General features: G+C 62.8%; 51 protein-coding genes (1 of these 51 cut by a window edge). 35 read left to right on the top strand and 16 right to left on the bottom strand.

The annotated features are described in order from the left end of the window. Positions 1-8 precede the first annotated feature (8 nt). From RE432_RS05500 to RE432_RS05480, 5 genes are all read left to right on the top strand, one after another. Positions 9-1,571 carry an ABC transporter substrate-binding protein gene (locus RE432_RS05500; RefSeq protein WP_310932248.1) on the top strand — a complete coding sequence of 521 codons (1,563 nt, stop codon included), beginning with the start codon at positions 9-11 and terminating at the stop codon, positions 1,569-1,571. A gap of 52 nt (positions 1,572-1,623) precedes the next feature. Beyond that, complete coding sequence (locus RE432_RS05495) at positions 1,624-2,370, top strand: SDR family oxidoreductase (RefSeq protein WP_310932247.1); 747 nt, start codon at positions 1,624-1,626, stop codon at positions 2,368-2,370. Between the two features lie 74 nt (positions 2,371-2,444). Next, positions 2,445-2,813, top strand: a complete 369-nt coding sequence (locus tag RE432_RS05490) for a YkvA family protein (RefSeq protein ID WP_310932246.1) — start codon at positions 2,445-2,447, stop codon at positions 2,811-2,813. A 13-nt stretch (positions 2,814-2,826) separates the two neighbouring features. After that, a complete protein-coding gene (locus RE432_RS05485) occupies positions 2,827-4,269 on the top strand; it encodes a DUF2868 domain-containing protein (RefSeq protein ID WP_310932245.1) in 1,443 nt (480 codons plus the stop codon). Continuing rightward, a complete protein-coding gene (locus RE432_RS05480) occupies positions 4,256-5,638 on the top strand; it encodes a DUF3482 domain-containing protein (protein WP_310932244.1) in 1,383 nt (460 codons plus the stop codon). Before RE432_RS05485 ends, RE432_RS05480 begins: the two co-directional genes overlap by 14 nt. 8 nt (positions 5,639-5,646) lie before the next feature. Here the strand turns inward: RE432_RS05480 and RE432_RS05475 are convergent, their stop codons facing one another. The 3 genes from RE432_RS05475 to RE432_RS05465 are packed head-to-tail and all read right to left on the bottom strand — an operon-like array spanning position 5,647 to position 7,664. Beyond that, positions 5,647-6,150 carry a TPM domain-containing protein gene (locus tag RE432_RS05475; RefSeq protein ID WP_310932243.1) on the bottom strand — a complete coding sequence of 168 codons (504 nt, stop codon included), beginning with the start codon at positions 6,148-6,150 and terminating at the stop codon, positions 5,647-5,649. Positions 6,151-6,162: 12 nt separating this feature from the next. Further along, positions 6,163-7,050, bottom strand: coding sequence for a YgcG family protein (locus tag RE432_RS05470; RefSeq protein ID WP_310932242.1), 888 nt, complete (start codon positions 7,048-7,050; stop codon positions 6,163-6,165). Beyond that, positions 7,050-7,664: a LemA family protein gene (locus RE432_RS05465; protein ID WP_310932240.1), complete on the bottom strand. Its 615-nt coding sequence runs from the start codon at positions 7,662-7,664 to the stop codon at positions 7,050-7,052. Before RE432_RS05465 ends, RE432_RS05470 begins: the two co-directional genes overlap by 1 nt. A 323-nt stretch (positions 7,665-7,987) precedes the next feature. On the opposite strand from RE432_RS05465, the gene RE432_RS05460 reads away from it, so the two are divergent. The 4 genes from RE432_RS05460 to RE432_RS05445 all read left to right on the top strand — a co-directional run bounded on the left by RE432_RS05460 (position 7,988) and on the right by RE432_RS05445 (position 12,494). Beyond that, on the top strand, positions 7,988-9,406 hold the full coding sequence (locus RE432_RS05460; protein WP_310932239.1) for a DEAD/DEAH box helicase: 1,419 nt from the start codon (positions 7,988-7,990) through the stop codon (positions 9,404-9,406). 39 nt (positions 9,407-9,445) lie between these two features. Beyond that, complete coding sequence (locus RE432_RS05455) at positions 9,446-10,075, top strand: LysE family transporter (protein WP_310932238.1); 630 nt, start codon at positions 9,446-9,448, stop codon at positions 10,073-10,075. Positions 10,076-10,078: 3 nt separating this feature from the next. Then, positions 10,079-11,686: a peptide chain release factor 3 gene (locus tag RE432_RS05450; RefSeq protein ID WP_310932237.1), complete on the top strand. Its 1,608-nt coding sequence runs from the start codon at positions 10,079-10,081 to the stop codon at positions 11,684-11,686. A gap of 151 nt (positions 11,687-11,837) precedes the next feature. Further along, on the top strand, positions 11,838-12,494 hold the full coding sequence (locus tag RE432_RS05445; RefSeq protein ID WP_310932236.1) for a hypothetical protein: 657 nt from the start codon (positions 11,838-11,840) through the stop codon (positions 12,492-12,494). 93 nt (positions 12,495-12,587) lie between these two features. Here the strand turns inward: RE432_RS05445 and bfr are convergent, their stop codons facing one another. The 3 genes from bfr to rpoN form a co-directional block, all read right to left on the bottom strand. After that, on the bottom strand, positions 12,588-13,064 hold the full coding sequence (gene bfr / locus RE432_RS05440; RefSeq protein ID WP_310932235.1) for a bacterioferritin: 477 nt from the start codon (positions 13,062-13,064) through the stop codon (positions 12,588-12,590). A gap of 379 nt (positions 13,065-13,443) precedes the next feature. Beyond that, complete coding sequence (locus RE432_RS05435) at positions 13,444-13,707, bottom strand: (2Fe-2S)-binding protein (protein ID WP_310932234.1); 264 nt, start codon at positions 13,705-13,707, stop codon at positions 13,444-13,446. Between the two features lie 74 nt (positions 13,708-13,781). Further along, positions 13,782-15,194: an RNA polymerase factor sigma-54 gene (gene rpoN / locus RE432_RS05430; RefSeq protein ID WP_310932233.1), complete on the bottom strand. Its 1,413-nt coding sequence runs from the start codon at positions 15,192-15,194 to the stop codon at positions 13,782-13,784. A 16-nt stretch (positions 15,195-15,210) separates the two neighbouring features. Here rpoN and RE432_RS05425 point away from each other — a divergent pair, with 16 nt between their 5' ends. Next, positions 15,211-15,789 carry a hypothetical protein gene (locus RE432_RS05425; protein WP_310932232.1) on the top strand — a complete coding sequence of 193 codons (579 nt, stop codon included), beginning with the start codon at positions 15,211-15,213 and terminating at the stop codon, positions 15,787-15,789. An 85-nt stretch (positions 15,790-15,874) separates the two neighbouring features. Here the strand turns inward: RE432_RS05425 and RE432_RS05420 are convergent, their stop codons facing one another. Beyond that, complete coding sequence (locus RE432_RS05420) at positions 15,875-16,627, bottom strand: GntR family transcriptional regulator (RefSeq protein ID WP_310932231.1); 753 nt, start codon at positions 16,625-16,627, stop codon at positions 15,875-15,877. A 148-nt stretch (positions 16,628-16,775) separates the two neighbouring features. On the opposite strand from RE432_RS05420, the gene RE432_RS05415 reads away from it, so the two are divergent. Genes RE432_RS05415 through RE432_RS05405 form a run of 3 tightly spaced genes read left to right on the top strand, consistent with a single transcriptional unit; the run spans position 16,776 to position 19,485 of the window. After that, on the top strand, positions 16,776-17,771 hold the full coding sequence (locus RE432_RS05415; protein ID WP_310932229.1) for a tripartite tricarboxylate transporter substrate binding protein: 996 nt from the start codon (positions 16,776-16,778) through the stop codon (positions 17,769-17,771). Positions 17,772-17,801: 30 nt separating this feature from the next. Then, positions 17,802-19,163, top strand: a complete 1,362-nt coding sequence (locus tag RE432_RS05410; protein ID WP_310932227.1) for an acyclic terpene utilization AtuA family protein — start codon at positions 17,802-17,804, stop codon at positions 19,161-19,163. A gap of 4 nt (positions 19,164-19,167) precedes the next feature. Next, positions 19,168-19,485 carry a DUF4387 domain-containing protein gene (locus RE432_RS05405; protein ID WP_310932226.1) on the top strand — a complete coding sequence of 106 codons (318 nt, stop codon included), beginning with the start codon at positions 19,168-19,170 and terminating at the stop codon, positions 19,483-19,485. 85 nt (positions 19,486-19,570) lie between these two features. Here the strand turns inward: RE432_RS05405 and RE432_RS05400 are convergent, their stop codons facing one another. The 3 genes from RE432_RS05400 to RE432_RS05390 all read right to left on the bottom strand — a co-directional run bounded on the left by RE432_RS05400 (position 19,571) and on the right by RE432_RS05390 (position 22,755). Further along, on the bottom strand, positions 19,571-20,527 hold the full coding sequence (locus RE432_RS05400) for a hydroxymethylglutaryl-CoA lyase (RefSeq protein ID WP_310932224.1): 957 nt from the start codon (positions 20,525-20,527) through the stop codon (positions 19,571-19,573). A 16-nt stretch (positions 20,528-20,543) separates the two neighbouring features. Further along, positions 20,544-21,707 (bottom strand): CoA transferase, encoded by a 1,164-nt coding sequence (locus RE432_RS05395; protein WP_310932223.1) that lies wholly within the window; start codon positions 21,705-21,707, stop codon positions 20,544-20,546. A gap of 76 nt (positions 21,708-21,783) precedes the next feature. Further along, on the bottom strand, positions 21,784-22,755 hold the full coding sequence (locus RE432_RS05390; protein WP_310932222.1) for a tripartite tricarboxylate transporter substrate binding protein: 972 nt from the start codon (positions 22,753-22,755) through the stop codon (positions 21,784-21,786). A gap of 162 nt (positions 22,756-22,917) precedes the next feature. Between RE432_RS05390 and RE432_RS05385 the strand changes: the two genes are divergently transcribed. The 9 genes from RE432_RS05385 to RE432_RS05345 all read left to right on the top strand — a co-directional run bounded on the left by RE432_RS05385 (position 22,918) and on the right by RE432_RS05345 (position 32,687). Next, a complete protein-coding gene (locus RE432_RS05385; RefSeq protein WP_310932220.1) occupies positions 22,918-23,688 on the top strand; it encodes a GntR family transcriptional regulator in 771 nt (256 codons plus the stop codon). 101 nt (positions 23,689-23,789) lie between these two features. Next, positions 23,790-24,488: a GntR family transcriptional regulator gene (locus RE432_RS05380; protein WP_310932219.1), complete on the top strand. Its 699-nt coding sequence runs from the start codon at positions 23,790-23,792 to the stop codon at positions 24,486-24,488. A gap of 351 nt (positions 24,489-24,839) precedes the next feature. Next, positions 24,840-26,537 carry a 2-isopropylmalate synthase gene (gene leuA / locus RE432_RS05375; RefSeq protein WP_310932217.1) on the top strand — a complete coding sequence of 566 codons (1,698 nt, stop codon included), beginning with the start codon at positions 24,840-24,842 and terminating at the stop codon, positions 26,535-26,537. A 238-nt stretch (positions 26,538-26,775) separates the two neighbouring features. Further along, positions 26,776-27,828 (top strand): substrate-binding domain-containing protein, encoded by a 1,053-nt coding sequence (locus RE432_RS05370; protein ID WP_310932215.1) that lies wholly within the window; start codon positions 26,776-26,778, stop codon positions 27,826-27,828. Between the two features lie 4 nt (positions 27,829-27,832). After that, positions 27,833-28,627, top strand: a complete 795-nt coding sequence (locus RE432_RS05365) for a phosphodiesterase (protein WP_310932214.1) — start codon at positions 27,833-27,835, stop codon at positions 28,625-28,627. Between the two features lie 9 nt (positions 28,628-28,636). Continuing rightward, positions 28,637-29,698: an ABC transporter ATP-binding protein gene (locus tag RE432_RS05360; RefSeq protein ID WP_310932212.1), complete on the top strand. Its 1,062-nt coding sequence runs from the start codon at positions 28,637-28,639 to the stop codon at positions 29,696-29,698. A gap of 11 nt (positions 29,699-29,709) precedes the next feature. Beyond that, the gene (locus RE432_RS05355) at positions 29,710-31,005 is read left to right on the top strand and encodes an ABC transporter substrate-binding protein (protein ID WP_310932211.1); all 1,296 of its coding nucleotides are present in this window, start codon (positions 29,710-29,712) and stop codon (positions 31,003-31,005) included. 9 nt (positions 31,006-31,014) lie between these two features. After that, complete coding sequence (locus RE432_RS05350) at positions 31,015-31,890, top strand: sugar ABC transporter permease (RefSeq protein WP_310932210.1); 876 nt, start codon at positions 31,015-31,017, stop codon at positions 31,888-31,890. After that, complete coding sequence (locus RE432_RS05345) at positions 31,887-32,687, top strand: carbohydrate ABC transporter permease (protein WP_310932208.1); 801 nt, start codon at positions 31,887-31,889, stop codon at positions 32,685-32,687. The genes RE432_RS05350 and RE432_RS05345 overlap by 4 nt, the downstream gene beginning before the upstream one ends. A 20-nt stretch (positions 32,688-32,707) precedes the next feature. On the opposite strand, the gene RE432_RS05340 is transcribed toward RE432_RS05345, so the two are convergent. Then, complete coding sequence (locus RE432_RS05340; protein ID WP_310932207.1) at positions 32,708-33,025, bottom strand: hypothetical protein; 318 nt, start codon at positions 33,023-33,025, stop codon at positions 32,708-32,710. A gap of 27 nt (positions 33,026-33,052) precedes the next feature. Further along, a complete protein-coding gene (locus tag RE432_RS05335; RefSeq protein WP_310932206.1) occupies positions 33,053-33,400 on the bottom strand; it encodes a DUF1840 domain-containing protein in 348 nt (115 codons plus the stop codon). 96 nt (positions 33,401-33,496) lie between these two features. Between RE432_RS05335 and RE432_RS05330 the strand changes: the two genes are divergently transcribed. From RE432_RS05330 to RE432_RS05315, 4 genes are all read left to right on the top strand, one after another. Continuing rightward, positions 33,497-37,318, top strand: a complete 3,822-nt coding sequence (locus RE432_RS05330) for a phospholipase effector Tle1 domain-containing protein (protein WP_310932205.1) — start codon at positions 33,497-33,499, stop codon at positions 37,316-37,318. A 172-nt stretch (positions 37,319-37,490) separates the two neighbouring features. Beyond that, positions 37,491-39,176, top strand: a complete 1,686-nt coding sequence (gene argS, locus RE432_RS05325; protein ID WP_310932204.1) for an arginine--tRNA ligase — start codon at positions 37,491-37,493, stop codon at positions 39,174-39,176. A 9-nt stretch (positions 39,177-39,185) separates the two neighbouring features. Further along, the gene (locus RE432_RS05320; RefSeq protein ID WP_310932203.1) at positions 39,186-39,881 is read left to right on the top strand and encodes an SPOR domain-containing protein; all 696 of its coding nucleotides are present in this window, start codon (positions 39,186-39,188) and stop codon (positions 39,879-39,881) included. A 66-nt stretch (positions 39,882-39,947) separates the two neighbouring features. Further along, on the top strand, positions 39,948-40,577 hold the full coding sequence (locus tag RE432_RS05315) for a thiol:disulfide interchange protein DsbA/DsbL (RefSeq protein WP_310932202.1): 630 nt from the start codon (positions 39,948-39,950) through the stop codon (positions 40,575-40,577). Between the two features lie 945 nt (positions 40,578-41,522). Here RE432_RS05315 and RE432_RS05310 read toward each other — a convergent pair. Beyond that, positions 41,523-42,722 (bottom strand): aminotransferase class I/II-fold pyridoxal phosphate-dependent enzyme, encoded by a 1,200-nt coding sequence (locus RE432_RS05310; protein ID WP_310932201.1) that lies wholly within the window; start codon positions 42,720-42,722, stop codon positions 41,523-41,525. A gap of 143 nt (positions 42,723-42,865) precedes the next feature. Here RE432_RS05310 and RE432_RS05305 point away from each other — a divergent pair, with 143 nt between their 5' ends. Beyond that, entirely contained in the window at positions 42,866-43,492 is a 627-nt protein-coding gene (locus RE432_RS05305) for a LysE family translocator (protein ID WP_310932200.1), read from the top strand. On the opposite strand, the gene RE432_RS05300 is transcribed toward RE432_RS05305, so the two are convergent. Next, entirely contained in the window at positions 43,489-44,559 is a 1,071-nt protein-coding gene (locus RE432_RS05300) for an MBL fold metallo-hydrolase (protein WP_310932199.1), read from the bottom strand. The genes RE432_RS05305 and RE432_RS05300 overlap by 4 nt on opposite strands. Before the next feature lie 129 nt (positions 44,560-44,688). Between RE432_RS05300 and RE432_RS05295 the strand changes: the two genes are divergently transcribed. From RE432_RS05295 to RE432_RS05270, 6 genes are all read left to right on the top strand, one after another. Next, positions 44,689-45,081: a MerR family DNA-binding transcriptional regulator gene (locus RE432_RS05295; protein WP_310932198.1), complete on the top strand. Its 393-nt coding sequence runs from the start codon at positions 44,689-44,691 to the stop codon at positions 45,079-45,081. Between the two features lie 132 nt (positions 45,082-45,213). After that, on the top strand, positions 45,214-46,392 hold the full coding sequence (locus tag RE432_RS05290; protein WP_310932197.1) for an isovaleryl-CoA dehydrogenase: 1,179 nt from the start codon (positions 45,214-45,216) through the stop codon (positions 46,390-46,392). 23 nt (positions 46,393-46,415) lie between these two features. Beyond that, positions 46,416-48,299 (top strand): bifunctional isocitrate dehydrogenase kinase/phosphatase, encoded by a 1,884-nt coding sequence (aceK, locus tag RE432_RS05285; protein ID WP_310932196.1) that lies wholly within the window; start codon positions 46,416-46,418, stop codon positions 48,297-48,299. Continuing rightward, a complete protein-coding gene (locus RE432_RS05280) occupies positions 48,292-49,473 on the top strand; it encodes an acetyl-CoA C-acyltransferase (protein WP_310932195.1) in 1,182 nt (393 codons plus the stop codon). The genes aceK and RE432_RS05280 overlap by 8 nt, the downstream gene beginning before the upstream one ends. Positions 49,474-49,565: 92 nt before the next feature. Further along, positions 49,566-51,173 carry a carboxyl transferase domain-containing protein gene (locus tag RE432_RS05275; protein WP_310932194.1) on the top strand — a complete coding sequence of 536 codons (1,608 nt, stop codon included), beginning with the start codon at positions 49,566-49,568 and terminating at the stop codon, positions 51,171-51,173. A gap of 15 nt (positions 51,174-51,188) precedes the next feature. After that, positions 51,189-53,207 (top strand): acetyl/propionyl/methylcrotonyl-CoA carboxylase subunit alpha, encoded by a 2,019-nt coding sequence (locus tag RE432_RS05270; protein ID WP_310932192.1) that lies wholly within the window; start codon positions 51,189-51,191, stop codon positions 53,205-53,207. A gap of 644 nt (positions 53,208-53,851) precedes the next feature. On the opposite strand, the gene RE432_RS05265 is transcribed toward RE432_RS05270, so the two are convergent. Beyond that, positions 53,852-55,018, bottom strand: a complete 1,167-nt coding sequence (locus RE432_RS05265; RefSeq protein WP_310932191.1) for a DSD1 family PLP-dependent enzyme — start codon at positions 55,016-55,018, stop codon at positions 53,852-53,854. Positions 55,019-55,204: 186 nt separating this feature from the next. Between RE432_RS05265 and RE432_RS05260 the strand changes: the two genes are divergently transcribed. Further along, on the top strand, positions 55,205-55,666 hold the full coding sequence (locus tag RE432_RS05260; protein WP_310932190.1) for a DUF494 domain-containing protein: 462 nt from the start codon (positions 55,205-55,207) through the stop codon (positions 55,664-55,666). Positions 55,667-55,673: 7 nt separating this feature from the next. Next, positions 55,674-56,546, top strand: coding sequence for a tRNA glutamyl-Q(34) synthetase GluQRS (gene gluQRS / locus RE432_RS05255; protein ID WP_310932188.1), 873 nt, complete (start codon positions 55,674-55,676; stop codon positions 56,544-56,546). A gap of 31 nt (positions 56,547-56,577) precedes the next feature. On the opposite strand, the gene RE432_RS05250 is transcribed toward gluQRS, so the two are convergent. Next, positions 56,578-57,671: the 3' portion of a GDYXXLXY domain-containing protein gene (locus RE432_RS05250; RefSeq protein ID WP_310932186.1), read on the bottom strand. 1,456 nt of this gene lie beyond the right edge of the window; only the last 1,094 of its 2,550 coding nucleotides appear in the window; its start codon lies off the right edge, out of view; its stop codon occupies positions 56,578-56,580.

Here is a 57,671-nt window from a genome sequence, read left to right as displayed (position 1 = left end):
CAAACCACATGAATTCCCTTTTTAGATCCCGCTCTCCCGCAGCACTGATGCGGCTGGCGCAAAGCACTGTGCTGACCCTTGCCTGCGCCGCATCCGGCATGGCGTGGGCTCAATCAAAACCCGCGGTGGACAAGCAAACGCTTGTGATCGCCCTGGACAAAGAAGTTCAGAGCCTAGACGCACAAGTCACCGCCAGCGGCGACTCGCAACGATATGCGCTGCAGATCTACGACACGCTGTACGGCTTTGATGCCAAAGGCAACATCATCCCGCGCATGGCCGAAAGCTATGACATTTCACAGGATGGCCTGACGTACACATTCAAGCTGCGCAAAGGCATCAAGTTCCACAACGGCGATGAACTCACATCAGAAGACATCAAGTTCTCGGTCGAGCGCATTATCGATCCGGCCTCGCGAAGCACCCGGCGCCCCTACTTTGCCCCGGTGATCGACCGCATCGAGACGCCCGATCCGCTGACCGTGGTCATGACACTGAAGTACCCCGACGGCGCCTTTTTGAATAAGGTCGCCGGTTTTCTGTTCATTACCGGGAAGCAGTACACGGCATCTCTGGCCAAGCCCGAGGACTTCGCCGCATCACCCATAGGCAGCGGGCCCTACAAAATCAAAGAAAACAGAATTGGGCAGTTCCTGACCCTGGAAAGGTTTGAAGACTTCTACGGCACCAAGCCCGACATCCAAACCATCACCTACAAGTACATCCCCGAGGCCACCAGCCGGGTCAATGCGATCTTGACCGGCGAGGTCGACATCGCCGCCAAGCTTCCCCTGGCGGATGTCGCCCGCCTGCGCAGCGAACCATCGCTCACGGTCATCAGCAACCCGGTGTCTTCGCCCATGCACGTCCGGCTTTATTCCGATGATCCCGAATCGCCGCTGCATAAGCGCGATGTACGCCTGGCGCTTAACTACGCGATCGATGCGGATGCCATCATCAAAAGCGTCTTCCATGGCATCGGCGCGCCCATGGGCACCTTCATTTCCAAGTTCTACCCCTATGGCAGCAGCCCCGACATACAGCCTTACGGCTACGACCCCGCCAAGGCGCGCGAACTGCTCAAGAAGGCGGGCTACCCCAACGGCTTCGACATTGTCCTGAACGATGCCGTCGGCACGCCAAAGGAAATGGCGGAAGCCGTGGCGGCCTACCTGGGGCAAGTGGGTGTACGGGTCAAGATCAACCGGATCGACTACGCCGCATGGAGCCGGCTGAACAATGCCCACAAAACCGGTCCCATGACCACGACACAGTTCACCAACGCCATCTACGATCCCATCCATCCCATAGGCGGATCATTCAAGAAAGACGGCCCTTGGTCGAACTACTACAACCCCGAGGTCGAGGCGCTGATCACGGAACTGGACAGCACCACCGGCGCCGACGCCCGCGGCGCCCTGTTCCGCAAGATCGGCAAACTGCTGCATGACGATGCCGCGGCATTGCTGGTGACCGAACTGTTCGACGTATTCGCCATGAAGAAGGACGTGGACTGGGAGGTCCAGGAAGGCTCCGGGTTCATCAATTTCCGTCAGGTCGGCTGGAAATAATGATGGCGGGCGCCCGTTGCCGGGCGCTCTTTCTTTTACCCAGGAGGAGAACATGTCCCATCCATCAAAAGGCATTATGGTGGTGACCGGCGGCAGCCGCGGCATAGGCGCTGCCATATCGCTGCTCGCCGCCGGGCGCGGTTACGACGTATGCATCAACTACAGCACCCATGGCGACAGGGCGCAAGGCATTGCCGCGCAGATAGAGGAAATCGGACAAAAAGCCATGATCTTCCAGGCGGATGTGTCGCAAGAAGCAGAAGTTGCCGATATGTTTCGAGCCGTCGACAACAAACTGGGACCCGTCAGCGCACTGGTCAATAATGCCGGCATCAGCGGCGGCTCGGCGCGCGTCGACGAGTTGGACGGCCACGCCCTGGACCTGATGTTCCACATCAATATCAAGGGTACTTTCCTGTGCTGCAAGGAAGCCCTGCTACGCATGTCCACGCGGCATGGCGGCAAAGGCGGCGGCATCGTGAACTTCTCGTCCGCGGCCGCCAGGCTGGGCGCCGCCGGCAGGAATGTGCACTACGCCGCCAGCAAAGCGGCCATCAATACACTCACTTTCGGCCTGGCGCAGGAAGTCGCCGCAGAAGGCATCCGCGTCAATGCCATCAGCCCGGGGATGATAACCACTGAAATGCAAGACCCCGAAAGACTGGCCCGCATGACCCCCATGCTGCCCATGCAGCGCGCCGGTTCTCCGGAAGAGGTAGCCCAGGCAGCCCTTTGGCTGCTGTCCGACGAGGCTTCCTATGTATCCGGCACGGTTCTGGGTGTTTCCGGCGCCCGCTGATCCAGGGTGATGCCGCAGAAGGACGACGGTCTATACAATATCGGTAAAGGGTCATACCGTTGCCCGGAGGCATCATGAACAGTTCCCGATACCAAAGCATGTATACACCCGCCCGGTTCTGGCAAAAGCTTGGGCCGCGCGCCCGGTCCGCCAGCCGTACGGTTGTTGAAAAAGCACTCTATCTGTACTACGCGGTCCAAAGCGCCAACACGCCCAAATGGGCCAAGCGCGTTATTTACGGTGCGCTGGGCTATTTCATTTTTCCGCTGGATGCCATCCCCGACCTGGCGCCGCTGGTCGGCTACACCGACGATCTGAGCGTCATGGCGGCGGCACTGGCCACGGTTGCCTTCTACATCACCCCCGATGTGAAGGCGCAAGCCCATCGCAAGCTGGACGAATGGTTCGACACGCCAGCCGGCCGCGCGCATACGGATGCCTGACCCCCAAGCAGGCATGAGGCAACACACCTCGTTCCAGGCCAGTTGGCTGGCCGAAACCCTGCGCTTGCGCGAAGCGCTGTGGGGCCCGCTGGAAGATGCCAGCGAAGTGCGGCGCGCCCGCGCGCACGGGCAGGGTTTTACCGACAGGGTCCTGTTGCGCGCCCAGTACCTGGGCAAGCGCGAAAAACTCGATCAACTGATCAGGAAATGGACCCAAGGCGCACGCATTGCGCTGGTAGCCATGTGCTGCCTGGCACTGGCCGGCGGCGCCGGCCTGGCGCTGGGCGCATTGGGAGACGGCACCCGTCCCGTGAACCTGCTGCTGGCATTGCTGGCCCTGCTGGGCCTGAACACACTGACATTGGCATTCTGGCTGCTCAGCTTTGCGCTCAAGAGCGGCGGCGGTGCATGGCTGGGCGAAGCGTGGCTATGGCTCACCCACAAACTGGCGCGCGGGCCGGACGCGGCGCTGGCGCCGCGCGCCCTGATGGAAATGCTGAGCCGGCAGCGGGCGCTGCGCTGGCTGCTGGGCGGCATCAGCCATGGACTATGGTCGCTCGCTCTGGCCAGCATGCTGCTGACCCTGCTGGCCCTGCTGTCGGCGCGACGGTACAGTTTCAACTGGGAAACCACCCTTTTGTCGCCCGATGCCTTCGTGACGGTCACCACCTGGCTGGGCTGGCTGCCTGCCCGCCTGGGCTTCACCATGCCGCCTGAAACGCTCATACGCATCAGCGATGGCCTGCACACCTTGCCCAGTGCCGCGCAGGGCATGTGGTCCAGCTGGCTGATAGGCTGTGTCGTGACCTATGGCCTGTTGCCGCGGCTGCTGGCCCTGGCCTGCAGCGCCCTACGGATCAGAAAGACCATGGCCGCCGTGGGTCCGGATGTCAGCCTGCCGGGCTACGCCGAGCTGCGCGACCGCCTTGCCCCCACCAGCGAACAAGCCGGCATCGACGCGCCCGATGGGCCCGGCTTCCAGGCCCGTGTACAACAACGTCCGGGGCTGCACCATCTGCCCGGCCAGGCGGTGCTGGCCGGCATTGAACTGTCGCCGGACACTACCTGGCCTCCATCCCCCCTGCCCGCCAGCGTGGCGGATGCCGGGCTGATAGATAGCCGCGCGCAGCGCAAAGCCTTGCTCGACACCCTGCAGCAACAGCCTCCCGGCCGCCTGCTGCTGGTGTGCGACCCATGTCAAACACCGGACCGCGGCACGCTGGCCTTGCTGGCGGACCTGGCCAGCCTGGCGGACCAGGCCCGCATTGCGCTGCACGCGGACACGCCCGCCGCCGGCGGCAGCGCGGCCACCCGGCGGGCGGCCTGGCTCGACATGCTGCAGGCGGCCGGGTTCGCCACGGAGCAGATCGCGACCGATACCGCCGCCGGCCTGGCCTGGCTGGCGGCCGGCGCCGCAGGCGATGAACACAGAGGCGACGCCCATGCCGCATCCTGACCCCGTCTTGCGCCTGGCCGTGGTGGGCCACACCAATACCGGCAAGACATCCCTGCTGCGCACCCTGACGCGCGACGCCGGATTCGGGCAGGTCGACGACAACCCCGGCACCACCCGCCATGTGGAAGGCGCCCGGCTGCTGGTGGACGGCGCCGTCGCTGTCGAGCTGTACGACACGCCGGGCATGGAAGACAGTATCGCCCTGCTGGACTATCTGGATCTGCTGGCTCCGCCCAGCGAGCGGCTGGACGGCCCTGAACGTGTGCGCCGCTTTCTGCAAAGCCCGGAAAGCCGGCGCCGCTTCGAGCAAGAAGCACGGGTGCTGCAGAAGCTGCTTGATTGCGACGCGGGGCTGTATGTCATCGATGTGCGCGACCCTGTGCTGGGCAAGCACAAGGACGAGCTGGCGATTCTGGCCAGTTGCGGCCACCCGCTGCTGCCCATCCTGAACTTTACCCATAGCCGGGGCGAACGCCTGGCCGCATGGCGCGAGGCGCTTGCCCGGCTGGGGCTGCACGCCATGGTGGAGTTCGACACGATCGCCCCCGCCCTGGATGGCGAAGCCCAGCTATACGACAAGCTGGCCGTGCTGATGGACCATCATTCGGCACTATTACAGACGCTCAAGCAGGACGTATTGCGGCAGCGCGACCTGCGCCACGCCGACGCCCTGCGCCTGATTGCCGAACTGCTAATCGACGTGGCCGCCTGGCGGCTTGCCAGCCTGCCCGAACAAGACGCGCTGGAAGCCACGACGAAAACCTTGCGCCGGCAGGTGCGCGAACGGGAAAACGCCTGCGTGCGCGCCCTGCTCAAACGCTACAATTTCAGTGTCCGGGATTTTCCAGCCCACCCGCTGCCGCTGGAAGGCGAGCGCTGGGGCATGGACCTGTTCCATCCACAGGCGCTCAAGGACGTCGGCATCCACGTAGGCAAAGGCATGGCCGCCGGCGCCATGGCCGGCGCTACGCTGGACGCCTTTACCGCTGGGCTGAGCCTGGGCACCGCCACGTTGCTGGGCGCGGCCGCGGGCGGGCTCTGGCAGGGCGCCGACAAACTGGGCAAGCGCGTGCTGGGCCGCCTGCAAGGCTATCAAGAGGTCAGCGTGGACGACGCCGTCTTGCGCCTGCTGGCCGTGCGTCAGCTTGCCCTGGTTCATGCACTGGAACGGCGCGGCCATGCGGCGCAGACCCCGATCGCGCTGGCATCCGACGATAGCCTGCAGGCCTGGCGCCGCGAGCGCCTGCCCGATGCACTGCGCGAAGCGCGCAGCCAGCCGCATTGGTCGTCACTGGCCGACAGCTACCAAACCAGCGCCCGGCGCCATGATGCCGTCCAGATGCTTGCGCGCAAGCTGGCGCAGGACTAAGCCAGGGATTACAGCAGCACCGGTTCGTTGGGCAGGTCGTTGGCATTGCCTTCCGGCGGCGCAGGCGGGCATCGCGTGACCAGTATTTTTTCGATGTCTTCCACCGCCGCCACGATGCCGGCGGCGTAGTCTTTCTGCTGCAAGCGGCCTTGCAGCCGGCCGCACACCTGTTCCCATAGCGCGTCGGGCGCGGCAATGCCGCGGTCGGCGATGATCTGTATATGGTGCCGGTCGAGCGCCAGGTAGAGCAGGACGCCGGTGTTCAAGGGGGTATCCCATACCCGCAAGCGTCCGAATACTTCCAGCGCGCGCAGACGGCTGTCCGGCTCGTGCGCCGGACTCACCGCCTCGACCACCAGCATCAGCTCGCCGGTATGGCCCAGCTCGCTTTGCCGGATACGCTCGGCAATTTGCGCCAGGACGCCGGCCGTGAAGTGCTTGCGGCGCAGCCATTGCCCCTCGAGGCTGGCCCAGCCGGTGAACTGCTTCCATGACGCGCTGTGTACTTGCACAATGACTCCTTCTTACCAACTGCCCGACGCGCCGCCACCGCCGCTGCCGCCGCCTCCGCCACCGCCAAATCCCCCGCCGCCGCCAAAGCCGCCGCCCCCTCCGAAGCCGCCCCCAAAACCGCCGCCCAGGCCGCCGATCACACCGCCACGGCGCGAAGCACGGGCCGAGCTGCCCCGCCCGCCCGCGCCGAACGCGCGGCCGGCGTGGCTAAGCACGAAGGCAGCCATGCCGGCCAGTATGCCGATCACCAGACTGTTGAACATCAGGAAGACGAAGATCCCCACGGCAAAAGCCGCAAACCCGGCGGGCATGAACAAGCTCATGGCCGCCAGCGGCAGCAGCATGACCAGCGGCGAGTCTTCATCGGCGCCGCCGCCACTGGCCGCGCCCGGGGCGGGCGCAGGCAGCGGCTCGCCATCGACCAGCTTCACCAGGCTATCGACCCCGGCCGTTATGCCGCCCGCATAGTCGTCCTGCTTGAAACGGGGGGTGATCTGTTCGCGTATGATGCGCCCGGCCAGCAAATCGGGCACAGCGCCCTCCAGGCCGTAGCCGACCTCGATGCGCAGGCGGCGATCATCCTTGGCCACCACCAGCAGTATGCCGTCGTCGATCCTGGCGCGGCCTATACGCCATTGATCGAACACCCGTCTTGCGTAGCTTTCTATGGTGTCCTCGCCAGTGGTCGGAACCACCAGCACGGCAATCTGCGCGCCCTTGCGCTGCTCCAGATCGGTCAGCGTGCGGCTCAGTTGCGCCTGGGCCGATGCATCGAGCGTACCGGTCTGGTCGGTCACCCAGCTTTTGAGCTCAGGCACCGGCGCCTGGGCCGCCTGCGCGGCCGGCAGCCAGGTAGTCAGGCAGAACAGCGCGCTCAGGACCAGGCGAACGAGCATCATCAGTACGGTTTCTCGGTTTCTGGCAGGGAGAACTGGACGGCGGGATCGCGGGTGATTTCTTCCTGCCGGGACACACCGTAGTTCTCGATGGTGCTGTAGCCGAATATCTTGGCAGTGATCAGCGTGGGGAATTGCCGGACGATCAGGTTATATTCCTGCACGGCCTGCACATAACGCCCGCGCTCGGTGGCAATACGGTTTTCCGTGCCTTCCAGTTGCGTCATCAGGTCGCGGAACAAGCCATCGCTTTTAAGCTGCGGGTAGTTCTCGGATACGGCAATCAGGCGCGACAGGGCCGACGACAGCTCGCCCTGGGCCTGGCTGAAGCGCGCCATGAGTTCGGGGTTCTGCAGGTCGGCGGCCGAAATCTGGATACTGCCGACTTTGGAGCGCGCCTCGGTCACCTGCGTCAGCACGGCGCGCTCGTTGACCATATAGGCATTGACCGAGTTGACCAGCTTGGGAACCAGCTCGGCGCGGCGTTCATACTGGTTCAGGGTTTGGGACCAGGCGGTCTTGACCTGCTCGTCCAGGCGCTGGATGTCGTTGTAGCCGCAACCGGCCAGCAAAAGGGAAAGCCACGGCAGCACGACGAGAAGAAGAAGGCGTTTCATTGAGGTCCACCAAAAAAGGAACAGGCAAATTACAGCAGGTTGCGCCCCGCTTGCCAATACGCCGGGCGCAGGGCGGACTGCGCGCCAGCCAATTTGACTATTCTTGACGCTGTGCCCGGCGTGTTGCGCACACTGCGCAAAACAAATGCTGCCCATCCAGCCCAAGTACGCTACAATGGTCAATTGTGCGCCGCACCAGTCAGCGCACTGCCTGCAGGCCGTTCTGGCCTTGCCTTTAGCTTTTTTGCTATCTAACTACTTTTATCGTCTGCCTAGATTGGTATCTCTCGACTCGAGCGATAGGCTGTCGCTGGAGTGATTTCTTGAGTAATCCAACCCCCTTTGCCGCCCTTGGGCTGGCAGACCCCCTTTTGCGTGCTGTGGCCGACACCGGTTACGAGCACCCCACCCCCATCCAGGCCCAGGCCATCCCCCAAGTCATCAAGGGAGGCGATTTGCTGGCCGCGGCGCAAACCGGCACCGGCAAGACCGCCGGCTTTACCCTGCCCATCCTGCACCGCTTGCTGCAAAACCCTGCCCAGGGCCGCAAGCCGGGCCAGCCGCGCGTGCTGATCCTGACCCCGACACGCGAACTGACCGCCCAGGTGGAAGAATCCGTACGTACTTACGGGCGTCACACCTCGGTGCGTTCCATGGTGATGTTCGGCGGCGTCAACATCAATCCGCAGATCAGCGCCTTGCGCAAACCGCTGGACATCCTGGTCGCCACCCCCGGCCGCCTGCTGGATCATGCCCAGCAAAAAACGGTCGACCTGTCGGGCGTCGAAATCCTGGTGCTGGACGAAGCCGACCGCATGCTGGACATGGGCTTTATCCGCGACATCCGCCGCATTCTGGCCCTGCTGCCCAAGAAGCGCCAGAATTTGCTGTTCTCGGCCACGTTCTCGGACGAAATCCGCGAGTTGTCCAAAGGCGTGCTGAACGATCCGATCGAAATCTCGGTGGCGCGCCGCAACACGGCTTCGGAACTGGTTGCCCAAAGCATGGTGCTGACCGAACAGGCCCACAAGCGCGATCTGCTCAGCTACATCATTCGCGAAAGCGGCTGGCATCAGGTGCTGGTGTTCACCCGCACCAAGCACGGCGCCAATCGCCTGGCCGAAAAATTGGTCAAAGACGGCCTGTCGGCAGCGGCCATACACGGCAACAAGAGCCAGGCGGCGCGTACGCGCGCCCTGGCCGGCTTCAAAGATGGCAAGGTCGCCGTGCTGGTGGCCACCGACATCGCGGCACGCGGCATCGATATCGACCAGTTGCCCCATGTCGTCAACTTCGAACTGCCCAATGTGCCTGAAGATTACGTGCACCGCATCGGCCGCACCGGCCGGGCGGGCAGCGCGGGTTCCGCCATGTCGCTGGTGGACCGTTCCGAAATCAAGCTGCTCAATGCGATCGAAAAGCTGATCAAGCGGCCCATCGACCGGACCACCATCGAAGGCTGGTCGCCCGACATGGTCAAGGCCGAACCGGCCCACGTGCGGGCCAGTGACGAAGACCGGCCACGGCGCTCGAACACGCCGCGCCGTCCCGGTAATGGCGGCGGCAACAACGGCGCCCGGCCGGGCGCGCGTTCCGCCGGCAGGCCCCGCGGCGAAAGCGGCTCGGGCCGCCCCGCCAATGGCGCTGCGCGAACCGGGCAGCCGGCTTCCGGCCAGGCCCGCCCCCGCAGCGGCGCCAGCCGCGGCAATGGCGGGCAGCGCGCCGCATTGCTGGGAAAATAAAGCGTATTATTTCGGCTTCCCAACCCGGCTGATCGATTTATGTCTTTATCCACCTGGCTTGCCTTTTTCGCGGCGTCCTGGGCCATTTCCTTTTCGCCCGGCCCCGGCGCGATCTCCGCCATGGCGTCGGGCCTGAAGTATGGCTTCAGGCGCGGCTACTGGACCACGGTCGGCCTGTTGCTGGGCATCTTGATCCAGTTCCTGGTCGTCGCGGTCGGGCTGGGCGCGCTGCTGGCCGCTTCGGAAGCCGCTTTCGCCATCGTCAAATGGCTGGGCGTGGTCTACCTGATCTACCTGGGCTGGAAGCAGTTTCGCACCGACGCCGCCCCGGTGGCCGTCGAGGCCCACGACCCCGCGCCCTTCAAGGCGCGCGAACTGGTGGTGCGAGGCTGCCTGATCAACATCACCAATCCCAAGGGCACCGTATTCCTGCTGGCGGTGGTGCCGCAGTTCCTGAACCTATCGCAACCCCTGGCGCTGCAGTATGCGGCCATTGCGGCGACCCTGTGCTTTACCGACATGGTCGCCATGGCGTGCTACACCACGCTGGCCGCCCGCATATTGCGGATGTTGCGCAGCCCGCGTCATATACGCTGGCTCAATCGCACCTTCGGCGCCATGTTCATCCTGGCCGGTACGGTGCTGGCATCGTTTAGCCATCATAAATAATCCATGAGTATTTCCCAAGAAGTCGCGCGGCGACGCACCTTTGCCATTATTTCCCACCCCGACGCGGGCAAGACCACCCTGACGGAAAAGCTGCTGCTGTTCGCGGGCGCCATCCAGATCGCCGGCAGCGTCAAGGCGCGCAAGGCCAGCCGGCATGCTTCGTCCGACTGGATGGAGATCGAAAAGCAACGCGGCATCTCGGTGGCCTCGTCCGTCATGCAGATGGAATACCGGGACTGCGTGCTGAATCTGCTCGACACGCCGGGACACCAGGACTTTTCCGAAGACACCTATCGCGTGCTGACCGCGGTGGATGCCGCCTTGATGGTGATCGACGCGGCCAACGGCGTCGAACCGCAAACCATACGCCTGCTGCAGGTCTGCCGCGCGCGCAACACCCCCATCATCACCTTCATCAACAAACTCGACCGTGAAGTGCAGGAGCCTTTGAACCTGCTGTCCGAGATCGAGTCGCACCTGGCCATGGACGCCGTGCCATTTTCATGGCCGGTCGGCATGGGCCGCTCGTTCGGCGGCGTATTCGACATACCGCGCGACCGCATGCGTGTCTTCCGCGCGGGGCAGGAACGCCGCAACAGCGAAGACGACTTGATCGACGGCCTGGACAATCCGGCCATTGCCGAACGCTTCGGCGACGCCTTCGCCAAGGCCAGCGAAGAGATCGAGTTGATCCAGGCCGCCGCGCCGCAGTTCGATCACGAAGCCTTCCTGGCCGGCAAGCAGACACCGGTTTTCTTCGGTTCCGCCATCAACAACTTCGGCGTGCGGGAAGTCCTGGACGCCCTGGTCGACCTGGCGCCCAAGCCCGGCGCGCGCACGGCCCTGCAGCGCGATGTGCAGCCCGACGAGCCCAAGTTCAGCGGCGTGATCTTCAAAGTGCAGGCCAATATGGACCCGGCCCACCGCGACCGCGTCGCCTTCGTCCGCGTCAGTTCGGGGCGTTTCGAGCGCGGCATGCGCTTGAAAGTATCGCGCACCAACAAGGAAATCCGCCCCAACAACGTCGTATCCTTTCTGTCGCAGCGGCGCGAGCTGCTGGACGAGGCCTACGCGGGCGATGTCATCGGCATCCCCAACCACGGTGTATTGCAGCTGGGCGACGTGCTGACTGAGGGCGAAAACCTGCAGTTCACCGGCCTTCCCTTTTTTGCGCCGGAACTGTTCCAGGCCGTCGAAGTCAAAGATCCTTTACGGACCAAGCAGTTACGCATCGGCCTGACGCAGTTGGGCGAAGAAGGCGCCATCCAGGTCTTTCGGCCGGAGGCGGCAGGCGGCGCCCTGTTGCTGGGTGCCGTGGGCCAATTGCAGTTTGAAGTGGTCGCCCATCGCCTGAAGACCGAGTACGGCGTCGATGCGCGCCTGATGCCTTCGCGTTACAACATGGCACGTTGGTTTACAGCCGACGACCCGCAGGTTCTGAGAAAATTCATGAACGCCAATGCCGCAAACATCGCCTATGATGTCGTCGATGCCGCCGCGTTCCTGGCGAGTTCCCCTGCGCAGTTGCGTGTTGCGCAAGAGCTCTATCCAGGCATTACATTCCATGCCATGCGCGAGCACGGGGGTCAGGTGTTTGCGCAGCACGCATAAAAAGGCGGATATATACTGGTTGCTCCATTTCCATCGGGCGTGCACTTTCCGGCTTGGCTTGCCCTGGGCGCCACGGCAGGCGCTTGCACGTTGCCTGCGCATTCCCGTTTGATGCGGAAATGGAATTAGCCTTTCCAGACAGAGGAAAAAAATGTCCTGGCGTATTATTTTTGCAGTACTGATCGTAGCAGCAGGCGCCTCGGCGTGGGGTGGCTTGCGCCTGGGCGACTGGCTGGTGGCCCATGGCCCGGTCGCGCCCCCCATGCCCGAGCATCCCGAGCTGTCCGAGGTACCCGTGCTGGACGCCGATGGCCTGCCCTATATGGCGCAGCCGCCCCAGCCGCTGATCAATGGGCAATTGGGCGTGCCCGAGGCCCCCGGGCAGATCGCCTGGGAAATACCCGAAACCTCGCTGGAAGAAACCAAGTCCACCGCGGCCATCGACCTGGCCACCACCACGATCAGCATGGACGAGGCCATCCAGATTGCCGAAATGAACAATGGCGGCAACCCAGGCCTGCAAGGCATTGCCGATATCAGCGGCCTGGGGCTGGGCAGCGGGACATTCAATGGCGCATCAAATGCCCCTCTGCAGCCCATCGAGATGGCGCCGCCCCCACCGCCGCCGCCCCCTGTTGCCACCCAGAACAATCAGGCTTGGCAGGCCAGCTTGCGCCAGGATCTGCAAGCGTGCAGCGCGCAAAACTTCTTCAACCGGCCCAGTTGCGCCTGGACGGCCCGCAACAAGTATTGCGAGCCCAACAATGCCTGGGGCCGCGTCAGCGACTGTCCGGCCAAGTCATTCTGACCTATCGAACAGTAAGTAGGCCACAGGCCATAGCGACAGGGGCCGCCCGGACATTGCATCCAGGCGGCCCCTGTCGTTTATGGGGTCATCCGCTTATTCGTGTTCGCCCATTTGCGACTGCAGGTAGTTTTGCAAGCCGACCCTGTCGACCAGTTCGATTTGCGTTTCCAGCCAGTCGATATGCTCTTCGGTGTCGTTCAAGATGTCCTGGAACAAATCGCGCGACACATAATCGCGCACCGATTCGCAATAGGCCATGGCTTCCTTGACCGTGGCCTGCGCGCCGGTTTCCAGCTTCAGGTCACAGGACAGAAGCTCGGGCACGTCTTCGCCTATCATCAGCTTGTGCAGATCTTGCAGATTGGGCAAGCCGTCGAGCATGAAAATCCGCTCGATCAGGCGATCGGCGTGCTTCATTTCACCAATGGATTCATCGTATTCGTGCTTGCCCAGCTTGGTCAGGCCCCAATGATTCAGCATGCGGGCATGCAGAAAGTACTGGTTGATGGCGGTGAGTTCGTTTTTAAGTTGTGCATTCAAATGCTTGATGACGGTCGTGTCGCCTTTCATGGCCATACTCCTGAAGCGTGTTAGTCGATCGAGCGCCGTTTCGGCGCCGCCCGGCGGGCGCAAAGCCACTTGACCGGAGTTGATAGACAGTTGATAGACATCAAGGCTAACACGCAGCCCCAGAGAGTTACAGCCCTTGCACCAGGCGCAAAACACCCATGCGCCCACAGGCCTGCGAGCAGGGGCGCTAATAAGAATGAGTCGGTTTATAAATGCGGTTTCAGGCAGAGTGCACGTTTAATGCGGTCTGGCGACACGCATTGCACCGGAAACGCTTGATTTCATGGAATAAAATCAGCAAATTTGAGTCCGGGGAAGGCCTGGAAACGGCGTCCGGATTCAGTCGAACAAAATTGATACAAAATGTATAAAACGTGGTTCAAGCGCGGCGAACGGCTACTTCCAGCATGGGCGCGACCGAATCGTTGGCGGCATTGGCTACCAATACGCCTTGTTCGTGGTGCAGGGTGGCCTGGCTTGCGTAACGGCCGCCCGGCAGGTATTCGCTGGCGGTCTCGGCGCAGCAGCCGCAGCACGACGCCACACCCAACTGCCCTTGCAGGTCAGATAGGCTTGCAGCCCCTTCGGCAACAGCCGCCTGGACCTGGCGCTCGGTGATGGCATTACAGATACAAATAAACATGAGAACAATTATCATCTGATTTGCAAAAAAAATCAATCACATGACACGCGCATAACATCGATACAACGTATGGGCTAGCGGGGGTCCAGCGCCGCGCGCGCTTTGCGCAGAATGGCCGGCTCAATGCCGGCCGCCTCGCGATACTTGGCGACGGTGCGGCGGGCAATGCTCACGCCCTGTTCGGCAAGACGCGCCGAAATCTGGCTGTCCGACAGGGGTTTCTTGCCGGATTCTTCCGCCACCAGTTTCTGGATCAGCGTACGCACGGCAGAGGCCGTCGTGGACTCGCCATCGTCGGTTTGCAGCGCGGCAGAGAAGAAACGCTTGAGCTCGATCACGCCCCAAGGCGTTTGCGCGTACTTTTGCTTGGTAGCGCGCGATATCGTGGATTCGTGCAGCTCAAGCTCCTGGGCAATGTCGCGCAGTTGCATGGGACGCAGAGCGCCCTGGCCCTGCTCAAAAAATGCCTGCTGCCGGTCGACTATGGCTTGCGCCACCCGCAGCACGGTCACGAAGCGGTTGTTCATGCTTTTGATCAATCCGTGCGCCTGTTGCAATTGCGCCTGCATGGCGGGCGCAGCCGGCGCTTTGTCCAGCAGGCTTTCATAGACCGGATTGATCCGCAGGCGCGGCATGACAGCCGGGTTGACGCTGGCCATCCACCGGCCCCGCAACTTGCGCAGCAGCACATCCGGGATGATGTAGTCAGCGGTCGATGTGGCCCATTCACGCGCGGGCTTGGGTTCCAGCTGCAGCAGCAGCGCGTGCGCGCCGCGCAGGGTGTCGGCATCGCAGCCAAGGGCCTCGCGCAGGCGATTCAGGTTGCCTGTGGCCAGCAGTGCCAAGTGATCGGCCGCCACCTGCCGGGCCACGGCCAGGACGTCCGGCGGCAGCGTCGCCCCGCCAGGCAGCCCATGCAGGTGATCGAGCTGCAGGCGCAAGCATTCGCTCAGCGAACGCGCGCCCACGCCGGGCGGATCGAAAGACTGCAGCAGCCGCAGCGCAGTATGCAGCTCGCCGGGCTCCACCGCCAGTTCCTCGGGCAGATACGCCAGAATGTCGTCCAGCCCCGTGGGCAAATAGCCGTTTTCATCCAGCTCGTCGATCAGCACGGAGACCAGGGCGCAATCGCGCGGCTGCGCGTGCGTCAGGCGCAGTTGTTCCAGCAAGTGATCCTGCAGGGTTTCCGTCAAGGCCGCCTCGGGCCGCTGCGGTTCATCGTCGGCGTTATTGTTGGCGGACCGGTTGGTTAAACCCAACACCGTCCAGCGCTCTTCCAATGCCTGCGCGTCATCGGCTACCGTATCGGCCGCATCGGTGTCATACTCTTCCTCACGTTCGAGCAGTGGATTCTCTTGCAGCGCCTGCGCCACTTCCAGTTCCAGCTCGTGCGTCGACAGCTGCAGGAATCGTATCGATTGCTGCAGCTGCGGGGTCAACGCCAATTGCTGATGCTGACGAAGTTCTAAAGACTGACGCGATTGCATAGTTAAAATACTTTGTATGAAACCAAATCCCTTGACGCAACAGCCTACCAGCCAGGATCGCACCCTGCTTCGCAACACACTGCTGAAACTGACGGCCACACAGAAAATCGTGTGCGCCGTGGTCATCATTGCCGTGGTGCTGATATGGTACGACCTGCTGAACCGGCTGATCGCCTTCGGCAACAATATCGATTACGACGGCCTGCATGCCCTGGGCGTCCAGGCCGTCAACTTGCTGAAGCAGTACAACCCCTTCTTCTGGTGGGCGGTCGTAGCGCTGTGCACGCTTATTATTGCCTATTTTCTATATGGCTTCGTACGCGGCACGCAGCGCACGGTACGCGCTCGGCTGGTCAAGGAAGAAACCGTAACCCTGCTTGCCAGCCAGTTGTCCGAACCCGCCCGCGAAGTATTGCGGTGGGCCTGGCAGGATCGCCGCGACCCTATTTCCGTAGGCGATTTGCAACGCGCCTACGCCGAAATGCGCAACGGACGCGCGGCCAAGATCACGCTGGCCCGCCGCCATGCGGCGGTCTTGGGGGTGGCCGACCCCTTGCCGGCGGAGCCGGAAGCCCGGCCCACGCCTATTCCTTGACGCCTTTGACGCCTTTGACACCCTTGACACACTGCCAGGGGCTGTCCTGCCGCTGACCGATTTCCCCCGCCGGCCATCCGGCGGCTCAAGACTGGCCCGCCTGGCCGCGGTGCACCCGAAACTGGGTCACATAGCTTGAGCGGCCCTGTGGATACACCCCGATTGCCGCCTGGATGACCTCGTCATGCTCATCCAGGTGGTGGCGAATGATCATCAACGCATTGTCTTTTGGCGCGGCATGCAGCAGCTTGGCCTGCTCGGCGTCCAGCGTGGTGGCCAGGATCTCTTGGCGTATTTCCATAACCCGCGAACCGCCGTGCTGCTCGACCAAGTAGAAAAGGGGCTGATGCGCGGTTTCCATCGCCGGAATGACGCCCGCATGCTCCGGGGGTATATAAGACGTCACCATGCCAATGGGCTCGCGCTCGCCCACTACGCGGCGCAGCGCCAGCACTTCCAGCCAGCGCCGCCCGACATTGCAGCGCAATGTCTTGGCAAATTCTGAATCGGCGGTGATCTCGCGCGTACGCAGCACTTGCTGCTCGGTTGACTCCACCACTTGCAACAGTTGCTCAAGACTGCTGACCCCGTGAATGAAGCGCTGCTCGCTTGGCCGGGCGCGCACATGCGTCCCCACCCCCGAGCGTGAAGCGATCAAGCCGCGATCCTTCAGCTCGCGCAGGGCTTCACGCACCGTGTGCCGGCTGACCCCATACTGCATGCGCAACTCGGTCTCGGTGGGAAGCGCAGTACCCACCGGGTAGCGCCCTTCCTCGATGTCGGCCGCCAGGCTGGCGGCGATGGTGGAATAGCGAGGGGCTTGATGATAGATGTTCATGATGGCATAGCAATGCAAAAAGCTTGACCCAGGGGGAAGTCTAGCTTAAATTAAAAGTCCGTACCTTCGTATGTTCAGTTTTAATGTGTAATTTGATCGAAGAATTGACCACATCAAGATTTCCCCCCCTCTGCAGGAGACAAACTCTATGACCCCCTTCTTTTTGCGTAACCGCCAGCGCGGCGCCCTGCTTGGCGCTGCCGCGCTGGCCCTGGCCGGCATCATACCCATTGCCTCGGCAAGCGGCGATTTTCCCAACCAGCCGGTCAAGCTCGTCGTCGCCTTCGCGCCGGGCACCGGCAGCGATGCCTTGTCGCGCATGCTGGCTGAAGCGATGACGGAACCGCTGGGGCAAAGCGTAATTGTCGAAAACAGGCCGGGGGGCGGCGGCATCGTCGGCACCGACCACGTCGCCCGCTCGGCACCCGATGGCTACACCATGGCCATGGGAACCACCAGCACCCTGGTGACCAATCCCTATCTGAACCCATCAGCCAAATACAGTGTCCAGAAGGACTTCAAGGCCGTGACCGGGCTGGCGCGCACCAATTTCGTCATCGTCACGGCCGACACCCCCGATGCGCCCAAGAACCTGGCAGAACTGATCACCCGGCTCAAAGCCGGCAATGTGAACTACGCCAGCTCCGGCATGGGCACCATCGTGCATCTGACCGGCGAGCGTTTCGTGCGCCAGGTCGGCGCCAAGGCGACGCATATACCGTATAAAGGCGCGGCCCAGTCGGTATCCGAAGTAGCTGCCGGCGTGACGCTGTTCACCGCCGAAACCATGGCGGCCGCGCTGCCTTTGATCCGGGGCGGCAAGCTGCGGCCCCTGGCCGTCACTTCGGCGCAGCGCACGGACGCCCTGCCTGATGTGCCCACTGTCGCCGAAAGCGGCTACCCCGACTTCGTCGTGTACTCCTGGTTCGGCCTGGTGGTGCCCGCCAAGACCCCGGACGACGTCGTACACAAGCTGGACAGCGCGGCGCAGACCGCTATGAAATCGCCCGCCATGGCCAAGCGCCTGGAAACGCTGGGCTTCGATACGCTGGGCCTGAGCTCCGCGCCCTTCAGCGAACTCATCAAGCAAGAGATCCCCGTCTGGACCGACTTTCTGCAAACCGCCGGCATCAAGCTGGAGTAGCGCGGCAATTTATTGAACAGGAGATAAGAAGTGGAAGAACTGCACATCATTGCATTGAATGGAAACCTGGGCTATGGCTACGATATCGCCAGCCTGGAGGCGGGGCTGGCGCTCAAGCCCCAGTTGCTGGGCGGGGACGCGGGTTCCACCGATGCGGGTCCTTATTACCTGGGGTCGGGCACGGCTTTGGTCAAGCGCGAACAGGTCCGGCGCGATCTGGGCCAGGCGCTGGTCAGGGCGCGCGCGGCCAAGGTGCCCTTTGTGATCGGTTCCGCCGGCATGGCCGGCGGCGAGCCCAATTTGCAGTGGGTCAAGGAAATCCTGCTCGACATCGCCCGTGAAGAGGGCCTGCATTTCAAGCTGGCAACCATCCACGCCGAGATCGACAAGACCGTGATCCGCAATGCGCTGAACACGGGCCACATCACCCCCATGGACGATGTGCCGGCCCTCACCGAAAGCGCCATCATGGAAAGTGAACGCATTGTCGGCCAGATGGGCACGACACCTTTTGCAACGGCACTGGCGGCGGGCGCCGACGTCATCCTGGCCGGCAGGGCCTGCGACACGGCCATCTATGCCGCCCTGCCCATCGCGCGCGGCTACGACCCGGGCCTGGCCCTGCACATGGCCAAGATCATGGAGTGCGGCGCCCAATGCGCCATTCCGCTGGCGCCCAACGACAGCCTTCTGGGCGTCATCCGCAAAGACCACTTCCTGATCCGCCCCTTGGCCGAGCACCGCATCTGCACCCCGGATTCGGTCGCGGCGCACACGATGTACGAACAAGGCGACCCGCTCGTCATCTACGAGCCCGAAGGACGCGTCGACCTGGACCAGGCACAGTTCGAACAGATCGACCGCCAGACCGTGCGCGTTTCAGGTTCGCGCTACACGCCGGCGCCGCAATTGCGGATCAAGCTCGAAGGGGCGCGGCGCATCGGCTACCGTGCGTTCACGATAGCCGGTGTACGGGACGCCGCCGTCATCCAGAATCTCGACCGCATCGAGGAAACGGTGCGGCAGGCCGTACGGCGCAATCTGCAGGCCTCCGTGCGCGACAGCGACTTTCGGCTCGAGTTCCTGTACTACGGGCGCGATGCGGTGCTGGGCGAGCTGGAACCGCAGCGCCACATCGCCCCGCGCGAGGTCGGCGTTCTGATCGAGGCCATCGCCGCCGATCAACTGACCGCGAACTATGTGCTTTCCCTGGCGCGCTCATCCTTTCTGCATTGTCCGTTCGAAGGCCGCAAGACAACCGCCGGCAACCTGGCATTTCCCTTTTCTCCGTCCGACATGCCTGCGGGCGCCGTCTATGAATTCAGCGCCTACCACTTGATGGACGTCGACGAGAGCATGCAGCTATTTCCAATCGAGTACGAGGAGGTATAAGACGATGGCCACGCTTGAGTCCCTGGCGGACGTTCTTCGCAGCAAGAACGCCGGCCCTTTCCAGATCACCATAGACATCATGTTCAATGCCGAGGCGTCGTATCGCCGCGTCAGCGATGCCGGCGTGCTGACGCCGCAGCATGTCGCCAAGCTATACCAGGTAGCGCCCGAACAGGTACGCGTCATCCCTTTCGATCGCGTTCGGGCCATCAAGATCACCCTGCCGCGCCGCTGGGGCACACTGGGCAGCGGTTCGGGCTTTGATCGCGATGTGTACGGCGCCCAGCAGCACGGGCCGCTGTGCGACATCGAGATTGCCTGACCGTTGATTTATTTATACCTCAATGCAGCCGGCCCCCATCAAGGGGGCCGGCTGTAAAGCAGATGCAAGATAGCTGGGCCAACGATCAGACCGGATGCTCACGCGCATTTGCCGCGGCGGTCATGCTGATCTGACGCCTCGTTCCACACTGGCTGAGGTAGCTCAACGGGGTGATATCCAGGAGCCGGGCAATATCTTTTGCCGCGTCCAGCACGGTTTCGGTATCCAGCCCTGTATCGATGCTCATTTCATTCAGCAAGTGAACGATATCCTCTGTCGGCAGATTGCCCACGGACCCCATTGTCGTGGGTGTGGCAATCCCCCCTCCGATTCCGCACACACTTCCCTCTACGAATGACACCCCTGCATCAAGCGCGGCAACGATGTTCGCCGTGCCTGTCCCTGCCAAGTTATGCGCATGGAACCCAACCTCGGCCTTCGGGAATTTGTCCAGGGTTTTACGGATCAGGCGATTCACGTGACGCGGGTCTTCCATCCCAAGCGACCCGGCATAGTAGTACCGGCGGATACCCGCGTTATAAAGGCGGTCGACGATGCCCAGTACGCGCTCATCGGCTATCACCCCTTCGTACGGACAGAAATAGGCCATCCCTATCGCCATGACAAAGGGCGTATGCGCCCGATCGGCAATATTGAACGTCTTGATTGCCGCTTCTATCCCTTGCTCATGGTTCATATTCTGATTCTTAAGGTTGTAAGCCTCGCTCGCGGTGATCAAGCCAAGAATCTCGTCGGCTTTCGATTCGACGGCGCGCTCCGCGCCTCGGGGATTGGGCGCCTGCGCACGATAGGTCACGCCGGGCTTGCGCCGTATCCGCGCCATGACTTCTTCCGCATCCTTAAGATAGGGAATCACGGCCGGTCTTGCGAAGTTAGTGACCTCGATGACAGAGAATCCGGCCTCGGACAGTCGATCCACCATTTGAATCTTCGTATCGGTGTCGACCCAGCGATGGAAACTCTGCAGACCATCACGGGCAGAAACATCAACAACCTTTACGGTGCTAGGTATGTGCAGCAATTTGATCTCCTGATCTTTACTTGGACGTGCGTACTGCCTGGGACGAAAGAACGGCATCCGTATCCGCCCCCATGGGCGAACATACTTTCTGGGAAAGCCGCTTGCCATTCACTTTAAGAGGGTTCGCCAGAACCCGCATCTGGCCGCGCTCCGGATGATCCAGCGTGCTGATCATCTCTTTGTTCTGAACGAACGGGCTGTCCAATGCATCCGCCAGCCCGTATACGGGCGCGATAGGCAGTACCCCGCCCAACACCCCCAGCCACTGCTCTGTGCTTTTCCCCCTGAACTCCCCGTCAAGCACTTGCGTCAGCGCCTCCCGGTGCTCCACCCGCTGCGCCGCGGTGGAGAATCGCGCATCTTTCCTGATGGCGTCATTGCCCAAGGTATCGACAAGCGCATGCCAGAATTTGTCCGTCATGCACATGATGAAAACCCATCCGTCAGCGGTGGGAAACGTCTGGACGGGCGCTACCGAGAAATGCGCGCTGCGCGGCAGCCTGGCAGGCACGTAGCCTTCGTTCATGTACCAGATCGCTGCGTATCCAAGCTGATGCAAGGCAACGTCGAACAGGCAGGTATCGACATCGCATCCCGTACCCGTTGAGCGCGCCTGGATAATGCCGGACAGCAATCCCGTCATGGCCGTGAGGCCGGTCATGTGATCGATAATGGACGGCGGCCCCAGCCGGGTTGGCGGTCTATCGGGATCGCCGGTCAGCCCCATCAGGCCGGCTTCGGCCTGCGCCAGATAATCGTATCCTGGCCACGCTGCCCTTTCATTATCCCGCCCATAGGCGGAGATATGCAGGCAGACGATCGCCGGATTCAAGCGCGACAGATGCTTGTAATCGAGCTTCAGTTTTGCGGACTTGTCCCCGCGAAGATTATTCATCACCGCATCGGCAGAGGCGATCAACCGCTCTAGCTGCTCAAACCCTTCGGCGGACTTCAAATCGAGCGCGACGCTGCGCTTGTTCGAATTCCATGTCTGAAAGTACTGGCTGTCGTTGTCCCCCAGAAAATAAGGCCCCGTACGCCGCGCGGGGTCGCCATTGCTTTCCCGGTTTTCGATCTTTATTACGTCCGCCCCAAGATCAGCGAGAAACATTGATCCATACGGGGCGGCGCCGAACTGTTCAACTGAAACAATACGGACCCCCGCAAGTGGTTTTGTCATGACGACTTCCTTTGTGATAGAAACTGCGCCCATCCGGCCGACAATGCGCCGCCGACGCCTGCGCTTTTGTAATCAGCTACTGCTGGGGAATGCCCGCCCGCTTGACGACATCGCGCCATTTGTCATGCTCGAACTGCGCGACTTTGGTGAATTCATCCTGATCCACAATGAATGGAACAAGACCGTTGTCTGAGAATGCGGCCTGCATTTTTTGAGTCTTGAGGATCTCCTGCACATCCTGATTGACTTTTTTAATAACCTCTTCCGGAGCACCCTTGGGAAAGATGATGCCGCCGAAGCCTTGCCCTTCGAAATCTTTGTAGCCAAGTTCGGCCACTGTCGGTATGTCAGGTAGCTGCGGGGCGCGGGCCAGCCCCGTGGTTGCCAGCGCCTTGAGCTTGCCCGACTGAATGTTGGGCAGGGCAGCGGCAATGCTGTCGACGCTATAAGAAATATGGTTTCCCATCAGATCACTGAGGTTTGCCGAGCTGCCCTTGTAGTACACATTTTCTATATCCACTTTGGTCAGATACTCCAGCAACTCTCCCGTCAGATGCTGTGTTGTCCCAACACCCGGAAAGCCCCAGCTCAGTTGCCCAGGCGCTTTCTTTGCCTCGGCCACCAATTCGTCAAATGAGCCGGCCGGCGCATCCGGGTTGGCCAGGACGACAAGGGGATTGCGGAACAGCCCTGTGACCAGCGTGAAATCGTTGAATGTGTCGTAAGGCAGCTTGGCGAAGAGCGAAGGGTTGATGACCATGCCCGAGATCACGCCGACTATGAGCGTATAGCCATCGGCAGGGGATTCTTTTCCCGCAATCATGCCGGGGATTCCCGCTCCGCCTGGCTTGTTTTCTACATAAACGGGTTGCTTCCATTTTCTTGAAAGCTCATCGGCCACCAGCCTCGCGGCGATGTCGGTGGATTGCCCCGCCGCCACGGGAAGCAGCATTTTCACCGGCCTATCGGGATACTCCGCGTGCGCGGTACCGATGCCGTATGACATCGCAGCCACAGCCAGCACCTGGGCTATTTTTAGAAATTTCATGTTTTTGTCTCCTTATGTATACCGATGCACCTTGAATACAGCACGGGATGCCGTTTGGTATGGTTATATTGATCGTAATAACTCTTTAATTATCCATTTGTTCGAACAATACCAAACTGGCTTGGCATTGGTCAAGACTCTTCTTTCATGTGATCATTCAATATGGACAGAAAACCAACAAAGCCCGCCCCCAGCCATCCTCCGCGGAAGGTTCCTTTTCGCTACCTGAAGCTGGCTGAATTACTCATTAACGATATACAGTCCGGCCGCTACGCGGTCGGGCAGAAGATTCCGCCCGAAGCAGAGCTGCAAGAGCGCTTCGATACCAGCCGGCACACCATCCGGGAAGCCTTGAGGACGCTCAAAGAAGACGGATACATCGTTTCACGGGCAGGCATCGGCACGGTCGTCCGGTCGGCCGTACCGGTGCATCGATACATGCGGGGCGTCACGACCCTGCGCGAACTGACGCAAACAACCGGCCCGACCGAAATGCGCGTTATAAACCTGCAAACCGTCATAGCCGACGCCGACCTGGCAAGGCATCTGGGCGGCAAGCTCAACCGTCAATGGGTCGAGGCCTCTATCCTGCGATTCGAAGTCGGCGCCCATCTACCCTTGGGCTGGGTCCGGATGTATTTCGCGCCGGAATATGCCAGCACAGTAGATCTGATAGAAGCATCGCAAGAGCCGGTGCACATGATGCTCGAACGCGCGCACGATGTCCGGATAGCCGAGGTCAGGCAAAAGATCATTGCTGTAAAACTGGGAGAACAGGCGGCGGACCTGCTGAAGGCCCACCCTGACGACGTGGCGCTCGAAGCCACCCGGCAGTTTCTCGATGGCAGGGACCACATACTGTTCGTGAGCATAGGCTACTACCCCAGCGACCGCTTCAGTCACGACACCGCATTCCGCGTGCTGCGCGACTGACCCGTGGCCGCCGGCAGGATACCAAGCCATGACACAAGCCTTATGTATTTAATAACGTATACTTTAAAGCCTGGCAGGACATACATGTAAAGACCGGAATCATGACGCAAGCCCTGGGAAACCACAAAAAAAGCAATCAGCGCGAAACATCCACGCAGCGCGTCTATCAAGGCATACGGCAGAAAATCCTGGACAATCACTTCGCGCCCGGCATGCAGATCCTGGAACAAGAGCTGGTTGCCATGTTCTCGGTCAGCCGCACCCCGATACGCGAGGCCTTGGTCAAGCTCGAGCACGAGGATCTGGTCGAAATCATCCCCAGGCATGGCATGAGAGTGACGCAAATGTCGGTGTCGGACATGCGCGAAATCTACGAGGTGCTCGCCAGCCTGGAGGCTACCGCCGCCGAGCTGGCGGCGCGCAGCCTGCCATCCAGGGACGACCTGCTTCCGTTCGAGCAGGCCTGCGAACGAATGGAACGGGCACTGAAAGAGGACGACCTTGAAGCATGGGCGGCGGCCGATGAAGCCTTTCACTTGCACTTGCTGCAACTATGCGGAAATCGGCGGCTGGCCCAGATTGTGATGAAATTCTGGAACCAGGCCCATCGGGTGCGATATGTCACCCTGCGCCTGGCGCCACCGCCGCGTCTGTCTTCAAAAGAGCATCTCGCGATGATCGATGCGATCCGGAAAGGCGACGCGCAGGCGGCACGCAACCATTTTTACAATCGCCGCACGCGCGGCGGCAATGAGCAGATAGAGATGCTCAAGCGCTTTCGCATGCTTCCGATCGACTGATTCAGCCCCCAGCGCGCGCCGCGCCGCGATAAAACTTGCCAAGCCTGTAAAAATATGTTTGACTATCGGTATGCAAGCCGAACACGTTTCCTCTGCTAACGCCTCCCTCCGCAGCCACGCTGCGGGTGTTGCGTTGCGTGTTCAGCGCGGTTCCCTGCGCATTGCTCCTCTCTCGCTAGCACTATCGCTGCTACTACCGATCGGTTGCCGGGCCTAGCGTCGCGTGGCAGTTCGGCAGCCTTTTTTCGCCACACCCCCTTTTTGTTCCCCATCACCCCGTCAGTTTTCACGAGCCCGCATGACGCTCCAGTGATGGCGAACCGCATAGTCCAGCCATAGAACAGGTGTCCCATGATTTCCAATCCCTCCGACAAATATCGTCCATTTGTTGCCTTTGACCGCGACTTTTCCGAACGGACCTGGCCCAGCAAGCGCATCACCCACCCGCCGATCTGGATGAGCACCGATCTGCGCGATGGCAACCAATCCTTGATCGAGCCCATGAGCGTCGAGCGCAAGCTGCGCTTTTTCGAGCAGCTCATCAAGATCGGCTTCAAGGAAATCGAAGTGGGTTTCCCCTCGGCATCGCAAACCGACTTCGATTTCGTGCGCAAGCTGGTCGACGAAAAACGCATCCCCGATGATGTCACCATTATTGCGCTGACCCAATCGCGTGAAGACCTGATCCAGCGCACCGTGGAATCGGCCGCCGGCGCCAAGCGGGCCATTATCCACCTGTACAACGCCTGCGCACCCGCCTTCCGCAAGATCGTCTTCAACATGAGCAAGCAAGAGGTCAAGGAAATCGCCCTGATGGGTACGCGGCTGGTCAAGGAATACACCGGCCGGCATCCCGAGACCGAATGGCGCTATGAATACTCGCCGGAAGTCTTCAGCACGACCGAGCCCGAGTTTGCCCTGGAAGTCTGCAACGCCGTGACCGAAGTCTGGCAGCCTACCCCGCAGTCCAAGATCATTTACAACCTGCCGGCCACCATTGAAGCGACGACGCCCAATATGTACGCCGACCAGATCGAATGGATGCATAACCATCTGAACCAGCGCGATGCCATCGTGCTGAGCGTACACCCGCACAACGACCGGGGCACCGCCGTGGCGGCTGCGGAGCTGGCCGTGATGGCCGGCGCCGACCGCATTGAAGGCTGCCTGTTCGGCAATGGCGAGCGCACCGGCAACGTCGATCTGGTTACCTTGGCCTTGAACCTGTATACGCAGGGTATTCATCCCGGCCTGGATTTTTCCGATATCGACGAAGTGCGCCGCTGTGTGGAATATTGCAACCAGTTGCCGGTACACCCGCGCCATCCTTATGCGGGCGACCTGGTCTTTACCGCTTTTTCCGGCTCGCACCAGGATGCCATCAAGAAGGGGTTTGCCTGCCAGGAAGCCGACGCCTTGTGGGAAGTGCCTTACTTGCCTATCGATCCGGCCGACCTGGGCCGCAGCTACGATGCGGTCATCCGCGTCAACAGCCAGTCGGGCAAGGGCGGCGTCTCGTACCTGCTTGAAACCGAGCACGGCCTGGTCCTGCCGCGCCGCCTGCAGATCGAGTTCAGCCGTGCCATCCAGCGCGAGACTGATGAAACGGGCGCCGAAGTGTCCGCCAGCAAGGTCTACGATATTTTCTCTGCCGAGTACCTGGAGCAGGACCAGCCCTGGAAGCTGGTGCGCCACCGCATTACGGGCGACCCCAAGGCCGCCAACGGCCAGCAGTTCATGATCGAGGCCGAAGTGGAAGAGAACGGCGTAGTGCGCAATCTGGTGGGCCGCGGCGATGGCGCCATTTCCGCCTTTGTGGATGCGCTCGATGCGGACGTGAAAATCATGGACTATCACGAGCACGCCATCGGAACCGGCACCGATACCCGCGCAGCCAGCTATGTCGAGCTGCGCGTGGGCGAGTCGCCTACCGGTTTTGGCGTCGGCATACACGGCGATATCGTGACGGCCTCCTTCCTGGCTATCCTGAGCGCGGTGAACCGGCATGCGGCGATGCAGTCTTCCGAAAAGGAAATGGTTGCCGCCTAGCCTGGTCCGCCCCTTGGCTTACGCCCGTCCTGGCGCCTGACGGGCCCGCCCAGAACGCGAATGGCCTGTGACTCACTCGATATACCAGCCTGCGGGCTGGTATTTTTTTGCCTGCGCACCTATGCAGGCCACCCTCCATGACAACAAAGCTTGGGGTAAACACGTGTAATAAGCATGCAATAGTTCATGTTTAATATGAAAACGTTTTCATCGCATCCCACCGGCTGGAGAAACGTTTTTGGACCACACACGGCGCAGCACGCCCATCTCGCTCGTAGAGATCGCCGAACAGGCGGGGGTATCCCCGGCCACGGTGTCGCGCGCCTTCAACCGGCCCGAACTCGTGCAGGCCGGCACGCTGGAACGGATCATGACGGTGGCCGGCCAGCACGGATTCCGGCCCAACCGCCTGGGCAGCAGCCTGCGTTCGGGCACGACCCGGACCCTGGGCCTGGTGCTGCCCACGCTGTCCAACCCTGTGTTTGCCGACTGTTTCGAAGGGGCGGAGACGCGGGCGCGCGAGTCAGGCTACAGCGTCATGATGACGGTCACGCACTACGACCCTGCGCTGGAAGCCGCGGCCGTGCACCGGCTGATCGACCACCAACTGGACGGCGTCATTCTGACGGTGGCCGATCCACGCCGCAGCACGGTGCTCAAGACCCTGAAAACCCGGGGCATGAGTTATGTGCTGGCTTATAACGAATCCAGCGCGCACCCCTGTTCAGCCGTCGACAACTACACCGCCGCCGCCGACATGATCACCCATCTGGCACAGCTCGGGCACCGCCATATCGCCTTTGTCAGCGGTCCGCTGGGCCTGTCGGACCGGGCCAAATCGCGGCTGGCGGGGTCCCGGGACCGCGCCCGCGCGCTCGGGCTTGAACCCGTCAAGCACTATGTTATGCCCAGCCACACCCGCTCGGATACCGCCGCCGTACGCCGTCTGCTCGGCGGCGCCAGCCGGCCCAGCGCCCTGTTCTGTTCCAATGATCTGCTGGCGACCGCGGTCATGGCCAGCCTGCGCGAGCTGGGCCACGCCGTGCCCGAAGATGTGTCGGTGGCGGGCTTCGACGGCATCCGTTACGGCGCGGTCATGTCGCCCGGCCTGACCACCATCGAGGCGCCGGGATATGAGATCGGCAAGACCGCCTGCCATCTGCTGCTGGAACAGATCGCGCAGCAGGCGCCGCGCAGCCAGCAGGTGCCCCACAGGCTGATCACCGGCGCCAGCGCAGCGCCCCATGCCCCAGGCAAGACGCCTGGCCACAACGCGGTACACAGGAGCTAAGACCATGCTTATTGCTCAAATCAGCGACCTGCACATCCAGCAAGGCGGCAAGGATTCCGAGCTGATCCAGGCCGCGCCGCATCTGGCCGCCTGCATACGCGCGCTGAACCGCCTGGCGCCGCGTCCAGACCTGGTGGTCGTCACCGGCGACCTGACCGAACACGGCCAGAAAGAAGAATACCTGCTGCTCAAGCCCATACTGGAACAACTGGACATCCCTTTTGTGCTGATCCCCGGCAACCACGACAGCCCCGCCACCTTGCGCGAGGTTTTTCACGACCATGATTACCTGCAGTCGCCCTCGCCCTTCATCCAATACGCCATCGACACGTGGCCGCTGCGCATCGTGGGGCTGGATACGACCGTGCCCATGCGCAGCGAAGGCGCGCTGTGCGCCCAGCGCCTGAGCTGGCTGGCCGATACGCTGGCGCAGGCGCCGGACACCCCCACCGTGGTGCTGATGCACCATCCCCCTTTCGAAACCGGCATCAAGCTGATGGACGAACTGGGCCTGCTGACCGGACGCGACGCCTTTGCCGACATCATCGCCCCCTACCGCAACATAGAGCGCATTCTGTGCGGCCATCTGCACCGCACGATGCTGTGCCGCGTCGGCCCAACGGTGGCGTCCACCTGCCCAGGCACTGCGCACCAGATCGCCCTGGACCTGGACCCTGCCGCGCAGGCCCTGCATTTCAATTTCGAACCGCCCGGCTATCAGCTGCATTGGCAGGGCGCCCAGGGCCTGGTGACGCATCACGTCGCCATCGGCGATTTCTCCGGCCCCTATCCCTTCTGACCCTTGCCTATGTCTACCATCTTTCTGGACAACATCTCCAAGCAGTACGGCAATGCCCCGCCGGCCGTGAACCAGATCAGCTTCGAGGCGCAGGCCGGCACCTTTACCGTGTTGCTGGGCCCGTCGGGCTGCGGAAAATCCACCACGCTGCGCATGATCGCCGGCCTGGATACCCCCACGTCAGGACGCATCCGCATCGGCGGCCGGGATGTGACCGACCTGCCCCCTTCGCAACGCAAGATCGCCATGGTGTTCCAATCGTATGCCCTGTTTCCGCACCTGAGCGTGCGGGACAACATCCTGTTCGGCCTGAAAGTACGCAAGGAGCCGGTGGCGCAGCACAAGCCCCGCCTGGACAAAGTAGCTGCCCTGCTGGGCCTGGAAAAACTGCTGGACCGCAAGCCGTCGCAACTGTCGGGCGGACAGCAGCAGCGCGTGGCGCTGGGCCGGGCCGTGATCTCGGAAGCGCCGGTATGCCTGATGGATGAGCCGCTGTCCAATCTGGATGCCCAGCTCAGGCATGAAATGCGCCGAGAAATCCGCGCGCTGCAGCAGAACCTGGGCATCACCATGGTCTACGTCACGCACGACCAGACCGAAGCCATGAGCATGGCCGACCAGGTGGTGCTGATGAACGGCGGGCGCATCGAGCAGAACGACAGCCCCGATCAGCTGTATGGCACGCCGTCCTCGGAATTTTCCGCGCGCTTCATCGGCACGCCGCCCATGAACGTGCTGCAGCTGGACGACCGCACCCGGTCTTTGCTGGCACGCTCGGGGCCGCCCGCCGGCCAAGCGCCCGAAGCGGCCGTCACGCTGGGCATACGCCCCGAGCACATCCGCCTGGATCCGGCCGGCCTCATTCCCGCCACCGTCGAGAACGTCGAGTATTTCGGCGCGGATTCGATCGTGATCGCCACGCTGGGCGCCAACCCGAACGTGGCGGTGCGCGCGGCCGGGCATTTGCGGGCCGAGCGCGGCGAAAGAATCATGCTCCATTGGAGCCCCACCCAGCAGCACTTTTTTGACGCTACGGGCAAGGCATTGCGCCAAGCGCCCACCTCTTCTTGACAGGAAACATCATGCGACGTACTTTTTTGAAAGCCCTTGCATTCAGTCTGGCAGGCGCCTTTTCCGCCGCACCCGCCTGGTCCCAGGCCCAGCCGGTGGAACTTGAGTTCTATTACCCGGTGGCCGTGGGCGGCCCCATCACCAAGATCGTGGACGGCATGGTGGCCGAGTTCGAAAAAGGCCATCCCGACATCAAGATCAAGTCCGTGTATGCGGGCTCTTATCAGGACTCGGTGGCCAAGGCGCTGACGGCGCACAAAGGCGGCAGTGCGCCGCAACTGGCGGTATTGCTGTCGACCGATATGTTCACGCTGATCGATGAAGGCGCGATTGTGCCGTTTGATCCCTTGATCCAGTCGGACGACGACAAGCAATGGCTGAATGGCTTCTACAAAGGTTTCATGGCCAACAGCCAGACCGGCGGCCAGACCTGGGGTATCCCCTTCCAGCGCTCCACCATCGTCATGTACTACAACAAAGACCTGTTCAAGGAAGCCGGCCTGAACCCCGATGCACCGCCCGCGACCTGGGAAGAACTGGTCAGCCAGGGCAAGCAACTGACCAAGCAGGACAGCAGCGGCCAGGTCACCCAGTGGGGCCTGGAAATTCCGTCGGGCGGCGCATTTGCCTACTGGCTGTTCCAGGCGCTGACTACGCCTAACGACGCCATCCTGATGAATGAAGCCGGCAATGAAGTCTACCTGGACAAGCCGGCCGTCATCGAGGCTGCGCAGTTCTGGCACGATCTGGCCTACAAACACAAGATCATGCCCACCGGCACCATCGACTGGGGCACGACGCCCAAGGATTTCCTGGTGGGGAAAACCGCCATCATGTGGACGACGACGGGCAATCTGACCAACGTGCGCAAGAATGCCAAATTCGACTTCGGCGTGGCGCCCATGCCCAAGGCCAAGCAAGGCGGCAGCCCCACCGGCGGCGGCAATTTCTATCTGTTTGAATCGGCCACGCCCGAACAGCGCAAAGCCGCTTACCAGTTCGTCAAATGGATGACCAGCCCCGAAAACGCCGCCGCCTGGAGCATAGACACCGGCTACGTGGCCGTCACCGAGGCCGCCTGGGAAACCGACAAGATGAAAGCCTATGTGCAGGAAGTGCCCACCGCGCTGGTTGCGCGTGACCAGTTGCAGGTCAGCGTGGCCGAGTTCTCGACCCACGACAACCAGCGCGTGACCAAGCTGCTCAACGATAACCTGCAAGCCGTCCTGACCAATGCCAAGACGCCCGAGCAAGCCATGAAGGACGCGCAGAGCGAAGCCAATCGCCTGCTGCGCTCCTACAAGTAAATCATGCGCATGAAATCATCGCTGAACGCGGTGTATGGCTGGCTGCTTCTGCTGCCAGCCCTCGTCCTGCTGGCCGCCTTCACACACTATCCGGCGCTGGCCACCTTGTGGAACAGCTTTTTTTCCACGCCCAAGGCCAAGCGTCCGGCGGTATTCGTGGGGGCCGACAACTACCTGGCCATGCGGGACGACCCGGTGTTCTGGCAAGCACTGTGGAACAACCTGCTGTATGCGCTGGTGACGATTCCCGTGTCAGTGGTGATTGCGCTGATCATGGCCTTGTGGGTGAACCGCCAGATCGCCGGGCGCAGCTTCTTGCGTCTGGCCTATTTCACCCCCACCGTCCTGCCCATGGTGGCCGTGGCCAATATCTGGCTGTTTTTCTATACTCCGCAATATGGTCTGGTCGATCAGATCGCGGGGCTGTTCAACCTGCCCGGCATGAACTGGCTGGGCAACCGCTCGACCGCCCTGCCCGCGCTGATGCTGGTCACCATCTGGAAAGAATCCGGCTTCTTCATGATTTTTTATCTGGCGGCGCTGCAGCAGGTGCCGCCTTCGCTGCGCGAAGCCGCGCTGCTGGAAGGCGCGTCGCGCTGGCAGTATTTTTGGCGCGTGCTGCTGCCGCTGCTGATGCCGACCACCTTGTTCGTGCTGATCAACGCACTGATCAATGCCTTCCGCCTAGTCGACCATGTATTGGTGATGACCAAGGGCGGGCCGGACAATGCCAGCACCCTGCTGCTGTTCTACATTTACGAAGTGGGCTTCAGCTACTGGGACACATCGTATGCCGCCACGCTGTCGGTGGTGCTGCTGCTGATCCTGTCGATCACGGCATTCATCAAATTCCGCTGGCTTGATCGCAGGACGCACTACCAATGACGCAAAAACTCGACACCCTGGGGGCCTGGCTGCTGGGCATCGTGTGGTTCCTGCCGCTGGCCTATACGCTGTGGGCCGCTTTCCACCCCTCGGCCTATTCCACCCGTTTCGACCTGACCGCGCCGCTGACACTGGACAACTTCGTGGCCGCCTGGCACGCCGCGCCCTTTGCCCAGTACTTCCTGAACACCTTCATCCTGGTGACCATGGTGCTGGCGGCGCAACTGGTCCTGTCGACGCTGGCGGCCTACGCCTTTGCCCGGTTTACGTTCCGGGGCCGCGATCTGGTCTTCATGCTGGTCCTGCTGCAATTGATGATCATGCCCGATGTGCTCATCGTGGAGAACTACCGCCTGATGTCCTGGCTGGGCGTGCGCGATACGATTTTCGCGGTCGGCCTGCCATACTTTGCGTCGGCCTTCGGCATTTTCCTGCTGCGGCAAACGTTCAAGACCGTGCCACGCGAGCTGGAAGAAGCGGCGCGCGTGGAAGGCGCGAGCCGCTGGCAGATTCTGATGAAAGTGTATGTGCCGCTGGCGCGGCCCATTTATGTGGCCTACGGCCTGGTGTCGGTCAGCTACCACTGGAACAACTTCTTGTGGCCCCTGATCATCACGAACTCGGTCGAGTCGCGTCCTTTGACGGTGGGCCTGCAAGTGTTTGCCTCGACCGACCAGGGCATAGACTGGTCGATCATCACCGCCGCCACGCTACTGAGCGCGGCGCCGCTGCTGGTGGCATTCCTGCTGTTTCAGCGGCAGTTCGTGCAGTCGTTCATGCGGGCGGGCATACGCTAGGATCAACGCGCCGCCGCCCACTAGAACCCGACCACCAGGCCAGGCAGATCGACGGTAATGCGCGGTTTTTGCAGCGCCAGGGCCGCCTGCCGGGCGAATTCCTGGGCCTGCTGCGCGTCTTGCGAAAGCTGCGCATGGCCCAGCGCGTCGGCTACACCCAGTATTTTGTCCAGCAGCAGGATTTTGCCGCTGGGACGCAGCGGTTCGCAGCCGAGCCTGACCCAGGTGGCGTCGAACCAGTCGCGGGCCGCCTGCGAACCGGCACTGTCGGGCTCGACGTCCACGCCTAATTCCAGCGACTGACGGCTGTTGAAGATTACCGTAACAACACTACGCATAAAGCTCCCCTATGAACATGGCGGTTTTTACCACGACGGCGCAGGTTCCCATATGACATCGGCATCATGCTCGCGCGACAGGCGCAGCATGGCCAGCAGGGGAAAGGCGCGGCGGCGGAAGCTGACCGGCTGTGAAATAGGGTGGGTTTTGGAGTCATTGTCGTCTTCGTCGTGGGAATATTCATCCGACTCGGTGTTGACGGAAATGGCTTGTTCGATGCCCTTGATGGCGGCATCGAGCTGGTCGCGCGTGATGACGCCGCGCTCGGGGAGCGTATCGGTGTAGGGCTTGCCCGCCGCCTTGAGGATAGGCAGTGCGTGCTGCGAAAACATCAGCACTTCGGCAGCCGCTTTAGAGTGAAAAACTATGAGCATCTTCGGTTTCCCTCAATAGACACAACCATACACTACCCTAACTTCAGAATGCTGCCAAGCGGCAAGATATCAGGGTTTTCGTTGTAGGGATAACCCATGTCGCGGATACTGCGTTTCCTGCTGTTGGCCGGTGCCATGCTGTGGTCACTTTTTGCGGGCGCGCAAGGCACTTGCGGCCCTTCCCCTTTGGGCGAACCCTGCACGGCGGGCGGTGTCGCGGTGGCTGGCCACATCGAACCGGGGCTCAATCTGGGCGCCGGCAACCCCATCCACCTGGCCACCGGCAACAAGCACCAGAAGGAAACCGACCTGCCCGCCCATCCGCAGGCGCCCGGCCTCGAGATCGTCCGCCATTACAACGCCCAGGACCGGCGTGTGTCCGCGCTCGGCCGGGGCTGGGCGCTGTCCTACGACACACGGCTGTTTCATGCCGGCGGCGCCTGGCAGATTGTGCAGGCCGACGGCAGCCGCATCCACTATGACAGCGCTGCGGGCAAGCCCGTGGCCAACCGGCACGGCGCCTTGGCCGCCGACGGCCAGGAATGGGTCTGGACCTGGCCTGACGGCCGCCGGCTCCGGTTCAACGCACAGGGTTTCCTGCTGCGCATCACCGCGCGCGACGGCACCGCCCTGATTTTGCGGCGCTCGCAACAGGCCGGCCCCTTGGCCAACATGCTGGAACGCGTCGACAGCACACGGGGCGGCCGGCTTGATTTCCACTACCGCGTGCAGGGCGCACAGGCCTATCTGCGTCATATCGATACGCCGCTGGGGCGCTTTGAATACCAGTACGACGGCGGCGAACCCGGGCCAGATGGCGCCCCGCCGCCTCGCCTGACGGGCATCAAGCGGCCGGACGGCATGCGCAAGCATTATCTGTACGAGGCCACGCTGCAGGCGGGCAACTCCTATGCGCTGACGGGCATAGAGATCGTGGCGGCCGATGCGCAAACCCGCCAGCGCATCAGCACCTGGGCCTACGATGGCCAGGGCCGGGCCATTCTGGCCATCGCCGGCCAACCCGACAGCCTGGCCGGCAAAGTGCAACTGACCTATCCGCGCGCGCCCAGGCCTGGGCAGGCGGGCCTGACCATCGTCACCAGCGCCGGCAAGCAGGAAACCCATTTCCATACAGCGGTTCGCGGCGGACGCTATGTGCTCACGGGGGTCAGCGGGGCACAGTGCCCCGGCTGTGCCGCATCCGGCACCCAGGCCGAATACGACGCCCTTGGCCGCCTGCTGGCCATCAATGGCACACGCATACGGCGGGGCGACGACGGCCGCATCCTGGCCATCGCGCCGCATGCGCCAGGCTGGCCGGGGCTGGCGCTGCGCTACCAGGCCAATGGCCGGCGCCAGTCGTGGCAGGCATCCCTGACAGGCACCGAAAGCCTGACCTACAACAACCGTGGCCTGCCTTTGCGGCGCCGCTTCCAGAATGGCGATACGCTGGCCTATGCCTACGATGCGCAAGGCCGTCCCACCCGCATCACGGCAAGGCGCCAGGGCCGCCAGGAAGAAACCCGGTTGGGTTGGCACGGCGCGCTGCTCACGCGCATCGAACACCCGCGGGAAACAGAAACCCGGGCATACGGCCCCGCCAAGCGCCTTGCGCGGCGCCAGGTGCAACGGGACTCGGCCGTACCGGGTCGGTCGCTACGCTATGCCGAGTCTTTTGAGTACGACGCGCAGCATCGCTTGCAGCAACATCATTTGCCCGAAGGGGGCTCGCTGTTGTATCGCTGGCACCCCGATGGCCGCCTGGCCGCCATCCACTGGCGCGATGCCCAAGGCAACACCCACATCGTCATCGACAGTCAGGCCGGCAAGGACGGGTACCGGCATGGCAACGGCCTGCGGCTGCGCGCCATCGTGAATCCGCAAGGGCAGGCAGAACAATTGACGCTGGGCAATGATGGGCAGCCGCCAATGTGGACGCTGGATCACTATTACAACAAAGAAGGCAGGCTGCAACAGGAATCGCACCAAGTGCCCGGCCAGGACTACACGGAAACCTGGCGCTATGCCTACGACGCGCAAGCCCGGCTGATCGGCGCGGAAGGGACACGGCAGCAAGGCCAGGGCGGGGCTCCGGGGCAAGACACCCTTTGGTACGCCTGGCATGACGACGGTGCGCTGGCCGCCCTGCGCCGCAATGGCGTCACGCATGTGCCGTCGCTGCGGCGGGATGCCTCTGGCCTGCCAACCGAGATCGACGGCAGGCGCCTTGCCTACGGCCCGCAACGCCGCCTGACGCAGGTAAGCCTGGACGATGCCGACGCCCATGTCAATGCCGGCAATCCGCTGGCACCCAGGCCGCAGGCCGGTACGGCGCATGCCGACTACCAGCACAACGCCTTCGGCCACCGCATCGGCAAGCGCAGCCCAGGCACGCGCAGCGATTATTTCTATCTGGACAATCAACTGGTGGCCGAGAAGCAGCATCCTCCCGGGGCCGACGACCCGGCTTCCGGCAACAGCTCCCCGCTGAGCGCCGATGAGCGCGCCCAGCCGGCCTTCGCCGTGAGCCGGCGCTACATCCGTGCCGGCCAGGCCGTAGTCGGGCTGATTGTGTATCCGGATGCCGGGGCCGGGGCCGGGCAGGCCCAATTGTTCGCGGTACACACCGACTTGGTCGGGGCGCCGCGCCTGGTCACCGACAGCCATCAGCGCATACGCTGGCTGGCCGCCTACGAGCCCGGCGGACACGCCACCCGCGTGGCGGGCGACCTGACGCTGGACCTGCGACTGCCCGGCCAACTGTTCGACCCCGAAACCGGCTGGCACGACAATCTGCTGCGCACTTACCTGCCCGGGCTGGGCCACTATCTAGAGCCCGATCCGCTGGGGCCGGTGCCCGGCAGCCAGGCGCTGGGCTACGCCAGGCAACAGCCCAGGCGCTACATCGACCCGCTGGGCCTGCTGTTGTTCGCCTTCGACGGTACGCGCAACAGCCCCGGCACCCGCAGCAATGTCTGGAAAATGAGCCAGGCCTATCTCGACGGCCCGGTCTTCTACCATTCGGGCCCTGGCAATGACCAGTATCTGGACTGGGCAGCCCTCACCGCCAGCCAGGCAGAACAGATCATTGAAAACCAATGGCAATCCCTGCTGAACGCGCTGAGCCAGTCAGGCAGCCTGACCGAGCACCTGCCCATCGACATCATCGGCTTTTCACGCGGGGCCGCCCTGGCCCGGCATTTCGGCAATCTGATCCACCAGCATACGCAAGGCAATCTGTTTTCCTACGACGACCGGCAGCGGGGCCGCATCACCGCCTGCATAGACCTGCGCTTCATGGGCCTGTTCGATACCGTGGCCCAGTTCGGCGTGGCGGGCAGCCAGAATGCCAACTACGACTTGACGATCGCCGCGGCCTGGGAATGGGTGGCTCATGCCGTCGCCCTGCATGAAAGGCGCTGGGCCTTCCCCCTGACCAGCGCCGCCGATAGCGACGGGCTGAATATCATCGAAGCGCCTTTTATCGGCGCCCATGCCGATATCGGCGGCGGCGCGCTGCGCCTGCGCGATGCGTCCGCCGAACCGGGCGGCGATCTGGCCGACGTGGCCCTGAACTGGATGCTGTGGCAGGCACGCGCCGCCTCGTTGCGCTTTGACCTGGCCGACCCGGACGACCGCGAAATCACCCGGCCCATCCTGCATGACGAGCGGCCCGCGCTGTCGCGCTCGGTACAGGACGGCGACCGCAGCGTGAGCGGCGCCGACGGCGCCATGACCCATTATTACCAGGACAGCCACCCCGCCCTGGGCCGAGACCGGCGCGACAGCACCGAGGCGCTGATCCAACGCCGCGACCATTGGCGCAGCCGCGCCGGATCCGACGTCGGCACCGTGGACATGAACGGCTATGCCCTGTGGCTGCGCGACGAACTGGGCTGGCAGCCGCTGCCCGCCTGAGTCCCGCCGTCTTGCGTCACGGTTCCCGCTGCGGAAGGCAAGGCATGGCAGCGGAAATCACGCTATCATTTATACCTTCCCGGCGCCTGCGTCCTTGCGACGCAAAATTGTGCGTCCGACCACGCCTCACCTTGCGCCGCGTCGCTTATCTTTTCGGTTACAGATCCATCTTATGCTTCCAGGGCAACAACAACAGCTTATCTCGCTCATCCAGGCTGCCGTCGGCAAACTTCTGCCCGAGGCCTCACCCACCATCTTGCTGGAGCGCCCGAAAGTCGCCGCCCATGGCGATATTGCCTGCAACATCGCCATGCAGCTGGCCAAGCCGGCCAAACGCAATCCACGCGAACTGGCCCAGCAGATCGTCGATGCACTCCTGGAAGAACCGGCCACGCAGGCGCTGGTGTCCTCCGCCGAGATCGCCGGCCCCGGCTTCATCAACTTTCGCCTGGCCACGGCGGCGCGGCACGCCGTGCTGGACGCCATCGGCCAGGAAGGCGCGCGTTACGGCCATCGCCCCGCCACTCAGGAAAAACTGATGGTGGAGTTCGTGTCCGCCAACCCGACCGGCCCCCTGCATGTCGGCCATTCCCGCCAGGCCGCCCTGGGCGACTCCATCTGCCGGCTGTTCACCTCGCAAGGCTACGACGTCACGCGCGAGTTCTATTACAACGACGCCGGCAACCAGATCGACAACCTGGCCATCAGCGTCCAGGCTCGTGCCCGCGGCGTTGGCCCGGACGCTGCCGAGTTCCCCGCCGACGGCTACAAGGGCGATTACATTCTGGACATTGCGCGTGATTTCAAGGCGGGCGCCACCGTGCAAGGCTCGGACGGCGTATCGGTGACCGCCACGGGCAACATCGACAGCCTGGACGATATCAGGGTGTTCGCCGTGGCCTATCTGCGCCGCGAGCAAGACCTGGACTTGCAGGCTTTCGGCCTGAAGTTCGACAACTACTACCTGGAAAGCTCGCTCTACACCTCTGGGCGGGTCGAGCAAACCGTCAAGGCCCTGATTGCCGCCGGCCACACCTACGAAAGCGAGGGCGCGCTGTGGCTGCGCACCACCGAACTGGGCACGGGCGACGACAAAGACCGCGTCATGCGCAAGTCGGAAGGCGGCTACACCTACTTCGTACCCGATGTCGCCTATCACGTGGCCAAGTGGGAACGCGGCTTTCACCGCGCCATCAACATCCAGGGCACCGACCACCACGGCACCATTGCCCGCGTCCGCGCGGGGCTTCAAGGCCTGGAGCTGGGCATCCCCAAGGATTTCCCCGCCTATATCCTGCATAAAATGGTCAAGGTGGTGCGCAACGGGGCCGAGGTAAAAATATCCAAGCGCGCCGGCAGCTATGTCACCATGCGCGACCTGATCGACTGGGTGGGCCAGGACGCCGTGCGCTACTTCTTGATCCAGCGCCGCGCCGACTCCGAATTCGTCTTTGATATCGACCTGGCATTGTCGAAAAGCGAAGAGAACCCGGTGTACTATATTCAGTACGCTCACGCACGTATCTGCTCCATGCTGGCTTCGTCGTCCGAGCTGGCCGCGCAGATTCCGCAGGCCGCCGCCGACACGCTGACGGCGCCCACCGAGTTTGCCCTGCTGCAGCGCCTGGCCGAGTATCCCGGCATTCTGGCTTTGGCGGCGCAAGAACTTGCGCCGCACCACCTGGCTTTCTGGCTGCGCGATTGCGCCGCCGACTTCCATGCGTGGTACAACGCCGAACGGGTACTGGTCGACGACAGCGGGCTCAAGCTCGCCCGCCTGCGGCTTGCCCGCGCCACTGGCCAGGTTCTTGCCAATGGCCTTGAACTACTTGGGGTTTCGGCCCCCGAAAGGATGTAACGCGCTCTTATGGCCCGCACTCGCCGCAAATCATCAAACGCCAAGTCCGGCGGCAGCACGCTGTTTGGCATTCTGATCGGGCTGATCTTCGGCCTGGTTGCCGCCGTCGCCGTCGCCCTGTTCGTCACCCAGGTTCCCATGCCTTTCGTCGACAAGGCCAGCCGCGATCCCGCCCAAACGCTCTTGCCCGATGTGCGCAATGCGCCCGACCCCAACATCGGCCTGTACGGCAAGGATTCCGCAGCCGGCTCGCCCCTGACCGGCCCTACCGCCACGGCGCCGTCACCCTTGCCCGGCCTGACGCCTGACGCGACCCGCCCGGCGCCGGGCGCACAGGACAACCTGGGCGACCTGATCGCCAGCCTGGGCAAACCCGATACGCCGGCGCCCGCCCCCCGCGCTTCGGCCCCCGTTCCCGTGCCCGGCACGGAAGCCCCCGCCACGGCATCCAAGCCCGCTGCCGCGGCCAATACGCAAACCACCTACTATCTGCAGGCGGGCGCGTTCCGGTCGGAAGACGACGCCGAAGCCGTCAAGGCGCGCATTCTGTTGCTGGGCCTGCCTGTTGTGGTGCAAAAAGCCCAAAGCAACGGCAATACGATCAACCGTGTCCGGGTCGGCCCCTTCAAGGGCATTGATGAAATGAACCGCTCGCGAGCACGGCTGGGGGAAGAAAAAATCGAATCGTCGGTGGTTCGCCCCTGAACTTGTTTTATGTCTTGCGGTCTTATTCCATTACCCTGACTTTTGATTGCCTGGAAGAAATACATTATGTCGCTGAAGAACCTGCTGCTTCGTACGTTTGCCATTGCCGCCCTTAGCGTGGGCGCCACGTTCGCCCCGCTGTCGGGTGCGCAGGCCGCAGAGCGGTACATCACCATCGAACCGGCTCAACCGTCCGACACCACCGGCAAGATCGAAGTCCTGGAGTTTTTCGCCTACACTTGCCCGCACTGCAATACCATCGAGCCGATGGTGCAAAGCTGGGCCAAGACCCTGCCCGACAATGTGGTGCTCAAACCCGTTCCGGTCGCGTTCAATGCCAGCATGGCCGATCTGCAAAAGCTGTACTACTCGCTGGAAAGCCTGGGCCGGCTCGATTTGCACGATGACGTTTTCAAGGCGATCCATGTCGAACGCAAGCGCATTTACGATGCCAAGGCAATTATCGACTGGGTGGCCGAGCAAGGCGTAGACCGCAAGGCGTTCGAAGACGTATTCAATTCCTTCGGCGTGAACTCCAAGGTCATGCGGGCCGATGAACTGGCCAAGCTGTATGCCATCGACGGCACGCCCAGCATTGCCGTGGGCGGCAAGTATGTGACATCACCCACCCTGGCCAACAGCTACGAAGGCACCATCGCCGAAGCACAACGGTTGGTTGAGTTGGTGAACAAGTAAACGGCGCTGACGGGGACCGGAATGCGCTTGATGTTCTGGTCCAGTCAAAGGCTTGAGATGGGTACGGTTCGCTTTGCGGGTTTGTGCTTTTCAGGTCTTTTGACAGCCTGTTCAGGTCTTTGAACACGGGCTGTACGGCTGACAGGGGTTTCGGGCTAGTCGAATGCGGTTCTGGCCAAGGCCAGAACTTCCCGGATTTTGCCCGCACCCAGGGCGGCCGCGGAACTCGTGCGCTCGGGCCAGTGGCCCGAAAGCGCGCACTCAAACAGCCGCAGCCTTGCACCCCTGGCTCCGGACAAAACCCGGCGCCTCCGAAAACCGCCCTCCACCCCTGTCAACCACACAGCCCTGTAAAGCGTCTGATTGGGCTGAACCCATTGATTGGACCGAACCCCTCGCTGTGCCATGGCGTCTTCATAGAGCGTCCGTGGTTTGAAGCGCGTGGCTCGACGCACAGAGCATTTGGGCGGAAATGCGCTGCATTGCATGACCTTAAGCGTAGGTGCGTGCTGACTGTTTGACTTCTGAGCAATGCCCAGGTCACCCACCATCACAGACAGTAAAGAGCCGAACGCTGCACAACAGCGTCCAGCGCCAATCACACGACATGACAAGCAAAACGGGGTACCAATCCTATTTATGATGAGGCCTGCCGGGTGCTGGCGGGGTGGGAGGGCGACTTCGGGCCACGCCGCGTCAATCCTGGCTGGCCGGGATGCAAGGGCGCAGTTGTTCGAGCGCCGGCTTTCGGGCCACCGGCCCGATGGCGCGAGTTTTGCGCCCGCCCGGCCAGTCAGGATTGACGCGGGCAGTCCTGCGCAGCAGGACCGGGGCACGGGAGCACGACTGCCCCGCCAGCACCCGGCAGGCCGTCTTAGAAAGACAAACAGACAGCCAAAAACAAACAGCCCGCCTTAAACCCAATTAAAGCAGCGCCATCGCCGACTACCCTTGAGCCGCCCGCCCCAACGCCTGCGTAATATCCGCAATCAAATCGCCCGGCGACTCCAGCCCAATATGCAGCCGGACAATCGCGTTGGAAGTAGCCGTCCAATAGCCATGCGGCTGCAGCGCAGCGTGATCCACCAATTGCACCAGGCTTTCAAAGCCCCCCCACGAAAACCCGATCCCGAACAGCTTCAGGCCATCCACGAAGCGCCGTGCGGCGGCATTGTCCAGCTTCAGCTCGACCGACAGCATCCCATTGGAACCCGTGCAATCCCGCTGCCACAAAGCATGGCCCGGGTCCTCGTGCCAGGCAGGATGAAAAATGCGAACCACTTCCGGACGGCCCGCCAGGAACTGGCAAACCTCCAGCGCATTCTGCGCGGTCTGCCGCATGCGGATCGGCAACGTGCGTGCGCCGCGTATGGCCAGCCAGGCATCGTCGGCGCTGATGGAGTATCCCATGGCGTAGTGGGTATCGTTGATACGCCGGACAATATCCGGGTCCTTGGCCATGACCGCGCCCAACATCAGGTCGGAATGGCCGCCCACGTATTTGGTGCCGGCCACCACCGAGATATCGGCCCCCAGATCCAGCGGGCGGTAAATATAGCCCGACCCCCAGGTATTGTCGGTCGCCAGAATCAACTTGTGCTCGCGGGCAAATTGCGCCAGTGCGGGAATGTCCAGCATTTCGAACAGCAGCGACCCGGGCGACTCCACATACAGCACGCGGGTATTGGGGCGCAGCTGGGCTGCCAGGTCGGCCACCCTGGCGCGGCTGTAGCTCACCTCCAGGCCCATGCGCCCCAGCACCGTCTTATCCAGGTAACGCACCGGGCCGTAGGCGCAGTCGGCCACAATGACGTGGTCGCCGCTATTTAGCACACTGAACAGCGCCAAGGTGATAGCGCCCAGCCCCGACGAGGCCAGGAAGGCGCGTTCGGCCCCCTCGAGATCGCAGAATACTTGCTCCAGCGCGGCATGGGTATCCATGCCGACACGGCCATAAGTCACGCTGCGTTCGCCCTTGGCCTTGCCCGCCTGCGCCTCGTCCAGCGCATCGAGATTCTGAAAACGCACCGTGCTGGTGCGCATGGACGGCAAGGCCACCGGCGCTGCCCCGGAGACGGGATCGAATGCGGCGGTGCCGGTGTGCTGCAGTTGGGTATCCAGTTGAAGGGAAAGGGATTTGGCCATGGCGTAGTATGTTAAAAATTGGAAATCGCGGAATGCGCGCAGATGCGCCTCCTCTCGATGATAATGGATAGACGGCAAACGCGTTGCCCAAGCGGCCCGCCGCCCTAGCCGCCCGTTTCAGTACCTGCTTCCTGGCGACCCTTATGCTGACTTATGACCTGGCGCTGTCCTTCTTTGGCATTGCCGTGCTGCTGGCGCTGGCGCCGGGGCCCGACAACCTGTTCGTCCTGATGCAGTCGGCCATGTGGGGCCGCGCCTCCGGCCTGGCGGTCGTCCTGGGGCTATGTACCGGCCTGATCGGCCATACGCTGGCCGTCGCGGTGGGGCTGGCGGCGGTCTTTGCGGCATCCGAGACGGCATTCACCGTCCTCAAGCTGGCGGGCGCGCTGTATCTGCTCTACCTGGCCTGGGGCGCCTTCCGTGCGCAGGGCCGGGCCCACAGCCGTGAACAGCCGCGGAAATCAACGGCAGGCGCTCTGTTCCGGCGCGGCATCATCATGAACCTGACCAACCCCAAGGTGTCCTTGTTCTTCCTGGCTTTCCTGCCGCAATTCACCTCGCCCGCGCGCGGGTCCGTCGCCTTGCAAACGCTGAGCCTGGGCGCGCTGTTCATGCTGGCTACCTTGCTGGTGTTCGGCATGCTGGCCTGGTTTTCCGGCGCGCTGGGCGAGCGCATCCAAAAATCGCATACCGCCCAGCGCGCGCTCAACCGCCTGGCGGGCGTGGTGTTCCTGGGCCTGGCCGTGAAACTGGCCCTGTCCAACCGCTAGGCGCGCTGGAAGCGAATGACGCCGTCGCCGCCGGTGGACCGCGTCAGCTTGCCATCGAAATACAGTGCATGCAGGTGCGCCAGCGCCTCGCCCATGGCGAAGGTCAGTTGATGCAGATCCAGCTCGCGCTTGAACATGATGGGGACAATGTCGGATGTGCTCTTGGGCTGCGCACAAGCGTCGATGACTTCTTCCAGGCGCTCGGCATGGTGCGCATGCTGCTGCGCGATGCGTTCGTGCAGACCCTTGAAAGGCCGGCCGTGCGACGGCAGCACCAAGGTATCTTCAGGCAGGCGGTCATAGGCGCGCAGCGAATCCAGATACAAGGGCAATGGATTGGCATCGGGCTCATAGTTGAACACGCTGATATTGGTGGAGATGCGCGGCAGCACCATATCGCCCGAAATCAACACCTTCAGGCTGGCGCAGTACAAGGACGCGTGCTCGGGCGCATGGCCGTAGCCCACAATGATTTCCCAGTCGCGTCCGCCTATCCGCACGCGCTGGCCATCCATGATGCGGGTAAAGTGGGCCGGCACATCGGGCACCAGGTTGGGGTAGTAGTTGCTGCGTTCGCGGATTTTCTGGTGTGCTTCGGGATCGGCCAGCCCATGGCGGGCAAAATGCTCGACGGCCGGCTGCCCATTGGTGCCGACCGCCGCCGCGCCCTCGACCGCCGGCCTGGACCATAAGCGCGCCACCGCATAATCGGTCATGGTCATCCACAGCGGCGCATTCCAGCGTTCGCACAGCCAGTGCGCCAGGCCGATGTGGTCGGGATGCATATGGGTCACGATCACGCGCAGCACGGGCAGCCCTTCCAGGGCGTCCTTGAAGACCTGTTCCCACAAACCCTTGACCTCGTCGCGCGACACGCCGCAATCGACAATAGTCCATCCGTCGCGCCCGTCGATCTGGTCGCGCAGCAGCCACACGTTGATGTGATTCAGCGCAAAAGGCAGGGGCATTTTCACCCAGCGCACACCATCGGCCACGGTGATGACGCCACCCGGCTCGGGCTGCTGGTCGCCCCAGGGGTACTCAAGTTTCTGTTCATTCGGATTCATGCGGTCTCCATGCGAGGGGCTTTGGGCGGCCCGATATTCAAGGCTGCCGGACACAGCACATTCTAGTATGCTCGACCCGGCTTATTATGGCATCATACTTGACGTTAACGTAAACGGTAGATCGTCTTCATGAGTGAACCCACCTGGACCATATCCGAGCTTGCGCAAGAGTTCGCCGTTACCCCGCGCACCCTTCGATTCTACGAAGACCAGGGCATCGTCAGCCCCGCGCGCGACGGCCGCAACCGCGTCTATACGGCGCGCGACCGCACCCGGCTCAAGCTGGCCCTGCGCGGCAAGCGGCTGGGTTTCCAACTGTCCGAAATCCTTAGCCTGATCGATATGTACGACGGGCCGGGCGGTACGGCGGCCCAGTTGCGGCATTACATGGGCGTGCTGGAAAAACACCGCCACGTCCTGGAGCAGCAGCGCAAGGATATCGACGAAACCTTGCAGGAAATTCATCGCCAGCAAGCGGATTGCGATGCCCTGCTGGCGCGCCGCTCGGGAAAGCCCTTATAGTTGACGTTTACGTAAACGTAATATAAATACATTTTCGGGCAAACCTCTGCTAAGTTAGGCCTGTTGAACCGGCCAGCCTGCATAGCCCACGCGATTCAGGCACCCGCCTCTCGCACCGATACGGAGACCACCATGAATCTTCCCGGCTTGAATTTCGATCTGGGTTCCGACCTGGACATGCTGCGCGACGCAGTCCGCGACTTTGCCCAGGCCGAGATCGCGCCGCGCGCCGCCGACATCGACCGCAGCGACGAATTCCCCATGGACTTATGGCGCAAGTTCGGCGATCTGGGCGTGCTGGGCATGACGGTGGACGAAGCCTATGGTGGCGCCAACATGGGGTATCTGGCGCACATGATCGCCATGGAGGAAATCTCGCGCGCCAGCGCTTCGGTGGCCCTGTCCTACGGGGCGCATTCGAATTTGTGCGTCAACCAGATTCATCGCAACGGCACCGAGGCGCAAAAGCAAAAATACCTGCCCAAGCTGGTGTCCGGCGAACATGTGGGCGCCCTGGCCATGAGCGAGCCGGGCGCGGGCTCGGACGTGGTCAGCATGAAACTGCGGGCCGAGAAAAAAGGCGACCGCTATGTGCTGAACGGCAACAAAATGTGGATCACCAACGGCCCCGATGCCGACACGCTGGTCGTCTATGCCAAAACCGATCCCGGCGCCAAACAGCGGGGCATTACCGCATTCATCGTCGAAAAAGGCGTGCAGGGGTTTTCAATCGCGCAAAAGCTCGACAAGCTGGGCATGCGCGGCAGCCACACGGGCGAGCTGGTGTTTCAGGACTGCGAAATTCCGGAAGAGAACATCCTGGGCGAGCTCAATGGCGGGGTCAAGGTCCTGATGAGCGGACTGGACTATGAACGCGCCGTGCTGGCCGGCGGGCCGCTTGGCATTATGCAGGGCGTCATGGACATCGTGGTGCCCTACATCCATGACCGCAAGCAGTTCGGCCAGTCCATCGGCGAGTTCCAGCTTATCCAGGGCAAGGTGGCCGACCTGTACACCACCCTGCAGGCCAGCCGGGCTTTCTGCTATGCGGTCGGCAAGAATCTGGACCGCCTGGGCAGCGGCCATGCGCGCGAAGTGCGCAAGGATTGCGCTGCGGTCATTCTGTATTGCGCCGAAAAAGCCACCTGGATGGCCGGTGAAGGCATACAGATACTGGGGGGCAATGGCTATATCAATGAATACCCCACGGGCCGCCTGTGGCGCGACGCCAAGCTGTATGAAATCGGCGCCGGCACCAGCGAAATTCGCCGCATGCTGATCGGGCGCGAACTGTTCAACGAAACGGCCTGAGCGCCGGCACAGGGGCGGGCGCCATGCTCTTCGATGCGGATCACCAGCATATCAAGCCGGTCCCACGCTTGGGCCCGGCGCCGCAGGCGGTGGCGCAAACCATGCTTGACGGCTTCAATCGCCATTACGCGCTGTTCCGCTACGGCGCGCAGCGCGCCAAGTCGCTGTACGAATCGGGCGACTGGCGCGGCATCCAGCAACTTTCGCAAGAACGTATTGAATACTACGATACGCGCGTGCGCGAATGCGCCGCCCTGCTGGCCTCGGCGCTGAAAGGCAGCGACGCCAGCCCCGAAGGCGCCTCGGCACTGAAAAGCCTGACCGGCGCCCAGACCGCCTTCTGGCAGGCGGTCAAGTCCCATTATGTCGCCCTGCTCGCCGACCACCGGCAGCCCGAATGCGCGGAAACCTTTTTCAACTCGGTGTCCTGCCGGATTCTGCACCGCGACTATTTTCACAACGATTTCCTGTTCGTGCGGCCCGCCGTGGCCACCGAGTACCTGGACAGCAGGCTGCCGTCCTACCGCGTCTACTACCCGGCCGCCGATGGCCCGCAGGCGACGCTGATCAGCATGATTGCCGACTTCGGCCTGGCCGCGCCTTTTGCCGACCTGCCCGCCGATGCGCGCCAGGCTGTGCGCATGGCGGTCCACCAACTGCGGCGCATGATCCCCAAGGACGCCGGCCAGCGCATTGCGCCGGACTGCCAGATCCATGTGTTGAACTCGCTGTTCTTTCGCAACAAGGGCGCTTACGCGGTCGGGCGCCTGATCAACCAGGGCAATATTTATCCATTCGCCATTGCCCTGCTGCATACGCCCTCCGGCCAGATCCGGCTTGACGCCCTGCTGCACACCCAGGACGACCTGAGCACCCTGTTCAGCTTTACCCGGGCCTACTTCCTGGTCGACATGGAAACGCCCGCAGCCTATGTGCATTTTCTGAACTCGCTGCTGCCGCGCAAGCCCAAGGCCGAGATCTACACCACGATAGGGCTGCAAAAGCAGGGCAAGACGCTGTTTTATCGCGACTTCCTGCACCACCTGGCGCACTCGCGCGATGCCTTCGACATCGCGCCGGGCATCAAGGGCATGGTCATGACGGTCTTCACCCTGCCCTCTTACCCTTATGTGTTCAAGCTGATCCGCGACCGCATCGCCAAGCCGGGCATGGACCACGCCACGGTCAGACGCAAATACCAGCTGGTCAAGAAGCACGACCGGGTCGGGCGCATGGCCGACACCTGGGAGTATTCGCAAGTGGCCTTGCCGCGCGAGCGCTTCTCGCAGGCCTTGCTGGACGAACTGCGCAGCCAGGTGCCCAGCCTGCTGGAAGAAACCAGCCGCAACATTGTGCTGCGCCATGTCTATATAGAACGGCGCATGGCCCCCCTTAACCTGTATCTGGCGCGGGCGTCGGATGCCGTGCTGGAAACCGCCGTCAGGCGCTATGGCGATGCCATACGCGACCTGACCGCCGCCAACATTTTCCCCGGCGACATGCTGTTCAAGAACTTCGGCGTCACCCGCCTGGGGCGGGTTGTGTTCTATGATTACGACGAGATTCAACGCATGACGGAAATGAACTTCCGGCGCATTCCACCCGCCCCGTATCCCGAAGCCGAACTATCGGGCGAACCGTGGTATCCGGTGGGCGCCAATGACGTCTTTCCGGAAGAGTTTCAAACCTTTTTACTGGGCGACCCCCGTGTACGGGCGGCCTTTCTGAAGTATCACGCAGAACTGCTGGACGCAGACTGGTGGCAGGCCTGCCGCGAACGCGCGGCAAAAGGCCGTATCGAAGACATTTTTCCGTACGACCATGACCGGCGCCTGTCTGCCCGCGTTGCCGTCCCTGCGGGGCGCCCTTTACCTTCATCGCATCCTTCAGGAGCAAATCATGTCTGACCCTATTGTTATCGTATCCGTTGCCCGTACGCCCATGGGCGGCATGATGGGCAGTTTGTCCGGCCTGGCGGCGCACGAGCTGGGCGCCACCGCCATCAAGGCCGCCATCGAACGCGCGGGCATCGAGGGCGATGCCGTCGACGAAGTCATCATGGGCAACGTACTGCAGGCAGGCCAGGGCCAGGCGCCGGCCCGCCAGGCCGCCCTGGGCGCGGGCCTGCCCTTGGGCGTGGGCTGCACCACCATACACAAAGTCTGCGGATCGGGCCTGAAAGCGGCCATGTTCGGCCACGACATCCTGCTCGCGGGCAGCGCCGATGTCGTCGTGGCAGGCGGGCAGGAAAGCATGAGCAACGCCCCCTACCTGCTGCTGCGCGGACGCCAGGGCTATCGCTACGGCCATTCCACCGTCTACGACCACATGGCGCTGGACGGCCTGGAGGACGCCTACAAGCGCGGCACCGCCATGGGCGTTTTCGCCGAGGACTGCGCCGACAAATACTCCTTCACGCGCGAGCAGCAAGACGCTTTCTCGCTGGAATCGCTGCGCCGCGCCCGCGCGGCAACGGAAGACGGCAGCTTCAAATGGGAAATCGCCCCCGTCACCGTGGCCGGCCGCAAAGGCGACACCATCATCGATACCGACGAAGCGCCCACCAAGGCCATGCCGGAAAAAATCCCGACCCTCAAGCCGGCATTCAAGAAAGACGGCACGGTCACGGCCGCCAACTCGTCGTCGATTTCGGACGGCGGCGCCGCCATGGTGTTGATGCGCGAATCGACCGCCAAGAAACTGGGCGCGACACCGCTTGCCCGCATCGTGAGCCACAGCCAGCACTCACAGGAGCCGGGCTGGTTCACCACGGCGCCGGTCGGCGCCATCAACAAACTGCTGGACAAAGCCGGCTGGAAAGCGGAAGACGTCGACCTGTATGAAATCAATGAGGCTTTCGCCGTCGTCACCATGGCGGCCATGGTCGAGCTCAAGCTGCCGCACGAGAAAGTCAACATTCACGGCGGCGCCACCGCGCTGGGCCACCCCATTGGCGCATCCGGCGCGCGCCTGCTGACGACCTTGGTCGGCGCGCTGCGCAAGACCGGCGGCAAGCGCGGCATCGCTTCGCTGTGCATCGGCGGCGGCGAAGCCGTGGCCCTGGCCGTGGAAATGGTCTAGGCCCCGTCCCTATTTGATCTGATCACGGAACACGCCGGTCGCGGGGCACGGTTGCCCGGCTCCGCCCTTGTCCCGTCTTTTTAGGAATAGCAATGCCCGTCATCGAGTCCCGGATCAACCCGCGATCACAAGCGTTCGCCGACAACGCACGCGCCATGCAGGAACAGGTCGACGACCTGCTCGACAAACTGCGCCAGACCGCCCTGGGCGGCAACGAAGCGGCGCGCGGCAAGCACTTGGCGCGCGGCAAACTGCTGCCACGCGATCGCGTGGAGCGCCTGCTGGATCCGGGCACGCCGTTTCTGGAACTCTCGCCCCTGGCCGCGCACAATGTCTATGACAACGCCGCGCCCGGCGCGGGGCTGATCACGGGCATAGGACGGGTGGCGGGCGTCGAGTGCATGATCGTCTGCAACGATGCGACGGTCAAAGGCGGCACCTACTATCCGCTGACGGTCAAGAAGCATTTGCGGGCGCAGGAAATTGCCCAGCAGAACCGGCTGCCCTGCATCTACCTGGTCGATTCGGGCGGGGCCAATCTGCCCAACCAGGACGAAGTCTTTCCCGATCGCGACCACTTCGGCCGCATCTTCTACAACCAGGCGACCATGTCGGCCCAGGGCATTGCCCAGATCGCCGTCGTCATGGGCTCGTGCACGGCGGGCGGCGCCTATGTGCCCGCCATGAGCGACGAATCCATCATCGTCAAGAACCAGGGCACCATCTTCCTGGGCGGCCCGCCGCTGGTCAAGGCAGCCACGGGCGAAGAAGTCACCGCCGAGGACCTGGGCGGCGGCGATGTCCACACCCGGCTGTCGGGCGTGGCCGACCACTTGGCCAATAACGACCTGCACGCCCTGTCTCTGGCGCGTGGCGCCGTGGGTCGGCTCAACCACCATAAACCCGTCCAGCTCCAGCGCCAGCCCTATGCCGAGCCGCTGTACGACCCGCAAGAACTGAATGGCATCATCCCCAACGATACCCGCAAGCCCTACGACGTGCGCGAAGTCATCGCCCGCATCGTCGACGGCTCCGCATTCGATGAGTTCAAGGCCCGCTTCGGCACCACGCTGGTCACCGGCTTTGCGCACATCCACGGCATGCCGGTCGGCATCATTGCCAATAACGGTATTCTGTTTTCCGAAGCCGCCCAAAAGGGTACGCACTTCATCGAGCTGTGCTGCCAGCGCAAGATTCCCCTGGTATTCCTGCAGAACATCACGGGCTTCATGGTGGGCCGCAAGTACGAGAACGAAGGCATCGCCCGCCACGGCGCAAAAATGGTGACGGCGGTATCGACCGCCTCGGTGCCCAAGTTCACCATCCTCATCGGCGGTTCGTTCGGCGCCGGCAACTACGGCATGTGCGGCCGCGCCTTCGGCCCCCGGCTGCTGTTCCTGTGGCCCAATGCCCGCATCTCGGTGATGGGCGGGGAACAGGCCGCCAGCGTGCTGGCCACGGTGCGCCGCGACGGCATCGAGGCCAAAGGCGGCCAATGGAGCGCCGACGAGGAAGAAGCCTTCAAGGCGCCCATCCGCCAGCAGTACGAAGAGGAAGGCCACCCCTACTACGCCACGGCGCGCTTGTGGGACGACGGCATCATCATGCCGGCCGACACGCGCCGGGTACTGGCCCTGAGCCTGTCGGCCGCACTGAACGCCCCCATCGAGGACACGCGTTTCGGCGTGTTCCGCATGTAATCCCAAGGAGTCGATGTGTTCAACACTTTATTGATCGCGAACCGCGGCGAAATCGCCTGCCGCGTGGCAGCCAGCGCACGCCGCCTGGGGATACGCACGGTGGCCGTCTATTCCGATGCCGACGCCCATGCCCGCCATGTCGCCGCCTGCGATACGGCCGTGCATATCGGCGGCCCCGAGCCCCGCGAAAGCTATTTGCGCGGCGATGCCATTCTCGAGGCGGCGCGCAAGACCGGCGCCCAGGCCGTGCATCCGGGCTATGGCTTCCTGTCCGAAAACGAAGCCTTCGCGCAGGCCTGCGCCGACGCGGGCATTATCTTTGTAGGGCCGCCCAACAGCGCGATTGCCGCCATGGGCAGCAAGTCGGCCGCCAAGTCATTGATGGAAAAGGCCGGCGTGCCGCTGGTGCCCGGCTATCACGGCGACAATCAGGACCCGCAGTTCCTGCAATCGCAGGCCGACGCCATGGGCTACCCGGTGCTGATCAAGGCCAGCGCGGGCGGTGGCGGCAAGGGCATGCGCATCGTGGAGAACAGCGCGGCATTTGCCGACGCGCTGGCGTCCTGCAAACGGGAAGCGGCCAGCAGCTTCGGCGACGACAAGGTGCTGATCGAACGCTATCTGCAAAAACCCCGGCATATCGAAATCCAGGTCTTTGCCGACACGCACGGCCATTGCGTATACCTGTTCGAGCGCGACTGCTCGGTACAGCGGCGGCACCAGAAGGTCATCGAAGAGGCGCCCGCGCCAGGCATGACCGAAGAGCGCCGGCGCGCCATGGGCGACGCCGCGGTCGCGGCCGCGCGGGCCGTCAATTATGTCGGCGCCGGCACGGTGGAGTTCATTGTCGAGCCCGACGGCCGTTTTTATTTCATGGAAATGAATACGCGCCTGCAGGTCGAGCACCCGGTGACGGAAATGATTACCGGCCACGATCTGGTCGAATGGCAGCTGCGCATTGCCGCCGGCGAGCCTTTGCCGGTGACGCAAGAGGAATTACACATTACAGGCCATGCCATCGAGGCACGCATCTATGCCGAAAATCCCGACAAGGGTTTTCTGCCTTCCATCGGGACCTTGGCCACGCTGGATTTCCCGCCCCATGCGGCCTTCCAGAACGGCGATATCCGGATAGACGGCGGCGTGCAGGCGGGCGACACCATTACGCCTTTTTACGACCCCATGATCGCCAAGCTGATTGTGCGGGGCAGTGATCGTGAACAAGCCCGCGCGCGCATGGTGCAGGCCCTGGGCGAGATCCGCAGCGTCGGGGTGCAGACCAATATTGCCTTCCTGCGGCGGCTGATGCTGGACCCGGCCTTTGCCCAGGCGGACCTGGATACCGGCCTGATCGAACGCCAGCACAATAGCCTGTTCCCGGCAGTGCCTGCGGCCAGCGACAGTACGCTGGCGCTGGGCATCGCGGCGCTGCTGGCCAGCCGGGGACTGCACTATTCGGTTCTTCAGCGGAACAAAGTCCCGGTAGACCCGTGGGCCCGGGCCGATGGCTGGCGCGTGGCCGGGTCTTACACACAGATGTTCGGCCTGATCGAGCAAGATGCGCTGCGCGAGGTATCGGTGCGGCGCATCGGGGCGCAGTGGGCTTATCAGCATCAGGGCGAGCCGGCGCCGTTTGAGTGGGATGCGCAACTGGCTTCACCAGGACAGTATCGGGTGCGCATCCGGCTTGGCGGCGCGGATGCGTTTGCGACGGTGATTGTCCGTGGCGAGGCGCTGCATGTGTTTCGCGACGGGGCGGTGCATGTGCTGCAGCTTCACGACGCGGTGGCGCATGCTCAGGATGATGGGGGCGACCACGGAGGCGGACTGACGGCGCCGATGCCGGGGAAGATTATTTCGATTTCGGTGAAGGCGGGCGATGTGGTGAAGAGCGGGGATGCGTTGCTGGTGATGGAAGCCATGAAGATGGAACATACGATTCTTGCGCCGGCGGACGGGACGGTGCAGGAGGTGTTTTTCGGGGTGGGGGATCAAGTGACGGATGGGGTGGAGTTGATTGCTATTTCGGCTTGATTTCTTGTTTTTAGCCGAATTTCGTTGCTGTTTTAATAATTTTGGACGATTTTAGTTCATTTTAATTCTTAAGGCGGTGTTGGACCTGATGCCGGGTTCTGCGCCGATCGCTGCGGCCCCGGCCCTGCCGGGGCTACCCGGGCATCCTCCTGAAAGCGGGGGTCGGACGCGAACTCGCTTGGCTACAGTCCCCCGGACTGTTGCCAAGCTCAGACATGCGCGTCCTCTTACGCCCCCCGTTTCAGGAGGCTGCCCGGCTTGCTCAAACGGCGCGCCACCCGGCATCAGATCCAACACCGCTTAGATACATAAGCACTGAAGGGTTTTCCTGGGAAGGGATTAATCTGTGAAGGCGCTGCGCTGTCCGGGGCCAGGTGGAGCAACGGTTGAGCAAGCCGTGGGGCGGGCCTGGGGCGGGGGCGTAAGAGGACGCGCATGTCTGAGCAAAAGGCGGTCCGGGGGACCGCTTTTTGTGAGTTCGCGTCCGACCCCGGCTCAGGCCCGCCCCACGGGAAGCCTCGGCAAAGCCGAGGCCGCAGCGATCGGCGCGTAACCTGGCCCCGGACAGCGCAGCGCCTGGGTTAAAAAAACAGACTGAATCCCCTTGCCTGGACCAAGAACGCCTTGGCGCAAAGCCGTCCGCATCAACGGCTAAGCCCCCGCGCACTGACAGGCCAGATCGCTTCCACATACCCGCCACGCACCCCAATAACGGTATCGTGTAGATTGAACGTCGGGTCGCAATGCGAAGGAATCAGTCGGATGCGGTCGCCCAGAGCGGGGCGATGGGCCGGATCATCTGCCTGCAGAATGCTGTGCTCATCGTTGACCGCTATGCAGCGCACACCCTCGAGCCCCACCGCTGCGGGCGTGCCGCTTTCTGCGCTGGTGGATTTCAGGCCCACATCGATGACGGCCCGTTCCGGCGTGGGCGTGCTCATCACCGTGCCCAGCAGGAACAGGCTGTGCCGGAAAGCCAGGCTCTCGCCCCAATCCAGACTGCCGTAATCCGTGTCCATGAAGGCATACGTGCCCGCCTGGATTTCGGTAAAGACGTCGCTGGCGACATCGAAGGCGGCGCTGCCGGTGCCGCCGCCGGTAACCACAGGGCATTTGATGCCGGCCTGCTGCAGGGCCTCCAGATGCTTGCGGACCAGCTTGACGGCTTTTTCGCAGGATTGCTGGCGCTGCGCCAGCCCGTGCTTGTGCTGCAGGCCGCCGTGATAGGCCTGAATCCCCATGAACTGGAGATTGGGCAGGGCCTGGATGCGCTGGGCCAGCGCCACTGTTTCTTCGGGCGTCTGCACCCCGCAGCGCTTCTGGCCGACGTCGACTTCAACCAGCACGCCCAGGCTGGCCTTGTGCTTGAGCATGGCGTCGGACAGGGCCTCGACGTTGGCGGGATGGTCGGCGCAGACGGTGATGTCGGCCTGGTGGGCCAGTTGCGCCAACAGGGTCAGCTTGGCCGGGCCGACCACCTCGTTGCTGATATGGATGTTGCGCAGTCCCGCCGCGACGAAAGGAACGGCCTCGGATACTTTCTGGCAGCAAATGCCCTGGGCGCCCAGGGCAAGCTGGCGCAAGGAGATATCGGGACAGCGATGCGCCTTGGCATGCGGGCGCAAGCCCACGCCGTGCCGTTCGGCCAGCGCCTGCATGGCGCGCAGGTTGTCCTCGAAGGCGTCCAGATCAAGCAGCAGGCTGGGTGTGTCGATGTCCGCCAAGGCATCGCCTATCTGCGCGGCCGGTGCGATCGCCATGGCCTGGTCGACTGCGTTTTGCCGCTGTGCCAATTGCGTTACCCCTTCCATGATCTTCCCTTTAGTCGGTTTACACTACGCGCCGTACGCTGCGCCGTGAAGGCCGCAAGCGTCGGTTTGCAGCAACACGTCCAAGTTGCCGGACATCGGAATTCAGCGTAAAGTCATTCCTAACTTTACCGGTTTACCTTATTTACTGGCTTTCACATACAACACGGCAACCGGAATCGCGCACTTATGTTCGATATATTGGTTTATTTATTCGAAACCTACTATACACCGCAAGCATGCCCGGAAGCGGATGTCCTGGCGCACAAGCTGGCCGCGGTCGGTTTCGAGCACGAAGACATCAACGATGCGCTGGGCTGGCTGCACGGGCTGGCGCAAACAACCGAAGAATGCGGACAACTGGCGCAAGCGCCTTTGGGCGACAGCAAGCGGATTTTCACCGATCACGAATACCAGACACTGGGCACGCAGGCCATTGGCTTCATCACCTTCCTTGAGAACTCGGGTGTGCTGCCTGCGGCATTGCGCGAAATCCTCATCGAGCGCGCCCAGGCCACCGGCGAGTCACCCATTTCACTGGCCAAGATCAAGATCATTGCGCTGATGGTGCTCTGGAGCCAGGAAGCCGAGGTCGACCATCTGGTGTTCGAGGAACTTCTGGCCGACGACCACGCCCGTCTATCGCACTAGCACCTTGATGGCATCAGCGTCTGCACGCAGCAAGCCTGTTTACCGGGGGCGCTTTGCGCCCAGCCCCAGCGGGCCGCTGCATAATGGCTCGCTGATCGCCGCCATGGCCAGCTTCCTGGACGCCCGGGCGCAGCAGGGCCAGTGGCTGCTGCGCATCGAAGACATCGATACCCCCAGGGTTGCGCCGGGCGCCGACAAAACCATCATGCATCAATTGCGCGTCCTGGGCATGCAATGGGACGGCGAGCCGGTCTGGCAATCGCAGCGCCTGGATGTGTATCAGGCGGCTTTCGACACGCTGCTGGCCAGGGATGAAGTCTATGGATGCGCCTGCACGCGCCAGGAGCTGCCCTCAGAGGGTCCCTACCCCGGCACCTGCCGTCATGGGTTGCCCCCCGGCCGCCAGCCCCGTGCGTGGCGTTTCAGAGTCCCTCAGGGGGTAGAACGCTTTCATGACCGCTGGCACGGACCGCAGCAACAGGATGTGGCGGCGGAAACGGGCGATTTCATCATCAAGCGGGCCGATGGCCTGTGGGCGTATCAGATGGTGGTCGTGGTGGACGATGGCGAACAAGGCATCACGCATATCGTCCGCGGGGCCGATCTGCTGGATTCGACCGCGCGCCAGCGCGTGCTGGCGCGCCATCTGGGCATCGATTATCCATCGGTCATGCACGTCCCCCTGCTGTGCGACGCCACCGGCCGGAAATTGTCCAAGCAGAATCACGCCGCCGCCATGGACATCACACGCCCTTTGCCCACCCTGAACAAAGCGTGGCAGGCGCTGGGCTTCGAGGCGCTGGCCGTGAACGACATGGCGTCGTTCTGGCAGATCGCGCTGGAACGCTGGGCCGCGCGTTACGGCAGCACGGGCGGCTAGGCCCCCAGAACCAGCGGGTAGCGTCGGCGATTCAGGGCAGCGGCCGGCCTTGCGCGTCCAGCAAGCGCAGCAGCAGCCCGGTCCCGCGCCGATCGACCCGGAACTCGCCATAACGTGCCGCCTCGTAGCGCGACGCCTGCCCTTCCGGGAAAAACCAGGCATCGGTCACGATACGCAGCGTGCCATGGCGCAGGCGGAATTCCAGCCACACATCCGATTCCTCCGGCACGGCACCATCCAGGGCGTCCAGAGACGGGCTGACCGCCTGCACGTGATGCACCCCTTCCGCGTCAGGCCGCAATACCAGCCAGCCGCCCTGCCGGGCTTCGACGGCTTGCGCGGTCTGGGGCGGCGCCTGCGCCAGCATCCGCCGCGCTTCATCGGCCGCGGCAAAACGCAACGCCATGTAGTCGCCTTGCATCAAGGAGCGGGGGTCGACCGGCGCCAAGGCCAGGATCACCGGCTGCCCGTGCGCCAGAATCTGCTCGCGCTGATAGATACCGCCATTGGCAAGCAGCAGCACGGCGGCCAACCCAACGCCCAGGCCCGCCACGATCCGGCGGCGGCCCGTCCTGGGCGCCAGCAGCACCCCCACAGCCGGACGCGGGCCGGAATCCGCGTGTGCATGCGCCGCAGCGGATACGGCCGCTTTTGTACGCAGCGCCCACCACGACAGCAGCAACCAGGCGCCGGTCAGGCCCAGCACCAGCGATTTTTGCATGAGCGTGGCGTCCATCTGATAGTAAAACCGGCTTAAGTACGTCAATAGCGCCAGCACACCGAACACCATCAGGCTGCGTTGCGCCAGCGCATAACCCAGCACCAGCCAGAGCAAGGCCATGGACACGCCCGGCGCCCCCATCCATCCCAGGCTGGCCACGGCCAGCGCCGCGGGCGCCGCGACCCCCAGCCAGCGCGGCAAGCCGGCGGCACGCCGCAACAGCGCCCACAGCGACAGCACCGGCAGGAGCGCGCAGCCCGCCCAGATCAGCAGCAGTCCGGGCGCTTGCTGCCATACCAGGGCCAGCCCCAGCATGGTGGGCGCGGGCGCGATCCAGGCCATCGCCTGCGCCAGGCAGGCCAATGCCCAGGCCAGCGGCAGCCAGAACGCCCGCCTGTCGATAC

Source organism: Pusillimonas sp. SM2304 (assembly GCF_031628915.1).
Taxonomy (GTDB): Bacteria; Pseudomonadota; Gammaproteobacteria; order Burkholderiales; family Burkholderiaceae_B; genus Pusillimonas_C.
Note: the sequence above shows the minus strand (reverse complement) of the source record. Positions and strands in the feature narration are given on the sequence as shown.

Coding starts and splice junctions, on each gene's coding strand:
- RE432_RS05500 (WP_310932248.1), top strand. CDS start 9: ATGAATTCCCTTTTTAGATCCCGCTCTCCCGCAGCACTGATGCGGCTG.
- RE432_RS05495 (WP_310932247.1), top strand. CDS start 1,624: ATGTCCCATCCATCAAAAGGCATTATGGTGGTGACCGGCGGCAGCCGC.
- RE432_RS05490 (WP_310932246.1), top strand. CDS start 2,445: ATGAACAGTTCCCGATACCAAAGCATGTATACACCCGCCCGGTTCTGG.
- RE432_RS05485 (WP_310932245.1), top strand. CDS start 2,827: ATGAGGCAACACACCTCGTTCCAGGCCAGTTGGCTGGCCGAAACCCTG.
- RE432_RS05480 (WP_310932244.1), top strand. CDS start 4,256: ATGCCGCATCCTGACCCCGTCTTGCGCCTGGCCGTGGTGGGCCACACC.
- RE432_RS05470 (WP_310932242.1), bottom strand. CDS start 7,050: ATGATGCTCGTTCGCCTGGTCCTGAGCGCGCTGTTCTGCCTGACTACC.
- RE432_RS05465 (WP_310932240.1), bottom strand. CDS start 7,664: ATGAAACGCCTTCTTCTTCTCGTCGTGCTGCCGTGGCTTTCCCTTTTG.
- RE432_RS05455 (WP_310932238.1), top strand. CDS start 9,446: ATGTCTTTATCCACCTGGCTTGCCTTTTTCGCGGCGTCCTGGGCCATT.
- RE432_RS05450 (WP_310932237.1), top strand. CDS start 10,079: ATGAGTATTTCCCAAGAAGTCGCGCGGCGACGCACCTTTGCCATTATT.
- RE432_RS05445 (WP_310932236.1), top strand. CDS start 11,838: ATGTCCTGGCGTATTATTTTTGCAGTACTGATCGTAGCAGCAGGCGCC.
- bfr (WP_310932235.1), bottom strand. CDS start 13,064: ATGAAAGGCGACACGACCGTCATCAAGCATTTGAATGCACAACTTAAA.
- RE432_RS05435 (WP_310932234.1), bottom strand. CDS start 13,707: ATGTTTATTTGTATCTGTAATGCCATCACCGAGCGCCAGGTCCAGGCG.
- rpoN (WP_310932233.1), bottom strand. CDS start 15,194: ATGCAATCGCGTCAGTCTTTAGAACTTCGTCAGCATCAGCAATTGGCG.
- RE432_RS05425 (WP_310932232.1), top strand. CDS start 15,211: ATGAAACCAAATCCCTTGACGCAACAGCCTACCAGCCAGGATCGCACC.
- RE432_RS05420 (WP_310932231.1), bottom strand. CDS start 16,627: ATGAACATCTATCATCAAGCCCCTCGCTATTCCACCATCGCCGCCAGC.
- RE432_RS05415 (WP_310932229.1), top strand. CDS start 16,776: ATGACCCCCTTCTTTTTGCGTAACCGCCAGCGCGGCGCCCTGCTTGGC.
- RE432_RS05405 (WP_310932226.1), top strand. CDS start 19,168: ATGGCCACGCTTGAGTCCCTGGCGGACGTTCTTCGCAGCAAGAACGCC.
- RE432_RS05395 (WP_310932223.1), bottom strand. CDS start 21,707: ATGACAAAACCACTTGCGGGGGTCCGTATTGTTTCAGTTGAACAGTTC.
- RE432_RS05390 (WP_310932222.1), bottom strand. CDS start 22,755: ATGAAATTTCTAAAAATAGCCCAGGTGCTGGCTGTGGCTGCGATGTCA.
- RE432_RS05385 (WP_310932220.1), top strand. CDS start 22,918: ATGGACAGAAAACCAACAAAGCCCGCCCCCAGCCATCCTCCGCGGAAG.
- RE432_RS05380 (WP_310932219.1), top strand. CDS start 23,790: ATGACGCAAGCCCTGGGAAACCACAAAAAAAGCAATCAGCGCGAAACA.
- leuA (WP_310932217.1), top strand. CDS start 24,840: ATGATTTCCAATCCCTCCGACAAATATCGTCCATTTGTTGCCTTTGAC.
- RE432_RS05365 (WP_310932214.1), top strand. CDS start 27,833: ATGCTTATTGCTCAAATCAGCGACCTGCACATCCAGCAAGGCGGCAAG.
- RE432_RS05360 (WP_310932212.1), top strand. CDS start 28,637: ATGTCTACCATCTTTCTGGACAACATCTCCAAGCAGTACGGCAATGCC.
- RE432_RS05355 (WP_310932211.1), top strand. CDS start 29,710: ATGCGACGTACTTTTTTGAAAGCCCTTGCATTCAGTCTGGCAGGCGCC.
- RE432_RS05350 (WP_310932210.1), top strand. CDS start 31,015: ATGAAATCATCGCTGAACGCGGTGTATGGCTGGCTGCTTCTGCTGCCA.
- RE432_RS05345 (WP_310932208.1), top strand. CDS start 31,887: ATGACGCAAAAACTCGACACCCTGGGGGCCTGGCTGCTGGGCATCGTG.
- RE432_RS05340 (WP_310932207.1), bottom strand. CDS start 33,025: ATGCGTAGTGTTGTTACGGTAATCTTCAACAGCCGTCAGTCGCTGGAA.
- RE432_RS05335 (WP_310932206.1), bottom strand. CDS start 33,400: ATGCTCATAGTTTTTCACTCTAAAGCGGCTGCCGAAGTGCTGATGTTT.
- RE432_RS05330 (WP_310932205.1), top strand. CDS start 33,497: ATGTCGCGGATACTGCGTTTCCTGCTGTTGGCCGGTGCCATGCTGTGG.
- argS (WP_310932204.1), top strand. CDS start 37,491: ATGCTTCCAGGGCAACAACAACAGCTTATCTCGCTCATCCAGGCTGCC.
- RE432_RS05320 (WP_310932203.1), top strand. CDS start 39,186: ATGGCCCGCACTCGCCGCAAATCATCAAACGCCAAGTCCGGCGGCAGC.
- RE432_RS05315 (WP_310932202.1), top strand. CDS start 39,948: ATGTCGCTGAAGAACCTGCTGCTTCGTACGTTTGCCATTGCCGCCCTT.
- RE432_RS05310 (WP_310932201.1), bottom strand. CDS start 42,722: ATGGCCAAATCCCTTTCCCTTCAACTGGATACCCAACTGCAGCACACC.
- RE432_RS05305 (WP_310932200.1), top strand. CDS start 42,866: ATGCTGACTTATGACCTGGCGCTGTCCTTCTTTGGCATTGCCGTGCTG.
- RE432_RS05300 (WP_310932199.1), bottom strand. CDS start 44,559: ATGAATCCGAATGAACAGAAACTTGAGTACCCCTGGGGCGACCAGCAG.
- RE432_RS05295 (WP_310932198.1), top strand. CDS start 44,689: ATGAGTGAACCCACCTGGACCATATCCGAGCTTGCGCAAGAGTTCGCC.
- RE432_RS05290 (WP_310932197.1), top strand. CDS start 45,214: ATGAATCTTCCCGGCTTGAATTTCGATCTGGGTTCCGACCTGGACATG.
- aceK (WP_310932196.1), top strand. CDS start 46,416: ATGCTCTTCGATGCGGATCACCAGCATATCAAGCCGGTCCCACGCTTG.
- RE432_RS05280 (WP_310932195.1), top strand. CDS start 48,292: ATGTCTGACCCTATTGTTATCGTATCCGTTGCCCGTACGCCCATGGGC.
- RE432_RS05275 (WP_310932194.1), top strand. CDS start 49,566: ATGCCCGTCATCGAGTCCCGGATCAACCCGCGATCACAAGCGTTCGCC.
- RE432_RS05265 (WP_310932191.1), bottom strand. CDS start 55,018: ATGGAAGGGGTAACGCAATTGGCACAGCGGCAAAACGCAGTCGACCAG.
- RE432_RS05260 (WP_310932190.1), top strand. CDS start 55,205: ATGTTCGATATATTGGTTTATTTATTCGAAACCTACTATACACCGCAA.
- gluQRS (WP_310932188.1), top strand. CDS start 55,674: ATGGCATCAGCGTCTGCACGCAGCAAGCCTGTTTACCGGGGGCGCTTT.